Here is a 57,671-nt window from a genome sequence, read left to right as displayed (position 1 = left end):
GACGGACATACCTAAGCCCCCTGCTGGGCCGTCAAAGTAAGTTGGGGTAGCAGCAGCCTCTCCCGATGCGACCATGCCCAAGCAAAGTTCCTGGTTGTAGCCGCGCATGCGATAAATGCCAATGTTTCCTTTCAATCTGAGCGCGTGTTCGATTTGCGCGGACAGTTCGACCTCGCTCATCCCCACGCGGATCTGTTGCGGCAGCATGGCTACCATCTCCTGCACATGTGTAGCGGCGATCCGTAGCTGGTTGAGTTCGTATTCCGACTTCACTGCCCGGACCAGTCGAAGCATAAAGGCGACATCCACGGCTTCGGTATCCGGGAAAAAGCCGAGGTACCGTACCGCCAAACCATAAGGCAACACATCCATTTCGATCCCGATCCGCTTCACGTTCCCGAAAGTTGAACGCAACCGCTCGCCAAGCTGTTTCATCCGGCCCATTTCCTCCACGGGAACGGACGCCTCAAATTCGGCCCGAGCGACGCTTTTCTTCACATAAAAACGGGGCTCCCCCGACTGCGGCACATATAGCAGGCCGTTTTGCATCGACCCGGTCAAATAATACAAGTCCACATTCTGTGTAATCATGGCCCCATCGATCTGATTCTCCTGTAGTTTCGCCTGAAAACGAGCAATCCGCTCTCTTACTTCCGTTGTTTGCACTTTTGGCAATGGGTGCATTGAAATCCTTCCTTTCTATATGACAAGCCTCTATATACTTCCATTCTCTCTCTCACTTGCTTTACCCTTTCCATTTAGCATAAAAAAACCGGTTCCATGGCACATTAAGGGTTGAATCTGCGAAAACAGAGGTTGAAACATATGATATGGATAGGGTTAATTGGTTTGCTTATCATCTTGTTTTTCATTCTGATTGGATACACGGGCTCTCAGGCTTCCCGCAACAAAGAAACATTTGCTAACAAGGAGGCGTTGGCGGCGGCGCCGGTGAAACCCATCATCTTATTGATCATTGATTCCTTGATGGATGCACCGTTGCGTGAAGCCATACAACTGGGCAAAACGCCCGCGCTCCGGTTCCTCAAAGAGCGGGGCCAATACCATCCCCGGGTGGTGACTTCGTTTCCCAGCATGTCGGTCTCCATTGACTCGACTTTGCTGACGGGCACCCCTCCCAATCAGCATCAGATATACGGATTGGTCTACATGGACCCACAAGAACAGCGCATGGTCAATTTCGGCACCGGCTTAAAGGAAACGTTGAAGTTCGGTACACGCACTGTATTAAAAGACAGTCTGCAACGTTTGAATCAAGTCTGTCTTAACCCAGATGTAAAAACGATTCATGAAGCGTTCGACGGGCCGACCGCTTCCATCAATGCCTTGATCTATCGCGGTCCCCACCAACAAACGCTGACCGCGCCCTGGCTAGGCCGACTCTTTCGCCTCATGCCCAAAACGATTGCCACGATGGCTACCCGTTATTTTTCGTTTGGCGCTATGGCCAAGATCGATCACAACAGCAGACCGACGGGTCCTTTGAGCCGCTTCGGCTTCCATGACACCTTCACGCGCAATGAAATTTCCCACCTGCTGGAATCCGGCCAATTGCCCCCTTTCACCATCGCTTATTTTCCTCGCAACGATGACTATGTGCATCAAAAAGGAACATCGGAGATCAAGGGGATTGTGAAAGCCGATGAGGAATTGCAAGCGTTGTTAAATCTGTTTCCCAGCTGGGATGAAGCGGTGGATGACGTGATCTGGATTGTCATGGGAGACAGCGGGCAAGTACCCATCATCCCCAACCGCAAAGAAGCATATATCGATCTGCGCAAAAGCTTGCATCCGTACCGCATCATGCCCATCAAACAGAAAAAGCCACGTCCCGATGATCAGCTCGTCATCTGTTGCAATGAGCGGATGGCTTATATCTATGTATTGGACGAACAGCTCGATCTCGCGGAAGTGATCACCACGCTCAAGCAAGAGCCCAAACTGGATATCATCGCTTGGAATGATCAAGGCCGCGTTTCCTGCGTAAGTGGCCAAATGGAGGGCCACCTAAGCTTTAAAGAAGGCGGTTCCCTCGCCGATGAGTATGATCAAACGTGGGATTTGATCGGCGATTTGGTTATTCTCGATTTGAGCGTAGATGATCAGAATCGGATTACGTATGGCATCTTCCCCGACGTATTAGCCCGGTTGGCCGGGGTGATGGGCACATCAGAGCGAGTGATTGTGGTGACGGTATCACCTGGATATGAAATGGTCAGTGAAGCATCGCCCACTCATAGCGGAGCCTCCCACGGTTCTCTGCATCATCTGGACTCCCTAGTGCCGATGATCATCTGCGGCACTGACTCCTGCCCCTCCTATATGCGGGTGATTGATTTGAAGCCTTGGTTGCTCAAATTGTTAACCACTCCCCGCAAGCAAAAAAAGGAAAACGCACAGAATCCATGACGCTAGCTCATGGATTCTGTGTCCAGTTTGGGAATGAGTCAAGCCCTTGTCGACATAGAAGTGAGGTAAACATGTCGAAATGGGGAAAAAGCATGAAAACAAATGCAGTCAAACCGTTTCGCAAGCCATTGGCAGAGATTCATCTCGACCGACATTGGCCTTCTGTTGACCCACAAACGCTCTTCCAACTTGAATTGAAGCAAGATGAGTGTTATGAGCACATCCCCCCCGACGCACTCCCCTACTATGTGGAGCAAGCCATGAAGAAAGGGCAATCCGTAGCTTCCCTCCACGGCCGCCCACTGTCGTTGCGGACATTGCTGAACCAGTTGCTGAAAGAAGGCGTTTGCATTCGTTTTCGGGATGCGCACCCCCATGACCCCTTTATTCGCGCGCAATACAGAAAAAAGCCAAAAACGATCGAAATCTACCGACGCTCACTCCAACAGATCGACCAATTTTTTGATGCCATGGGCGAATCCGTGGCTGAAGAGGAAATCATGTTGCTTCATTTGTACCACGAGTGGTTCCATCATTTAGAGGAAACGCGGTGTGGACGGACCGACGCTGACCTAGACAAAGTCGTGGTCAAACAGATTGGACCTTTTAAACGGCGGAAAGGGATTTTGCGGACAAGAGAGATCGCCGCGCATACATTTACCCAATCGGTCATGAAACTTCCTTGGTCCCCTCTGCTCTTGGATTATTTATTGGATTTCCAGCAGCGCGGATGGTCCAAAACGGAAATCCGCGAACACTTTCAAAGCCTGAAACAATCACCCCCACCAAATCCCCCTCCCCCATCGCCGTCAGAACATGTTACAATCAACAATAATTAGAGTGTGCGGCACCATCACGAGCATGGACCCTACCGACAGATCCATGCTCCCCTCTCTTACAACCACCTGCGAGCCGTCAGGAAAAAATCGAAAATGATGTCATAGACAGATGCCAAGCATCCACAAGATTTGTTAAGATATGAAGAGAGGTGAAACAAAATGGATCGTTGCATCTGCCCCAAATTCGAATCGGCTATTGAAATATTGGCCAAAAAATGGACAGGTTTGATCATTCGTGTGTTGCTTGAAAAAACAAGTCGTTTTCGCGATATAAGAGAACAAATCCCATTGATGAGCGAACGGATGTTGGCAGAACGCCTGAAAGAGTTAGAAGCCCACGGGATTGTTGAACGAACCGTTTATCCCGAAACGCCTGTGCGAATTGAATACGCCCTCACCGAAAAAGGGGAAGCCCTCGCTCCGGTGATCGACTCAATCCAAAACTGGGCGGAAGAATGGATCTAAACCGTTTGGGGCAAGGTAAGGATGGAGGTGTCTAAGGTGTCGTATCCTTATCTTTGTCCCGTGTGCGGTACCAACCGCAGTCGGTTTAACATCATCGAACAAATCCCATTTGCCGTGAAAAAAGATGCCCGCTCAGGCATCATCACTGAGCGAGTGCCGGAAGGCGACCCCTTGCACCATCACTACCGCGGTGATGAATATCGCGTGCAATGCGGCATTTGCGGAGTAATCGAAAATGAACAAGTGTTTATTAAAAGCGCCCAACGCAACCCGTTGTGACCATCGGGTGTTTTATTCATGTATCAGCCGTTATTCAAACCGTTTATACCCGTTCTGACGTGACAGGACGGGTATTTATTCTTTTTTAGTTGACGCAATTTTCAGACATTGCGAGCGGATGAGAAAAATGGCAACACCCGTTATAATATAAAAGAGAAGCGATCCAAATAACCATGTGGAATAAAAGAGGGGTTACCATGCAATCTTTTAAAGACTCGATTTTAAAGCTAATCACCGAAACATCAACCAACTTGCCACCCGATGTGCGCTACGCCATCCAGCAGGCTCGGTTGCGTGAAGATGCCGGCACACGCTCGGCACTGGCGCTTGGCACCATCACCGACAATATCAAAAGGGCAGAAGAGAACGTATCCCCCATCTGTCAAGATACCGGGATGCTTACATTTAAAATTAAAGCACCGGTTGACGCCAACCAAATCGAAATGGCTAAACAGATTCGCCAAGCCGTAAAAGAGGCCACCCAATTGGGGAAACTACGCCCCAACTCCGTCGATTCGCTCACAGGTGAAAACAGCGGTGACAACCTAGGTGAGGGTGTGCCGGTGATCCACTTTGAGCAATGGGAAAACGATTACATTGATGTGCGCCTGATTTTAAAAGGCGGCGGATGTGAAAACAAAAACATTCAATACAGCCTCCCTTGTGAATTGGAAGGCTTGGGTCGGGCTGGTCGTGACTTGGACGGCATCCGCAAGTGTATCCTGCATGCTGTGTATCAAGCGCAGGGTCAAGGATGCAGTGCCGGGTTTATCGGCGTTGGCATCGGAGGGGACCGCACGACTGGTTATGAGCTGGCGAAAAAACAGCTGTTCCGTTCTGTAACCGATACCAATCCGAATCCTGATCTGGCTCGCCTGGAAGAGTACATTATGGAAAAAGCCAATACCCTGAGCATCGGAACCATGGGATTTGGCGGCAACACAACGCTTTTGGGTTGCAAGATTGGCTCCATGCACCGGATTCCGGCTAGTTTCTATGTTTCCGTCGCATACAATTGTTGGGCTTTCCGTCGCCAAGGCGTCACCATCGATCCGGAGACAGGAGCCATCCGGGATTGGATTTACACTGATGACGCGGTACCGGCTGATGCAAAAGACGCATCTGTTGTCGAAACCGCCGAGGAAAAGCTGGGCGGACGTCAAGTTGTCCTTACCACGCCGATCACCGAAGAGCAGATCCGCGATTTAAAAGTCGGGGATATCGTAGTGATCAATGGGTTGATCCATACCGGACGGGATGCGTTGCATAAGCACCTGATGGATCATGATTCCCCGGTCGATTTGAATGGCGGCGTCATTTACCACTGCGGCCCTGTAATGCTTAAAGATGCGGATGGCAAATGGAACGTGAAAGCAGCCGGACCTACCACCAGCATCCGTGAAGAGCCTTATCAAGGCGACATCATTAAAAAATTCGGCATCCGGGCTGTGATCGGGAAAGGTGGCATGGGTGCGAAAACCCTGGCAGCATTAAAAGAGCATGGCGCTGTCTATCTCAATGCGATCGGTGGGGCAGCCCAGTACTACGCGGAATGCATTGAGAACGTGGATGGCGTTGACTTCATGGAGTTTGGTATACCGGAAGCGATGTGGCACCTGCAAGTCAAAGATTTTGCAGCGATTGTTACCATGGATGCCCATGGCAACAGTTTGCACGCCGATGTGGAGAAAACCTCCCTCGACAAATTGGCGGAATTAAAAGAGCCTGTCTTCAAATAAACTGTAGCCCTGTCACGCCATCTTTCACGACAACGTGACAGGGCTTTTTATCTTCTCTTAAACAAAGCCAAACGATCCCCAGCAATACCCGCTCCAATTTCATCATCACTGACCTGTACTGAAGCAATTTGATCCAGTTTGGTAATTTACCTACTTTTTTACTGTTCACAGATGCGACAATACACGATACAATAAAATCTGATATGGACTTTCGACCTTTGGCAACTTCATCCATTGCCGGAGGCGATTCTTTTCTCTTCTATAAGGGGGTTTCATTTCTAATGAAACATTTGAAGAAATTTAGCTTGCTGGCCTTGGCTATGCTTACGGCCGTTGCGCTCGCCTTGCCGCTTAGCGCATCCGCCGACGCCATCGCCGGTCAAACTGTGGTGACGTTGGGTAAAGACCTGACAGGAACCCAACGCGATGCCATCTTGAAAGAGATGGGCGTTGACGAAACGCAGGCGAAAATCATCGAAGTCACAAACCAAGAAGAATATCAGTACTTGGGGAAATACTTGAAAGCGGATGTTATCGGTCGTCATGCTCTGTCTTCCGCTAAAATCGTCTTGACTGAATCCGGTAAAGGCATCTCGGTGAAAACCAACAACATCTCCACCATCACCGACAGCATGTACGCGAACGCAGCCATTACCGCGGGTATCAAAGATGCGGACATCTATGTAACCGCACCGATCCGTGTATCCGGCACCGCCGGCTTGACCGGGATCATCAAGGCCTTTGAAACGGCCACAGGCAAAAAGATCGATGAAAACACCAAGCAAGTGGCCAACGAAGAGATCGTTCGCACGCAAGAGCTTGCCCAAGAATTGGGAGACTCAAATAAAGCCGTGCAATTCATCAATGCCGTGAAACAGGAAGTGGCGCAAGAAAAACCACAGACTCCCGAGGAATACAGAGATATCATCATCAACGTTTCCAACGATTTCAATATTAATTTGAACGAACAAACCATCAACCAATTGATCCAATTCTCTCAGCACTTCAGCTCTTTGAACATTGATTGGGACCAACTCGCCCAACAATTTGAAAGCTTGCGCGGGGACATCAAAAACATTTTGAATGCCGAAGTAACTCGAGGGTTCTTTGACACCATTTTTGAATGGTTAGGCGACTTGTTTAGCGCGATCGGTGACTTCTTCACCTCCGCGTCTTCACAAAAATAAGCTTTGGCATTGCAAACACAGAACCGACTTAAAAAGTCGGTTCTGTGTTTTTATCCCATGTTGTTATCCAAAAAAAACTGCCGGCTTTTAAAGCCGGCAGTCCGTGCATTAATTGGATAGCCACTTTTTGAACATATGAACCGTTGCATCACGGTTGCTCTTGGCAATCGCTGTCGTGAGCGGAATCCCTTTGGGGCAAGCTTGCACACAGTTTTGCGAGTTCCCGCACTCTTGCAACCCGCCGTCATCCAGCAGTGCTTCCAGTCGCTCTTCTTTGTTCATCGCTCCAGTCGGATGGGAGTTGAACAGTTGCACTTGTCCCACGACAAACGGGCCGACGAAGTTGGATTTGGAGTTCACATTAGGGCATGCTTCCAAGCATACGCCACAGGTCATGCACTTGGACAATTCATAACGCCATTGCCGCTCATTTTCAGCGATACGCGGACCAGGTCCCAGATCATGGGTGCCATCGATCGGAATCCAAGCTTTCACCCGCTTCAGGGCGTTGAACATCCGGGTGCGATCCACAACCAGGTCGCGAATCACAGGGAACGTGCGCATCGGTTCAATGCGTATCGGTTGTTCCAACCGGTCGACAAGCGCCGTGCACGCTTGGCGTGGCTTCCCATTGATGACCATGGAGCAGGCACCACACACTTCTTCCAAGCAGTTTGATTCCCACTGAATCGGCGCGACTTTTTCACCTTTCGCATTAACGGGGTTCCGTTGGATCTCCATCATCGCAGAGATCACGTTCATGTTTTTGCGATAAGGGATTTTAAACTCTTCTTTATACGGTTGGCTGTCTGGACCATCTTGACGTGTCACAATCAGCTGTACATATTGTTGCTCGCTCATTTTTTGTCCCCTCCCTTATCCACATCGTAACGGCGCGGACGGGGTTTAATCAGAGAAGTGTCAACCGGCTCATACTCGAACACCGGACCGTCAGGGGTGAATTTCGCTTTGGTCGTTTTCAACCATTCTTCGTCATTGCGGTCCGGGAACTCCGGTTTGTAATGCGCCCCACGGCTTTCGTTACGATGGTATGCGCCAAGCGTGATAACACGCGCCAATTGCAGCATGTTCCACAGGTGGCGAGTGAACGGCGCCGCTTGGTTGCTCCATTTGCTGGTGTCGATCATGTTGATATTTTGGTACCGTTCCATCAATTCTTGGATTTTTTCATCCGTTTTCTTCAGACGGTCATTGTAGCGAACCACCGTTACGTTGTCCGTCATCCATTCACCCAGCTCTTTGTGCAACGCATAGGCGTTTTCGTTTCCGTCCATCTTCAGGATATTTTCGTACTTCTCTTCTTCTAGCTTTTGCTGTTTGTCAAAGATGTCCGAGCTGAGCGAATCGACATGTTTGTCCAGTCCGCGCACATATTCAATCGCTTTCGGTCCAGCAACCATGCCGCCGTAAATGCAGGACAAGAGGGAGTTCGCACCCAGGCGGTTCGCACCGTGGTATTGATAGTCACATTCACCCGCAGCGAACAATCCGGGGATGTTGGTCATTTGGTCATAGTTGACCCACATGCCGCCCATGGAATAGTGTACGGCCGGGAAGATTTTCATCGGAACTTTGCGTGGATCTTCACCCATGAATTTCTCATAGATCTCAATGATCCCACCCAGCTTGATATCCAATTCCTTCGGATCTTTGTGGGATAAATCAAGATAAACCATGTTCTCCCCGTTGATCCCAAGCTTATCGTCTACACACACTTTGAAGATGGCGCGAGTAGCGATATCGCGTGGTACCAAGTTCCCATAAGCTGGGTACATCTCTTCGAGGAAATACCATGGTTTGCCGTCTTTGTATGTCCAGACGCGGCCACCTTCACCACGAGCCGATTCGGACATCAGGCGGAGTTTGTCATCTCCAGGAATCGCGGTTGGATGCACTTGAATAAACTCACCGTTGGCGTAATAAACCCCTTGCTGGTACACAGCAGCAGCCGCCGTTCCGGTGTTGATCATGGAGTTGGTGGACTTACCGAAGATGATACCGGGTCCTCCTGTCGCCAAGATCACCGCATCGGCAGGGAAAGAGACGATTTCGCCACTGCGCAGGTTTTGCGCGACGATCCCGCGGCAACGTCCTTCATCATCTTTAACAATGCTCAAGAACTCCCAGTTTTCATACTTGGACACTTTACCTTCAGATTCATAGCGACGTACTTGTTCATCTAACGCATAAAGCAATTGCTGCCCTGTGGTGGCACCTGCAAAAGCGGTGCGGTGGTGTTTCGTTCCCCCGAAACGGCGGAAGTCGATCAACCCTTCCGGCGTGCGGTTGAACGGAACCCCCATGCGGTCCATCAGATAAATGATCCCGGGCGCGGCTTCACACATCGCTTTGACCGGTGGTTGGTTGGCGAGGAAGTCGCCTCCATAAATGGTGTCGTCAAAGTGTTCCCATGGGGAATCCCCTTCCCCTTTGGTGTTTACCGCACCGTTGATGCCGCCCTGTGCGCACACAGAGTGAGAGCGTTTCACCGGTACGATGGAAAATAGTTGGACGTGGGCTCCAGCCTCAGCTGCCTTGAGCGTTGCCATCAAGCCAGCCAGGCCCCCACCGACAACGATTAGTTTTTCATTCATGAGAAAAGCTCCCTTCTAATGCTGTGCCATTTGACCCATAAAGTCAGCTTGCGCGAAGGCCAACAGCGCAGAAATGCCGAGATAAGAAACAAGGACAAACACAACCGCCCACACATAGGAAGAGACGCGTTGCGCGCGCGGCCCCACTGTCACACCCCAAGTAATGAGGAACGTCCACATACCATTGGAGAAGTGGAAAACAGCCGCAACCAGACCGATCAAATACAACGCCAAATTGACTGGATTTTGCAGGATTTCATGCGTCAAATTGGCAAGCTGGGGAGCGGTCATGTCATAAAGCGCCACTTGCACGCGAGTCTCCCATACATGCCATACGACATAAATGAGGGTGGCGACACCTGTGATCCGTTGCAAGGTGAACATCCAGTTGCGAAACGTATTAAAGTTGCCGACATTGTTTTTGGCTTGCAAAGCAATATACAGACCATAGACGCCATGGTAAAGGAGCGGCAAGAAAATAAAAAAGATTTCCAGAACAGTGATGAACGGGATCCCCCAAAGCCATTCTACCTGTTCAACAAATGCTTGTGCCCCTTTGGTAGCAGCATAGTTGGAAAATAAATGTTCCACCAAAAAAAAGCCCACCGGTATCACGCCTAGCAAAGAGTGTAACCGACGGTTGAAGAAACTGCGTTCTCTGCTCATCATTTGCCTCCAATCTTGGACATAGTCGCAGTAGAGTTAGTGGGTTTCAGCACTTTCTCAAACTGCTGACAGAAAAGTTGAGAAAGGGGTTTCAACTCGCTATTTATTTTACTCCCATCCGGATGGGGGCGTCAAGGAATGTCAACCGTCCTCTCTTTGCTTAAGCCGCCCGGAATGCGCTTTACCTCCCGCTTTTTACGACCACATCCGCCAATTCGGGACCAGGAACAATCGCATGGGGAAAACAAGAAACTCCCTCCAGCAAAAGCGGGGGAGTTTCTTGCGTGGCGGTCGCCTACCAAGCAAATGGCTGGTTCATCTCCGCTGGCGGCGCTTCGGGGTCTTCCAGCCAGCACTTGACTTGATGGGTATCCGACAGACGGGTCAATGGAGGCGCTTCTTCATAACAGACATGCATCGCGTAGGGGCAGCGGTCAGCAAATGGACATCCTTGCGGCGGTTCATACAAGTCGGGCGGCGATCCTGGGATGGGTTGCAACTCTCGATCCCGCGGCTGATCCAACCTCGGCATCGACTGCAACAACCCCCACGTGTACGGGTGACGGGCCTGACGGAAACATTCATTGACTGTTCCCGTTTCCACAACTTGTCCGCCGTACATCACACAGACGCGATCAGCCGTTTCAGCCACCACGCCTAGATCGTGCGTAATCAGGATGATAGAGGTTCCCGTCTCCTCTTGCAACGTTTTCATCAATTCCAGGATTTGCGCCTGAACCGTCACATCCAAGGCCGTGGTCGGCTCATCCGCAATCAGCACCTTCGGGTTGAGGGACAAGGCCATCGCGATCATCACCCGTTGCCTCATCCCTCCGCTGAATTCATGTGGGTATTGCTCCAATCTGCGTTCGGCTTGCGCAATGCCTACCCGTTTTAACATCTCGGCCGCACGCGCTTTGGCCTCAGCCGTTCCCATCTTCCGGTGCCAGCGAAGCCCCTCGATGATTTGCTCACCGACCTTCATCGTCGGATTAAGGGAAGTCATGGGGTCCTGAAATATCATCGCGATTTCCGCACCGCGGATGCGAAACATCCCTTTCTCTTCCATCCGCGTCAACTCAATGCCATCATAGCAGATCTCCCCGCCCTTGATCCGGCCCGGGTGTTGGAGCAACCGCATCACAGCCAAGGCCGTCACGCTCTTTCCGCTTCCCGACTCCCCCACAATCGCCAACGTTTCCCCGCGGGCCAGCGAAAAAGAAACGCCTCGCACCGCTTGCACTTCCCCTTTGTCCAGCTGAAAAGACACTTCTAATCCGTTCACTTCAAGCAGCTTCTCCACCTTATTCCCTCCTTATTTGCGCAATTTCGGATCAAGTGCGTCGCGCAACCCATCACCAAACGCGTTGAAAGCCAACATGGTCAGGCACAGGAACAGTGCTGGGAAAAAGAGGCGCCACCATTCCCCTGACAACACCGTTACCAGCGCATCATTGATCATCGTACCCCAACTGGCTACTGGCGCTTGCACTCCCAGCCCCAAAAAACTTAAAAACGCTTCTGCGAAAATGGCGCTCGGTACCGTCAGCGTCAACATGATCAGGATGGGCCCCATCGCGTTCGGTATCAGATGTTTGACCAGCAGACGGGAAGTTGTGGCCCCCAGCGCTTGCGCGGCCAGCACATACTCCTGTTGTTTCAGTTGAAGCACTTGTCCCCGCACGAGCCGCGCCATATTCAACCAACCGGTCACGGTGAGCGCGAGGATGATTGTCCCCAATCCCGGCGGCAAGATAACCATGAGCAAAATCACCGTCAATAGATAAGGAAGACCCCACAGCACATCCACTACCCTCATCATCACTTCATCCAGCCGACCGCCGCGAAGCCCCGCAATGCCGCCATAAACCACGCCGATGCCCATGTCAATCATAGCGGCCGCCAACCCGATAGCGAGTGAAATACGCCCACCTTCGCACACCCGCACAAACACATCTCGCCCCAAATCATCCGTGCCAAACCAATGCTCAGCCGACGGCGGCAAATTGCGGCCCGTTTGCAGGTTTTGCTCATTGTATTCATATTCGGACAGCATCGGGCCGACAATTGAAAGGATCGCGATCAAGACAATGGTAATGAGACCCGCCATAGCTAACGCGTTTTGTCGCAACCGTCGCCAACTCTCCCGCCAATACGACACCCGGGGGCGGCGGATCGCCTCCATCGCCGGCCTTGAACGGCTCACACGCTGAAAACGGGGATGATACACCGGTTCCATGTCACTTGCCTCCTTTGGCCAACTGAATCCGTGGGTCAATCCAGCCATAAGCCAGATCAACCAGGAAATTGACGATAATCAACAGCGAAGAGTAAAACAGGGTGATTCCCATGATCAAAGGATAGTCACGGTTGGTGATGCTCTCCACAAAATACTTGCCAATGCCCGGTATGGAAAAAATGCTCTCAACCACAAAACTGCCCGTCAACACCCCGACCGTGAGCGGTCCCAACACGGTGACCACAGGTAAAATCGCGTTGCGGATCGTATGGCGGACGATCACGAACAAGGGTGGCAACCCTTTGGCTCTGGCCGTACGCACATAATCTTGCGTCAAGACCTCGACCATGCTCGACCGCATCAACCGAGTCACGCTAGCTAGAGGGAACGCGGCCAGCGCGATTGTTGGCATCACAGTAGACGCGAACCCTTCCCACGTGGCCACTGGCAAAAGCTCCCACTCGACCCCCAAATATTTTTGCAAGATCGGAGCCAGCACAAAGCTAGGCACAGAGATCCCCAACACCGCCACCAGCATGGAGAAATAGTCCAGCGACCTGTTTTGCTTGAGCGCGGCCACGACGCCCAAAGCAAGGCCAGCCACAACCGCTACCAACAACGCTTGCGCCCCCAACTGGGCCGAGACGGGAAAACCTTCCGCCACAATCTCATTGATCGAGCGAGTTTCATATTTGAAGGAAGGGCCCAAATCCAGCGACACCAGATTTTTCATATAATGGACATACTGAACGGGCAGCGGATCGTCCAATTGGTAATAAGCATACAAATTACGCAACACTTCTTCGGGTAGTTTTTTTTCATTGCTGAACGGATCGCCCGGAATCGCTTTCATCATAATGAATGTGACCGTCGCGATCACCCAGAGTGTCAACACCATCTGTAACAATCGGGACATCACATATTTGACCAACGCCAACACCTCCTGAAACAATGATAGATGGATCGATTCAATTATTTTAATCATCACCTAAACAATGATTTTCAGTCAATAAATAATTTTATCATTAATCTGTTTATTATAACTCCACTTGGCTTTACTCAGCAGAATAGGGATTCCCATCTACTCCGGTTCATTATATGAGATGAGATCACAGAATAGAAAAGGCAGTCCGCCCTCCCCAGACAGACTGCCTCTCTTGTCTACACTTTGACTTCGATCCGATCCAGGCCAAACGCCGAATGTAGGCGGCGCGCCCCTTCCAGAGCCTGCTCCCGCTCCACCACGCAGGAAATTTTAATCTCGGAAGTGGAAACCATTTTCACCCGAATGCCCGCTTCGCTTAACGTGGCAAACATCTTGGCCGCTACACCCGGGCGGGCCATCATCCCCACGCCCACCGCGGAAACCTTGGCCAATCCCCCTTCATACAAAATCTTGGCAAAGCCCAACTCACTTTGCGCCGCCTCCAATACCTGCCGCGCTTCCAAGCCTACTTCTTCATTCACACTGAAAGCCACATCAACCCGTTCATGATCATGTTCGCTCTGGACGATGATATCCACATTGATGTGCGCCTCGGCCAACAATCCAAACAGCCGCGTCAACGTTTCTTCATGATTCGGCAATCCCAACACCTTGATTCGTGCCACTTGCAGGTCGTGTGCGATGCCGCTGACATGATGCGAGGTTTCCATCTCATTTTCCCCCTTAATCCAAGTGCCCGATTCATTGACAAAGCTAGAGCGCACCACTAATTTCACCTTATTCCGCAACGCGGCTTCCACCGAACGTGGATGAAGCACGCCCGCCCCCAAGTGGGCCAGTTCCAACATCTCTTGGTATGAAATCTCATCCATCTTCTGCGCCGCCGGAATTACGCGGGGATCTGCCGTATACACGCCTTCGACATCCGTGTAGATCTCGCAATAATCAGCTCCCAACGCAGCCGCCAATACAACGGCCGTCGTATCTGAGCCGCCCCTTCCCAATGTCGTGATCTCCCGTTGAGAAGAAATCCCTTGAAACCCGGCGACGACCACAATTTCCCCTTGATCCAACGCCGTAGTGATCGTCTCCGTGTTCACATCATGAACCATCGCCCGACCATGGACACAATCGGTGGTAATCCCTGCTTGCCAGCCAGTGAGCGAGCGGGCTTTCAATCCTTTCCGATGCAAGGCCATGGTTAATAACGCGATGCTCACTTGTTCACCTGTCGCAAGCAACATATCCATCTCGCGGGGAGAAGGGTGTGGATGAATCTCTTTGGCCATCCCAACCAATTGATCTGTGGACTTCCCCATCGCCGACACCACTGCCACACAACGCTTCCCTTGTTCATAGGTACGAGCTATGATCTCTGCTACGGCTTGAATCCGTTCAATGCTTCCTACCGAGGTACCGCCAAACTTTTGCACCACGATGCTCATGCTTACTCTCCTCTCGATTCTGCATAGCTGGCTGGGGCCTGACTGGCAAAGCAAACTGACCCCTAAAAGCGGCGGACAAACCGGTTTTCCTTAAACCGATGGGTGTTAAAAAACCGCAGATATGAATCAGACATGACCCAGAAAGGCCTGTAAAAAAACAGAAAAGGCCACAGCAGAGAATCGCTCGCTGTCGCCTTTGTTTTTTTTCGCTCCAGCTCGCTCATCTACTGCGGATTAGCGCTTCACAAAAGCAACCCATGCGCTTTTGTGACAGTCCTGTTCCTGTTCGGATACAGTCCCAGCCTGCTTTCTGTCGGGTCTTCCAGCAAACTTCGGCGGCGTTTCCCTTTCCTTGTCCATCAACGGCCCGTCCTCCGAACAAGTACTCATGAAACCCGCGCCTCTACTCCACAATGAGTGGCGAGAATTCAAATAAAATATTAATTTTTATGATATTAACATAGCTCGATCCGAGTTGGCAAGGGCAAAAAAACATTTGCTCAAGACATTTTCACACTGATTCTTTATGATTAACATATAAATCAAAATATATTTAAAGGATGAAGCGGATGATCAAATATCCTCGCACACGCCATTTGTCGGGGTCAGGACTGCAACCCGGCGATGAAGACTTAAACATAGCAACTTATAAGGAACTGATCGGACGGCATATTGTCATCGAAGAGAAGATGGACGGGTCCAACACGGGCATCCGTTTTACCCCGGACGGCTCCTTGCTATTGCAAAGCCGCGGGCATTACTTGACGGGTGGCCCCCGAGAGCGGCAATTCGCCTTGTTCAAAAGCTGGGCTCACCACCATGCCCCTGCGCTTTGGGATTTGCTCACCGACCGATATATCATGTATGGCGAATGGATGTATGCCAAACACACCATCTTTTACACCGACTTGCCCCATTATTTTTTGGAATTTGATATTTACGACACACAAGCCGGTGCCTTCCTTTCCACAGCCAAACGGCGGGAATTCTTGGCCAAAGCGCCTTTTATCGTTTCGGTGAGGGTCTTGTATGAAGGCGTCGCTGCCAGAAAAAACACCTTACCGGATTGGATCGCCCCTTCCCCGTTCATTGCCGCAGACCATTTGGAACAACTAAGGCAACTAGCCGACCTTTTGGGACTGCAGCCCGAACTGGCTTGGCGGGAAACGGACCCTTCCGGATTGATGGAGGGTTTGTATATAAAAGTGGAAGAGGGCGATTTTGTGCAAAACCGTTACAAATGGGTGCGTTCCGACTTTTTGCAAACCATCATCGATTCCGAATCCCACTGGATGAACCGGCCACTCATTCCCAATCAATTGCGGAAAGGAGTGAATCTTTTTGATTGATTCTGTACCATTTAACCGCCAGCAAGCTCTTGACCAATTCCCTTGGTTGCAAACACTTAGCCACGTGAACCAAGATCCACATTATCATGGGGAAGGGGATGTGCTATCCCACACATGGATGGTGGTGGATGAACTTCGCCGGCTCCCCGCGTGGCAAGCCTTGGCACCGGCTGAGCAATCCTTGTTGCTAAAGGCCGCCCTGTTTCATGATATCGGCAAAGACATGCACAAAGATCGGCGACGACGGCCGCATCCATGCTCCTAATCATGCCAAAGTCGGTGCCCAGATCGTGAGAGAGAAAATGCAGGCCCTACCGCTTCAAGAGCGGGAGATGTTGGTACAACTCGTCCGGCATCACGGTTTGCCATTGTGGTTTTTTGAAAAGCCCGACCCCGAGAAAGCGGTGGTTGGCGCCAGCTGGCATATCCGCCTCGATTGGGTAGCCATGTTGGCCGAAGCTGATGTGCGCGGGCGAATTTGCCCAGACCAAGCGGAATTGTTGGAGCGGATCGCCTATTTCCGCCAATATGCCACCGAACTGGGCTGCTACACACAACCCAAACCCTTCGCCAACAACCATACCCGCTTTCGTTATTTTCGTAGCGACCACCTGCGGATCGACGACGTGCTATATGATGATACCGACTTCGAAGTGATCATGATGTCTGGATTACCCGGTGCGGGCAAAGACACCTGGATTAGCTTGAACCATCCGGATCTCCCAGTCGTTTCCTTGGATCGCATCCGGCATGAACGCCGCATCTCTCCTACCGCCAATCAGGGAGAAGTGGTCAGCATCGCCAAAGAAGAGGCCAAATGTCTGTTGCGAAGAAAACAACCATTCATCTGGAACGCCACCAATCTCACTCGGCATTTACGCGATCCACTCGTTGATCTATTCGCTTCCTATGGCGCGCATGTCAGCATCGTGTATATCGACGCGCCGCTTACGCTGTTGTTGTCCCGCAATCGAAGCCGGAAACAGGCCGTTCCCGCAGCAACGATCCGCAAGCTGTTGCAAAAATTAGAAGTTCCTACAGCCGAGGAAGCGCACCAGGTACGGTGGATCGAAAGCGAACAAGCCTGACTCCCTATGGAAGCCAGGCTTCTCTTTCGCCCGTTAGCTAGCGTAATGCTTTAATACCTTTTGCAAACGGAGCGCAGCTTCAATCGAGCCTTTTACTTTCAGCTTGCCCATCATTACCGCCGTCGTCGCTCCCAGTTTCCCCGTGACGAGCTTCAGCAAATCCTCATCTTTGATCTGCAATGAACAAGTGGGCTCCCATTTGTTTCCTTCGGCCCACTCCGCTTGTCCATCTGCAAACCGCACCTGATATATCCCACTGGTCACTTCCAACTGATACACATCGTTCAAATGACTGATTCCCGTTGGATCTTGATTGATTTTCTCCGCCATTGAAGTGAAAATCCGGATTAATTCCACACATGCCACTCCTTTTTGTCATGATAAATTGATTATAATGCAAAAAAAGCTTTACTTGGCATCTTTCTGGCGAAGCGATATAATGGCTAAAGAACAGATCAGGCTGTCTTAGCCTGTTGGAGCGTGAAAATATGTTCAGTAGTATCGGTATACCCGGACTTATTGTCATCCTCGTTGTCGCCCTGCTTTTGTTCGGGCCAAAAAAATTGCCTGAATTGGGACGCGCAACTGGACAAACTTTAAAAATGTTCCGCGATGCAGTATCCGGTAAAGACGATTCCAAAGAGAAAAAAGAGGATAAATCATGACGCAAGCTCACCCCAACCGGGTGAGCTTGCTCTCTTTTCTCTCTTCTTCCAGCTTGATGAGATGAGCGGTATGCAGCCCGCTGATCGCCGCCATCGCTTGATCCCCTCCCGGATACGCTCCGGCGCCTGCATAATACAGCCCTTGTCGCTTGCGATCCTTGAGCGGTTGGCGGATCGCCGCGCGAAACCCATGAAAAACCCGTCCATTCAACGCCCCGCCATAGGCCCCCGTCATCTCCTGCAAATCAAGGGGGCCCAACCACTGCTCTACTTCGATCTGCTCACTCAGCCCTTGCAGACCCCAAACCCGTTCCAGCAAGTACAAAAGTCGCTCCCGGTACAATTCAAACTGACCCGGTTTCAGCCCGAAGCTGGCTGGCACCTGAACAGTGACACACAAACTGCAACCAGAGCCGGTGCGATCCGCTTCATACAAACAGGGATTCCCCACATAAATCAAGGGGGCGTCAGGCCATTCCCGCTGTTCAAACAAATCAATATAGTACCGCTCCATCTCGCGCGGATAAAAATAATTATGATAATGCAACACAGGATACGTTTCTTTGCAACCAAGCAAACCTACGACCTGCGAACAGCTGAGTTGCCTCATATCTGGCGCGTACCGCTCATCCTTCAACAACGACACCCTCGTTTGGATGGGATCGATGCAAGACACCACTACATCTGCCTCCCATTTTTCCCCGCCTGCGTCTACGCCGGTCACTTTGCGGTCAGACAACAGGATTTCATCCACAGCGCATCCCGTGTGCAACTCCACACCCCGCGACTGCGCCAGGCGCACCAACGCCTCAATCAACCGCTCATTCCCGCCTTCGACGTAAGACACTCCCTGCACCAATTCCAAGTAGGCGAACATCGCCACCACCGCTGGCGCCTTATAGGGGGAAGAGCCAACATAGGTTGCATAACGGTTCATCATCGCCAGCATGCGGGCGTCGTCGAAAAAGCGCCGATGAAAAGCATCCAGCGGCTGCAACAGCTTCATCTTCCATGACGATTTCACCGCTCCCGGACGGAGCAGATCCGTCCAACCCACTGTCGGACTGGCTAAGAGCGTTTCTTCTACCCACTCGTATATGGTTTGTGCCGCATACAGATAGTCCAAAAAGCCGGTGCGGTTTTCCGGAGAAAATCCCGTCAGTTGATCAGCCATCGCCTCGCCATCTGCAGTTAAATCAACAATCGACTTATTGTAGAAAAAGTGCCGGCTGTTTACTGGCAAGGGAATGAACCGCAGCGAAGGATCAACTACTGAGCCAGCTTCCCGAAAGATGCGTTCAAACACCCATGGCATCATCATCGGCGCCGGTTCCAAATCAAACTGATACCCTCCTCCCAATTGGATTGCGCGGCACGATCCGCCCACCTTGCTTTCTTTTTCAAACAGGGACACCTTGAAATCCATTGTGGCCAATTTGATCGCCGTCACCAAGCCGGCCAAGCCGCCACCAATGATGATCGCTTTTTTCATTGCTGTGATCGCCCTTTCTTCCATCTTCGCCACCATTGGCTGGCCTGCTTCAGTCCGTCCCGCGCGCGATTCCACTGCTCCGGAAATGATGAGAAGCCCTGCCAAGCCAACTCAAAACCGGTGAGCCGGTTGGCAATCACCCCTTCACGCATAGCATCTAGCTCTAGCGCCAACTCCTTTTCACAGGCGGCGACCCATTGCCGACGATGGCCTTTAGTAAATGTCTCCGGCAACAATGGATCTGCAAGGCGAATATAGACATCCGGCCGACTTTGGGTAAATGAAGTGTAAATTGCCACCGGAACAACTTGTACCTGCCCACCCGTTTCAAGCAACGACCCCAGCCCCGGTACGAAGCGGATAGGGCGTGCGTCTTGATGAACGGCTTCTCCTTGGCCCAAAATCCACAACGAACGGAACCGCGAGGACAACAGCTCTTTTCCAGATTCCAGCGCTGACCGCCACTCCTGATAATCATCCGGGTCGACTTCGATGAATCCTTGATCTTTCAATAATGAAAAAAAAGGCCACGCCCGCTCTTGCAGCAGGACATAGGCGTCTTGGCGCAGATATGCGTGATTCAGCCACAACACGAACAACGGATCCCACCAATGGCTATGATTCACCAAATATAAGGTGGGGGTAGACACATTGATGCGTTCCGAACAGTTGACATACATCCGCGCAAAATGACGCCGCAACACACATGTCACCATGGCATGCACAAGCGGCGTAAATCGTTTATTTTTCTCTTCCGCAATCATCCGAGTCACTCCTCTGTCCGCATATGACGCCCTTCTTTGGCAATGCCGTCCATGAACACAGTGACTGCCATCTCCGCTAGCCGGCCGATCTCCTCCGCATCTGTTTCCTTGCGGCAATGTTTCGCCAAAGTATCCAACATCCCCAGCCACAATTCCACCAGCATCGGAATCTGCTCGGCCTGCGCACGCACTTCCCCTTGCTCCACCCCCTCTTGAATCAGATCCTGCAACGGCTTCACGATTGCACGATGCAACGTGAGATGCACGCGTTCGGTCAGGTCAGGACGCAGTTGTTCATCCACGTCGCGCATTAGTGGTTGCATCGACATGGAGGCATAGTGGAAAAAGCCCGTCGCCAAACAAATGAGGCGTTGCCGGACACTTCCCCCTTTTGCGATTCCCCGTTGGATATGCGTCCCAGCCAACTCCAGTTTTTTGCACACCACCGCCGCGAACAATGTCTCTTTGTCAGGAAAATAATGATACAGTGTCGGTTTGGTGATGCCCACGGCGTCCGTTATCATACTGATCGAAACGGCGGCATAACCACTTTTTAAAAACAATCCCGCCGCTTCGCATAAAATCTTCTGTTCAGTGTCCATTGTCCCTTCCAAATCTGAGCGCCTTGGCCTACCCGGCGCCCGCTTTACCCGGTCCTTCAATCTCATACCCCTTTTGATTTGAATTTCAATCCATGTACCATCATACCAATCGCGATCAAAAATACAATCAACTTCTTTTAAGCCGATTCTACACGGTTTCTCCCCTTGTTTCCACCCTGTTTTTTCCAACAAAACAATGAAAAAACGCCTCTTCAAGGAGGCGAAACGCGACCGGCTGACGAGCAATCGTTTAAATATTCCAAATTAACATCCCAAAAAAACCCATTTCATTTCAACCAGTCTGCAACTTGAGACAGACGCCGCTCGATTTGATCTAGCTGTTGGTTCATCAAGTTAAACTTCAAATTCATTTCTTTGCGAAGTTCATGCAATTGTTTGGCGATGAGGGCAATATTGGTTTCCACATATTCCATGTTGTAATCAGCATCGTCCGACACATGCGGGCTGGACTCAGGTTGCCGCTTTTGATACGGTCTCTCCCGCAAATAACGGAATACCTCATGCGCGTTTCGCACACCCACTTCATCCAGCTCCTCAGCCAATTGCAATACATATGTACGAACGATTTTATAATTATTTTCGATGAGGCAATACTCGAACAACGCGTTGATGACGCCATTAGAAAAAGCGTGTGTCTTCTTCAATTCATATACCAGCTGGACCAACTGTTTGGACAAAGGTTGGCCTCCCGTATATTGGCGCAAAAATTCTACCGGTTCGGTATTCTCCATTTTAAGGATTTGTTTGTCAAGTGCTGTCATAAATACCCTCCCGCATCAGATATGTACCCTCATTATATCAAAAATTGCAAAAGAACGATTATAAATTTCGAAAGATGCGAACATAAATAAAGCCCTGCCCGACACACTGACCGGGCGGGCTCATGTCTTCACAGGCGCTTTTCGCTTCAGGGCTTCCATAATTGATTGGGCTAATTTGTCACTGATGCCGGCTTTGCGGAATTCTTCTAGGCCGGCTTCGCGCATCTTGTCAATCGATCCGAAATGGCGGAACAATTGTTGTTTGCGCTTCGGCCCCACGCCTGGAATATCGTCCAGCTCGGACTTGATCAATTGTTTGCCACGCGTTTGCCGGTGAAAAGTAATTGCAAAACGGTGCACTTCTTCCTGTATGCGTTGAATCAGATAAAATGCTTGGCTTCCTTGTTTGATATCTGTTTCTTGCGGCGGGTCTCCAAAAAGCAACCTTGCAGTGCGGTGCTTTTCATCCTTGACCATCCCCCCGACCGGAACATAGAGGCCCAGTTCGTTTTCCAACACATCCAAGGCCGCGTTCATCTGTGTTTTACCTCCGTCGACCAAAATCAAGTCGGGCAACGGCAAATCTTCCTTCAACACACGCGTGTATCGGCGGCGAATCACTTCCCGCATCGTCTCCACATCATTGGGCGATTGCACGGAGCGGATTTTGTACTTCCGGTATTCTTTCTTCTCTGGTTTCCCATCGATAAAGCAAACCATCGCCGATACGGGATCAACCCCTTGAATGTTGGAGTTGTCAAATGCCTCAATCCGACGTGGCAAACCGATGCCAAGCGCATCCCCCAACTGGTTGAGCGCTTGAAACGTCTTCTCTTCATCTCTTTCCATCATCTGAAACCGTTCATTCAAAGCGATTTTGGCATTTTCCATCGCCATTTGCACCAAGTTCTTTTTCATGCCTCGTTGCGGAATGGCTACCCGCACCCCGGAAAGCAATTTTCCGACCGTTTCCCAGTCCGTTTGTTGCGGCAAGTCTACTTCTTTCGGGAGGGTGGGTGCTTCATGGTAAAATTGCGCGACATAGGACAAAAAATCTTCCTCCGGTTCATGATAGTGGGGGAACACAGAGACATCACGCTCAATCAGCTTTCCTTGCCGCACATAAAAGACCTGTACGCACATCCAGCCTTTCTCCGCGGCGTATCCAAACACATCGCGATCCACATGGTCATTGAGAATGATATTCTGCTTTTGCATCACCGCATCAATGTCCGCCAGCAGGTCGCGAATCTCTTTGGCCCGTTCAAACTCCAGATTCTCAGCCGCCTCTTCCATTTTTCTGCGCAGATCCTGCTTTAATTCAGGGTACCCCCCGTTAAGAAAACGGGTCACTTTGCGTATAATATCTTCGTAAGCTTCCGCTTTTACCTCATATTCACACGGCGCTAAGCATTGGCCCATATGGTAGTACAGACATACCCGTTTAGGGATCGTCTGGCACTTGCGCAACGGGAATAAACGATCCAACAACTTCTTAGCTTGCTGGGCGGCTCCGGCATGGGGATACGGACCGAAATACTTCGAGCCGTCCTTTTTCACCTTGCGCGTCACTTCCAAGCGGGGATGCCGCTCTTTGGTCAACCGGATGTATGGATAAGATTTGTCATCCTTTAACATCACGTTGTAACGCGGCCGATGCTTTTTGATCAAGTTGCACTCTAAAATCAAGGCTTCCACCGGCGAGCCGGTCACAATATACTCGAAATCGCAAATATCCATCACCAATCGTTGCGTCTTACCGTCATGGCTGCCTGTAAAATAAGAACGAACCCGGTTTTTTAAACTTTTGGCCTTGCCCACATAAATGATTTCCTGATCACGATTTTTCATCAGGTAACACCCAGGTTGATCCGGCAGCAGGGCCAATTTCTCTTTCAGCATTCCCCTCCCCTCCTTTCCTCGCGGCAGTGCTCTGTCCCATGCATACCAACAGCGGCAAAGGACCGCCCCTGTCGCCGTTTTAAGCCTTTCTCCGGCGATGGCTAGGCTATCTTAGCGCATCGATAAAAAAGGCCTAATATATTATATCAATTTGCGGAGCCAGCGGCATGGTGAATCTTGCCTTTGGCCGACCGCTCTGGAACGTTTGGTGAATCTTCCCTTCTCACGATAGACAAATATGTAATTTATGTTTAATATTATTTAGTCTAAAAATATACAAACTGTTCAGGAGGAACCAATGGAACACATAAAAAAACATGGTTTTAAACTGGCCTGGATCCAACTTCTCGGCATGATCGTCCTCTTCGTTATGTACGCAGGGGCCATGCTCGTGTATTATCTGATCTCACTAGCCGTCGGTATGTCCAGCATGATGTCCAATCCCAATCCGTTTGAATCGGCAGCGCAACTGGGGACCGGCCTCATCACCCTCAGCATTGTTCTTTATTTGGGCCTGCTGGCGGTCGAAATGATCATCGGCGCCATGTCAACAGGGGCCATTTATGGGATCAGCATTGAAGCAGTGTTTAACAACCGCGTTACTTTAAGCTTGTATTTCCACCACATGTTTCGCCACATCAAGCGCTTAACTCTGTTGTCGCTGACGACATTTCTCCTACTGGTTCCATTCATCATCGCCATCGTGGTGATCTCCGTTATCGCAATCGCAAATCCACACGACGTCGGTGCCATCAGTCTGTCGCTTGCCATCTTAGCGTTCGTGGTGTATAGTTTGTTCATCATCGCCATCACCATCTTCGCCCCCATCATGATCATTCATGAAAAAAAACCAGTATGGGAGTCGATCAAGCTATCGGCAAAGTTGTGGGGACGCGCCTTCGGCAGATCCCTTAGTGCCGTGCTATCCGCTTTTTTCATCACCTTACTCATCGTCCTAGGGTACTTATTGCTCATGCTGTGCTTCGCTCTTCTCACGGGCGTCTCTTTCGATAATGACTTGAACGGCTTGGGCTCCATGTCAATCATCTTTTTGGTGATTTTCTGCATTTTCTTCTTTATCTTCATCCTTCCCTTTGCATCGATCAGCTTCTATTTGATCTTGATCGGCCGTTATCAAAAGCGTCTGCGTCCCGTCCTGTTCCCCGAGCAAAATCAAGAGGCGCCAGCAGAAGTGCAATCTGGTGCGGAAGAACCGGCAGACGCCGACGAACAGTCCAACCAACCTTCAGACATGTAAAAAGGCCTTGGCATTACGCCAGGCCTTTTTTCTTGCTTTTACAGGTGTTCCTTCACCCAAGCAACCAATTGCTCTTTTGGTTGAACACCCAACGCTTTGTCAACCGCTTTCCCGTTTTTGAAAATCATCAGGGTTGGAATCGACATCACGCCGAATTGGCCAGCAGATTCCGGGCTGTTGTCCACGTTTACTTTCACGATTTTCACTTGCTCGCCGATCTCCGCATCGACTTCTTCCAAAATGGGGGCCAGTTGACGGCATGGGCCGCACCACGGAGCCCAAAAATCCACCAAGACGACACCAGCGTCCGGGTTTTGGACTTCTTTATCGAATGTTTGATCCGTAATTTCCAAAATCGCCACGGTCAAACCCTCCTTCTAATGTGCCTATGTAACAGGTTCTTTGCTAGTATACCACTTCATCAAAAAAAGTTCCAAGCGTTTCGGCTCACGAAATGAAAAGAAGAGCACAACTGTGTGCCCTTCTCGTCTTCACCCAGAATCACTTTTTCATTTACGCTTGATCCGCAAGCAACTTCTTCAGTTCTTCGGTCAACAGCGGCACAACTTCAAACAGATCACCGACAATGCCGTAATCGGCTACTTGGAAGATCGGCGCTTCGGGGTCTTTGTTGATGGCGACGATCACTTTGGAGTTGGACATCCCCGCCAAGTGCTGAATCGCTCCGGAGATACCGCAGGCGATATAAAGGTCAGGGGTGACCACCTTACCTGTTTGCCCGATTTGCAAAGCGTAGTCGCAGTATCCCGAGTCACAGGCCCCGCGTGAAGCACCCACTGCGCCGCCCAAGAGGTTGGCCAGCTCTTGCAACGGCTTGAATCCATCTGCGCTTTTCACGCCGCGTCCGCCAGAGACGATGACGCGCGCTTCGGACAGGTCCACCCCGTCAGTCGATTTTTTCACCATGTCTTTGATCAGTGTGCGCAGGGAATCTGCTGCAAACGTCACGGTCACCTCTTCGATGTCCGCTTGACGAGAAGCGTCGGGTTCTCCTGCAGGAATGTTGTTGGGACGCAAGGTAGCAAAAACGGTACCCTCAGTGAACACCTTTTTGACAAACGCTTTGCCGGCATAAATCGGACGGGTGAAAACGATTTTGTCCCCATCCAACTCCACCTGCGTGCAGTCGGAGACGAGCCCCAAGCCAAGACGCGCGGCCAGGCGAGGGCTAACATCTTTGCCCACGGCCGTATGACCAGTGAAGATCACATCCGGCTTCACTTCTTCGATCACTTTTTTGTACGCTTGGAAGTAAGCGTCCGTCGTATATTGATCCAACTCTTTGTTCAACACGACAACCACTTTGTCCGCACCGTGTTCAGCAAGGGTGCCGGCCAAGTCCTTAGCTCCTGATCCCAACACCGCCGCCGTCACTGTTCCTCCCGCCGAGACTGTGCGTGCCGCTGCCAGCGCTTCCAAGCTAACATTGCGGAGTTTGCCCTCACGAACATCAGCCAGTACCAATACGTGTTTGCCCATGTTTCGCTCCTCCTCGCCGTTAGATCACTTTAGCTTCCGAATGTAATAATTGCACCAGTTCTTTCACTTGATCAGGAATGTCCCCTTGCAACACTTTGCCCGCTTCTTTCTTAGGCGGCAAGAAGATTTCAGTGATCTCCGTTTTGGCTTTGATGTCTTCTTCATCCAAGTCGAGATCATCCAACTCCAAGCGCGTAAGCGGTTTCTTTTTGGCTTTCATGATGCCTGGCAGGGATGGATAACGAGGGTCGTTCAATCCTTGCTGTGCCGTCACAAGCAATGGCAACTTGGTCTCAATGATTTCCAAGTCCCCTTCCACGTCTTTCTCCACTGTCACCTTATCGCCATCCACTTCCAGTTTCACAATCGTTGAAACATGGGGGATCTCCAATAGTTCTGCCAATCGGGGCCCCACTTGGGAAGAACCATCATCCACCGCCATCGACCCACACAAGATCAGATCGTATTCCAAGTCTTCCTCTTCGATCGTCGCATGCAGGATTTTCGCGATGGTGTGTTCATCAACGGCGTCGTCCAATTCTTCGATGTCGACAATCACGCCTTTGTCAGCTCCCATCGCCATCGCCGTGCGCAACGCCTGCTCGGCGCGATCTGGCCCGATGGTCAACACCGTCACTTCGCCACCGTGTTTTTCTTTTAGGCGAATCGCTTCTTCTACTGCATACTCATCGTAAGGGTTGATGACGAATTCCACACCCTCTTCGCTGATGCGGCCATTTTCAATGGTGATCCGCTCTTCGGTGTCAAACGTTTGTTTCAAACATACGAGGATATTCATGCGGCTTCCCTCCTAAGCGTTTGCATCATTTCGTTGGCTTCCCATCCCATTGACAAATAAGCGATGCAATTCATCCACTTGGTCCATCAACCGATACTTGTGATCCTTCATGATCCAAGATGTGACGGTCTCATCCAACGTGCCGAAAATCATCCTGCGCGTGATCCGCACATCGAGATCCTGGCGAAACACACCTTCTCGCATCCCTTTTTCGACAATGCCGTCGATTACATCCAAATACCGTTTGAGAATTTCCCCAATCCCTTTGCGTACTTCAGGATTGGATTGCCTCAGCTCAATCTGCGTGACAATCGCCAGTTGATGATCCTTTTCCAGATGCTCAAAATGCAAGCAGATCAGTTTGTACAACTGGTCGACAGCTGAATCGACTTGAGCCAGTTCCTCTTCTGCCCGGCTGATAAATGCTCCCATCTTCTCACTGAACAAGGAGATGAGCACGTCATCTTTATTTTCGAAGTAGAGATAAATGGTACCATCCGCCACCTTGGCTTCACGGGCAATTTTGGACACCTGGGCGTTATGATAGCCGTATTCGGCGATCACGCGAGTTGCCGCATCAATAATCGCTTCATACTTTTCTCCTGTCCGTTTAGCCATGGTCATGTTCCCCTCTGCCTTATCACTGAATGACTATTCATTCAATTTCAAGTGTAGTATGACATTATTCAATTGTCAATGTATTTTTATACTTTTGATGTCGACTTTACCGATCAACTCTTCATTACGCTCCTTCGTTCTTGTTTTTTTGCATTTCTTCATCCAATAATACCCTTCTTAATACTTTTCCGATTGTCGATTTTGGTAATTCTTTTCGAAATTCGACTAGTCGCGGAATTTTATAGCTGGCCAAGCGCTCCCGGCAAAACTTTTCCAACTCTTTTTCAGACAATTGCATGCCTTCTTTTAACACGATATACGCTTTGACCGTCTCTCCCCGGTAAGGATCGGGCACACCGACCACTGCTGCTTCCTGAATGGCGGGATGCTCAAACAGCACTTCTTCCACCTCGCGCGGATAGATGTTGAATCCACCGGCGATGATCATATCTTTCTTGCGGTCAATGATATAAAAATATCCGTCTTCATCCATCTTGGCAATATCTCCTGTACACAACCACCCGTCAACCAACACTTTGGCCGTCTCTTCCGGACGCTTCCAATACCCTTTCATCACTTGGGGCCCTTTCACTTGCAACTCCCCTGCTTGGCCCGGTGGCAGCACTTCCCCCGTTTCCAAATCCACAATGCGCGCCTCCGTGTCCGGCCACGGCAACCCGATCGTCCCGCTTTTGGTTCGCTCCCAGATCAAGTTGGCATGGGTGACAGGGGAAGATTCGGTCATGCCGTACCCCTCGATCAACAAGCCACCCGTCAACGCTTCAAACTGCTCTTGCACTTCGATTGGCAATGGAGCCGAACCGCTCAGACAGGCGTTGATGGAAGATAGGTCATACTTTTTGATATCGGGGTGGTTGATCAATCCCACATACATCGTGGGCGCCCCTGGAAAATACGATGGGCGGTGTTCCGTAATCAGCTTAAGAATCAAGTCGCGGTCAAACTTGGGCACAAGGATCATCGTTGCCGCCAAGCGCACCGCAAAGTTCATCACCACTGTCATCCCATACACATGGAAAAAGGGAAGCGCTCCCAAAATCGTGTCTGCACCCCGTTGCGCTTGGTACATCCACGCCTCCGCTTGACAGCAGTTCACCACCAAGTTGCGATGGGTCAACATCGCGCCTTTGGCAAGTCCGGTCGTCCCTCCGGTGTACTGCAACAACGCCACGTCGTCTCCGGAGTCATATGGAGTCTCCACCGGACTAGACGGGGCTTGAGACATGATCTTTTTCAATTTGAACACGCCAGGCGCTTCTGGAATCTCCACATGCGTGTTGTCAAAACGGCTCTTAAGCTGGAACAACCAGTTCTTCGGAAACGGCAAATAGTCAGAAATACTCGTAACTATCGTATGTTTCAGTTTTGTTTGCGCTTTCACTTCACTGACTCGAGGATACACCATATCCAAACAAATGAGGGTCTCCACTTCTGCATCATTCAATTGGTGCTCGAGCTCCCGCTTCATGTAAAGCGGATTAAATTGCACCACGATACCGCCTGCAAACAGTGCGGCGTAATAAGCGATGACGGCTTGTGGTGAGTTGGGCAACATGATGCCGATCCGCTCTCCCCTTGAGATCCCCAGCGACTTCAACGCATGTGCGAGGCGGTAGGAATCTTCCAACACCTGGCGATATGTCATCCGTTTTCCCAGGAAGAAAATCGCGTCACGCTCCGGATAGTCGCGAGCGGCGTCCACCAAAAACTGCGTCAATGGAACATCCGGGTAATTCAGATGATGGGGCACTTGTGGCGGGTAATGTTTAAGCCACACTTTTTCCGTATCGGCCATCAGAACTCCTCCTCTTTTCGACTGAACAGTCATTCAATTTAGCGGTGCGATTATTAAGAATTAACACTATGATCACTATAGATTATTTTATCTAATTTTTGACCATTTTTAAATACATATAAAAAAATCCCTGTGATTTTTCACAAGGATCATTTCATTTGCGGTCAGGATCTTGGGGTGACAGCACGCGCGGCCGCTTCGTCTTGTTGGGCATCGGCGTCCGAACGAGCACATCCCACATCGCTTTACCATTAAAAGGAATCAACGGCCACAGGTAAGGCGTTTGCAATACTTCGACGCGCATCAGCCAAACAAACCAGAACAAAATGCTGCCAACAAAGCCGATCCATCCGAATAATGCCGTCATCGTCAAAAAATAGAGCCGCGACAGCTTATTGGCCAACCCCAATTCATAACTGGGGGAAGCAAACGTACCAATCGCTGAAATGGCCACATACAAGATGACTTCCGAAGTGAATAGCCCCACTTGCACCGCGGTCTCCCCCAACAAAATCCCGGCGACCAAGCCCATGGCCGTAGCCAGCGGTGACGGGGTGTGAATCGAAGCCATCCTCAACACTTCTACACCGATATCGGCAATCAATATTTGTAAAAACAAAGGAATCGCAGCCTTCTTGTCCGGCCCGATCACCGCGAGCTCGGCGGGAAAAAGTTCGGGTTGGGTGGCGATCAGATACCACAAAGGCAACAGAAACAGGGATGCCAGCAAGGCCAACAACCTTGTCCATCGCAAAAACGCCCCGACCACAGGCTGTTGGCGGTATTCTTCCGCATGTTGTACATGATGAAATAGGGTAATAGGGGTGATCATGACACTGGGGGAAGTATCCACATAGATCAGCACATGCCCTTCCAACAAGTGCACCGCCGCCACGTCTGGCCGTTCTGTGTAACGAACCATCGGATATGGATTCCAATACCGCTTAAACAGGTATTCTTCCAAGCTTTTCTCCGCCATCGGCAGGCTGTCCGTTTTCACTTTGCCGATGGCCCGCCGTACCTCTTCCACAACCTTCGGATCGACAATGTCTTTCACATAAGCGATGCACACATCAGTACGCGACCGCGTCCCCACTTGCATATATTCCATCCGCAAGCTGGGATCGCGCAGATGGCGGCGTGTCAACGCCGTATTGAAGATGATCGTCTCTACAAACCCGTCGCGCGCCCCCCTGACCACCCGTTCGATGTCCGGCTCTTCTGGACCGCGGGCCGGATAGGTGCGCGCGTCGATGATGATCGCGGTCGCTTCCCCTTCCACCAACAACACCGTAGGGCCTGACAAAACCGCGTTCACTACTTTTTCTAGCTCATCCGTCGTCTCTACTTCGATGTAGGCGATTTCCGTATTTACCAACTTCTCAATCGCATCAACGCGCATATCCCTGGGGCTCAATCGGGCCAATTGCTCCATGATGCGATTGAGGATATCGTCCTTGGCAAACCCGTCCACAAAATAAAATGCGCACGCTTTGCCCCCGTATTCCGTTCGGCGGCAAATCATATCAAAACTCTCATTAACCCCCAATATTTCATTTAACCATCGCACATTGGTTTCCAAATCAACGGTCAATTTGGCTGTTTGCCACCAAGGCTTTTGCTGTTGTTCGGCCATCGGCACCACCTGCCTTCATCACTGATGCTTCCATTATGGTCATAATTGAAAGCCAGCAAACAAAAAAAGGTGCGGGCGTCCATTCCCTCAATGGAGAATTTCCACCCGCACCCTGCGGATAGCAAGCATCCTTACCAATTCCCGCGTCAATTCTTGGCCCATTTGCTCCTGTTCGGCGGCCACAGCTGTTCAAACAAAATGCAGATAACGGTTCCCACCAACAATCCATTGCTGAAAAAGGACTGCAACACGGAAGGCATAGATAGGAATAGTGAAGCCGGCAAAAACATCATCCCGGCTCCCAGCGACAGCGTCAAACCCAATATGCGTGTTCGCCTTGGATCAAGTGGCTCTTTTAACACACCGTGCAATCCCAATCCGAACATCTGGCCAAACGATGCCAATAAAGCGGCGTAAGCGATCGGCCCTGGCAACTTGGACAAAAATCCGATTACCACCGGAATCAACGCCACCCCGGCCAATGCCAAACAAGCGGTCAAGAAAGGCCCCCTGCGCTTTTGGCCGGTCATTTCCACAAAGCCAGCCGCCACCGTCAAGGGAACCATCCCCACAGTGGAGAATAGCGCCGACAGGATGGTGGCCACCCCCGACCAGACCCCTGCCCGAGTCAGCACACTTGGCGCAACCTTCGCTTCCCCTGTCAACACCTGTTGCATCGCGTTCGTGCTAGCAATCAGATTGGACAGCAAGATCAAGGCGACCACGATGGCGGATACCACCATACCCGGCTCAAAAATAGGCCCGCCCCAAGCCAAGAATTCAGGCAGGGTGAAAAAACCGCTATGTGTAAACGAATTGCTTTGATAGCCCAAGGCAGTAAATCCGGCCCAGCCGACCACAATCCCGATCAACACGGCATAGCTACGCATCCAGCCTTTGCCCCACGTAGTGAAACATAAAACCAACGCAAACACCACTAAGGACACCCCGACGAGATCCCAGCGAACGGTTCCGCTCACCGTTCGGATATCCATCATTCCGCGCAAAAAAACACCACTCAATTGAATGGCCAGTAACATTAAGAAAGAACCCGTCACCAATGGCGTGAATATCCCTAACATCTTTGGAATTAAGCGCAACCCGGCCAAGAGCAAGATCAATAGCCCGGCAACGATCATGCCGCCAACCATGACACGCAACACCTCTTCGGGCTGCTGACCCGTGTTGGCCGCCAACTCTCCCATGATGACAAAAATGCCGAGCCAAATTCCGGCCGGCCCGTCTGATAGCGGAAAACGATGACCCAACCAGCCTTGTAAAAATGACGTCAGACCTATCACAAAAAAAGTACGTTGCATCAACCCGGCGACTTCCTCCGGCGGCAAATGATAAATTTGCCCGATGACAATCGGCAAGGACAGCGCATTGGCGAGCAAAAAAATAAACCATTGCGCCGTAGTGAAACCGAAGGAAAACCAATTTGTCTGTCTCATGGCATTACCATACCCTTCTTACCTATATCACTGTTACCTCACAACTCTTTCGATTATAGAAACAATATCGCGGGAAATCCACCCTTTTTTCTTTTCCCCCACGCTGTTCCTGTCGCATCGAGGTGAGCTAAGTGATGACGCCCGCTTCCCTTTTCAATGACCACGCTTTCGCCTAAAATGAATAAGGTTGGGCAAAGATACCCCTAGAGGCGATGCAAAGGAGTTGGCATATGAATTACGATGTCATCGTGATCGGCGGTGGACCGGCAGGCTTGATGGCCAGCGCCGCGGCCGGAATGCACGGCGCCCGCGTCCTGCTCTTGGACAAAGGCGAAAAACTCGGTAAAAAACTGGCCATCTCGGGAGGCGGCCGGTGCAATGTCACCAATATCAAAGAGATTGACGAATTAATCCAGAACATTCCCGGCAACGGACGGTTTTTATACAGCGTTTTCTCCGTCTTCAACAATCGCGATCTCATGCATTTTTTTGAAGACCTTGGCGTGGCCTTGAAAGAAGAAGACAATGGGCGGATGTTTCCCGTGACTGACAGCGCCAAAACCGTGGTACAAGCCCTGGTGAAAAAAGTGAAAATGGTCGGAACAACGATCCGCGTAAATACGCCCGTCAAACGGGTGCTTTATGAAAACGGCCGGGTCGTTGGCGTCGAAACGCAAGACAAGGAAAGAATCTATGCGCCATCGGTCATTGTGGCAACAGGGGGAAAGGCGGCTTCCCACACCGGTTCCAGCGGGGATGGTTACGCCTGGGCGGAAGCTGCAGGTCATACGATCACCGAACTGTTTCCCACCGAAGTCCCCCTCACGTCATCCGAAGCACTGATCAAGCAACGGACCCTGCAAGGCTTGTCCCTGCGGGATGTGGCACTTAGTGTGCTCAATCCCAAAGGTAAGAAAATCATCGAACACCGTGGAGACATGCTGTTCACCCATTTCGGCCTTTCCGGCCCTATCGCTCTAAGATGCAGTCAGTTTGTCGTCAAGCAGTTGAAGAAAACGGGCGCACGCACGATTCCTGTGGCCATTGACTTATTCCCCGACCAAAAAGCGGAACCGTGGGAAGAAAAGCTGTGGGCGAAAATGAAAGCCAATCCAAAGAAAGCAGTGCGAAACATCTTGAAGCCCCTTATCCCCGAACGCATGGTTCCTGTCTTGATGAATCGGGCGCAGATCGACGAAGATCTGAATGCCGCCAATCTTTCCCGGGAACAATTGCACCGATTATGCCAAGAGGCCAAACAATTCATTATTGAAGTGAATGGCACACTGCCTTTGGAAAAAGCATTTGTTACTGGCGGTGGCGTGCATGTGAAAGAAATCGATCCCAAAACGATGCAGTCGAAACGGATGACCGGTTTGTATTTTTGCGGCGAGATTCTGGACATTCACGGATACACCGGCGGCTACAATATCACTGCGGCGTCTTGCACCGGCTATGTGGCAGGCAAAAGCGCGGCCGAGCAGGCGGTCAGGAATTGACCTTGTTTCCCCACTTTACGGACGAAATCGGCACCCTTTTTAGTCGACAAACCCGGCGTCAATAAAAACGCCGGGTCAAGCGATGCATAGATTCTCCCTCAGAGAAAATACTATGGTCAATCATTGTCGTCCTGATCGGAAAGGGGTAGCCGTGTTAGCATGAGCATATTAAATTGGACTTTGTTGATCATCTTTATTTCCATTCCTTTTGTGGCTATCGCATGGTGGCAAATCAAAGCCAGCAAAGCGAATAAACAAAAATGACGGTAACGCGAACACATATTTTTTTACATTCAAAATGAATATCTTTCATTTTTTAATGAATGATTAATTAATTTAAATTAATCATTAACTTTAAACATTTATTAACCCAACATGCTAGAATAAAACGGGGGCGCGGTTAAGCCCCCGTTTTATTCTACAGGAGGGATGGCAATGTTTAATATCTTACGTCAACTTATACTCGCCTTTTTGTTGGTCTTCTCCGTCATGCTACCCGTCCAAGCGGAAGCTGGGGTGCCTGAACAGCAAACTGTCAGCATCGAAGCATGGCCAGTTGTGACCATCACCGGTACAATTCAATCTCTACCCGGGTATGACTCCGACGGGGAACACCAATACGCACTGATCAGCAACGTCCGCCGCGTCAGTGGATCCGTATCGGTACCTAGCACAATCTTCGCGTCCATCCGGATCGATGAGCGGGGAACGGAAGGTGCCCTTCCCTTGCGCGTCGGTTCTTCCATCCAAATCAAAGGGGAATTCATCCCTGAAGATGAGGCTTACAAAACACCGGAAAACTGCTGTTACGCCGTGATCCATTTCACACATGATCCTGTCGGATATGTATATTACAATGGCGTCTATTACAGATGATTGCCCTTCCAATGTGATAGCGCTCCTGATCCGTGGCAAGCGTACATTTGCCGCGGATCAGGTCTTTTTTATGCCCTAAATCCATGTTTTCCCGTCACATTTGGGAATATAATGTGAAGCAAGCCCCATTCCGCAAACATCACTTCACAACGTAACAATGTTATGTTACACTAATGACAAAGGAGGGTGCCGCGATGGAGCAGGAACTCATTTCCAAAAAAGACCTACTGGAGCTGACCGGAATCTCTTATGGCCAGCTTTACCGATGGAAGCGCAAAAACCTCATTCCCGAAGAATGGTTCATTCGCAAATCGACTTACACGGGGCAAGAAACTTTCTTTCCAAAAGAGCAAATCCTCGATCGGGTAGAAAAGATTAAAAACCTGAAAGATGATCTCTCTCTGGATGAGATTGCCGGCATGTTCTCCACCGTTCCGATAACCACCGCGCTGGAGAGACACGAATTAATCGAACGTAACATTGTTTCGGATATTGCTCTGAAATTGTACACGCAACAGTTTGCTGAGCAACAACGCTTCACATTTAAAGAAGTTCTCCACATCTACATTCTCGACAAATTGCTCTCCAAAGGAGACATCAACCTAGAGGAAGGAAAGACGCTCCTCCAACTGTTGCACGACCACTTTGAGAAAGTGGAGCAAGCCGGCGGGCAATTGATCTTTATTCGCAAAATGGGTGTCACTTCATTTATCCTGGCCCAATCTGGGGACATCTATTTTGAAGAAGGCGTCCGCGTGGTTTTCACCATGAATCTGTTGACCTGCATGGAAGAATGCAAATTGAAATGGCATGGAGGCGAGTCGCATGGATAAAGAGAACCGCCGTGATTTGACTATCTCTGGTACCGGAAGCGCCAATGGCGGCGTATACGACCGTTTAAGCATTAATGGCGAGGGACGCATCCACGGCGATGTGGACTGCAACAGCATCAAAGCTTACGGCGTGACCACGTTTAAAGGCAACATCAAAGCCGAACGGTTTGACATCGTGGGGGAGACCACAGTCAAGGGCGAGGTGCACACCGATGAGATGAAAGTGAAAGGGCAGGCGCACATTCACGGGCAAGCGCATTGTCAAGAGTTGACAGTGATCGGATCTGCCACTGTCAACGGCAATCTAATCGGTGAAGAAATTGAAATCAAAGGCGGAGCCACCGTCAATGGGGATTGCTCTGCAGAATCGTTCCAAGCGCGCGGAGGGTTCACCATCGATGGCCTACTTAACGCGGGGCTAATCCACGTGCGGCTATATGGCAAATGCCAAGCGAGGGAAATCGGCGGGGAAACGATCCGCGTCGAGAAAGACGGATTGGATTTCTCCCTTGTCAAATGGCTTAAGTCCATCCTCCACTACACCAATGAACTGATCGCCGACACCATCGAAGGCGATGATATTTACCTGGAGAAAACCAAAGCCAAAGTCGTACGCGGCAACAACGTCCTAATCGGCCCTGGTTGTGAGATCGAGCTTGTGGAATACAAAAATCACTTTGAACAAAAAGGAGATTCGATTGTAAAAGAACACAATCAGGTCTGATGATCCCCGCCAGGCACCCGCCCCAAACGGCGGATGTTTTTTTGTAAATCCGCCAAGTGAATAACGAATCATTTTTTTAAACAATTTTTAAAAAACCGCAAAATAGGATCAAAAAAGACTCAGATACACATTTTTTTAATTATTTATTTCAAATTATATAAACTTTGCGATTTAATGCGAAAAAACGCTAGACAAATCATTATCAAAAAAATAAGATTAAAGCAAAGAGGTGATCACAGTGAACGTGAATGACTTAAAAACATTGGGTGAAGCCTTGCGAAAGATACGCAAAGAAAAAGGCTTGCGCTTAAAAGACTTGGAGGATGAGCATATCTCTTTTGCCACCATCAGCAGTATCGAGCGAGGCATTCCGACGGTTAAACCTCAAAACCGCGAATATTATTGTAAAAAACTTGGATTTAACATCGAAGACATTCCCCAATTGATCCATCGCGAACAAAGGGAACACAAGCAATTGGAAAACTTGCTCTTCCTTATAGAAACATGTATCAACCTTGATTGCGATGGCGCATTGGAGCGGCTTCGCTTTCTGCAAAAGCATACCCAAGGCGGGTATATGGATATCATTCTGTATCTGAAAGGCTTGTGTTATGTTAAGAAAAACAACTTAAAAACGGCTGAGAAGTTCTTCAAGCAATCCATCCAACATATCAACTCTAAGCAGTTCTTGTCCAACAGCAATATTAAAGCCGCCTGTTACAAGGAATTGGGTCGCATTTATTATCAACGGGACAACTCACTCCAACAAGCGCTTGAATATACCAACAAAGGCTTGGCCGCATACAATGAAAATGCCGACCGCCAAGAAATCAAATATTTCTTGATGATCGACAAAGTGTCTTTCCTAGAAAAGCAATATCGTATTGATGAAGCTTTGCAGACTCTGGATGAGCTGTGGGACTCGATCCAAGATATCAACAGCTTAGAAGTAAAGCTCAATATGTATGAGTTGAAGGCGACGCTGCTCAATCAGAAGAAAAAATATGAAAAAGCATTGCAATATGCCAAAGAAGGATTATTTATCGCCCGTGAAAACGGAACCCATGAAAAAGGAGTCGAGCTACTCACTGTTTGGGGGAATATCCTGCAAAACGCGGATGACTATATGACCGCCGAAAATTGCTACAATCTGGCCCTCCGCCTTGAAGGGAAACTCAAGGACAAAAAATATGTGTTAGTCTCCACCCATACGCAACTCGGGAAACTGTACAGCAAAATGAAAAAATACGATCAATCATATGAACAGCTAACCACAGCGGTAGCCAAAGGCCGCAAATACAACGACGCCCATCGCTTCTGCGAATCACTGGTCGCTCTAGGTGATTACTATCTTGAGACAGGGAAACACCAGAAAGCCATTCAACCCTATGACGAAGCATTAACTATCACCAACCAATATTCCTTCCAACGCCTGAAAGAACGAATCTTACTCAACTTATCTGAGTGTTGGAAAAACATCGGCAACAATGAGAAGTACATTTCACTCCTCGTAGAGTTGCAATCCGAACTTCGGTTGCGCGAACAGGAAGTAGCACAAGCCTGACTCACAAACCCGTAATCTCTTTCTCAAGCGGCGTCAGATGACCGCGTTTTCCATACGCCACCATGCGCAAATACTCACCGTACACCACCGCTCGGTGCGCCAACACTCGCGACCATCCCCAAGATGTTACAGGAATCTTGCCGATGGTCGTGAGTGCTGGGTAAGCTGCGAGGGTGATCCGCTCCGGCAGATGCCTCGTCAAGGTACGATGCTGCCTGCCCACAGCATACGCTTTACTGACAAATAAAATCGTCGAAAGGCGACTCACGTCGACTCGTTGCAGTCCAAACCAGACATTTTCCAATGAATTGGCCGATTGATCTTCCCAGACCATCTTCTCTTTAGGAACCCCCAACTCCACCAACTTGTCACGAATCACCTGCGCTTCCGGCGTTCTTCCATAGGTCCAAGTGTGGTGTCGCGTGGCATTTTCCTTATACCCCCCAGTGATCAAAACCTGCTTTACGATCCCTTGCTGATAGGCGTGTGCCGCCGTAATCCAGATTTCGGGATGAGAACCCCCAAAAACAAACAACAGATCATAACACGGTACTGTTCGCTCGGTCAGATCAGGCCTGAAGACAAGCTCTGTCAACGCCCGGATTTGTGCCCCACTGAGCGGGGGAACGCTGGGGAATTTCGGAATGCTCATCTCATCGCCTCCTCATCGCCGTCTGCCCAATTCATCTCCCCCTTTTCCCCTCTCCCCAATCGCTCAAACCCTCTTGTCACGCATGAAGGGAATCACGCCATTTTATGTTATAATTTCGTGTATCTAGGTTTTGAGGAGGACAAGCATGGTTTCACTGCCAGAAGACTACTTGAAGCAGATGCGTGCATTGCTTCAGGAGGAATACGAAACGTTTATCCATACATATGAAGAAGCGCCCACCCGCAGCCTGCGCGTCAACACGCTTAAACTATCCCCCGCGCAATTGGCTGAACGTGTCGCTTTTCATCTGCAACCGATTCCCTGGTGCAGGGAAGCCTTTTATTATGATCATGAGCAGGACCGACCAGGCAAGCATGTCTACCATGCCGCTGGCCTTTACTACATTCAAGATGCCAGTGCGATGTCGCCGGCAGAGGCGCTTGCGCCACAGCCCGGTGAGACAATATTGGATCTGTGTGCCGCCCCTGGCGGAAAGACAACGCAAATCGCGGCGAAGATGCAAGGCCAGGGTCTCCTCGTCGCCAATGAGATCGATGGCAAACGGATCAAGGCGTTGGTGGAGAACCTCGAACGATGCGGTGTGACCAACGCGGTTGTACTAAATGAAAACCCGTTGCGTTTGACCCATCGTTTCGCTGGCTTTTTTGACCGCATCTTAATCGACGCGCCCTGTTCGGGGGAAGGGATGTTCCGCAAAGACAAAGATGCCCGTGAACGCTGGAGTGTGCGGGCCACAAAGAAATGCGCCGATCTCCAGTTGGAAATCGTGTCCGCCGCCGCCCCTATGCTGAAACCCGGCGGAAGGTTGGTCTACTCTACCTGCACCTTCAATCCGCAAGAAAACGAGCAGTTGCTGGTTCGCTTCCTGACGAAGCATCCCGAGTTCCGCTTGGTGCCAGTTCCGCAGGCGGAGCATTATCAGCCGGGACGACCCGATTGGACTACTTCCGCCGACCCCGAATTGAGCAAAGCAGCTCGGCTCTGGCCGCATCACTTGCGGGGGGAAGGACATTTTGTGGCCGTCTTGGAAAAAGACCCCGACGCGGAGGAAAGCAAGCAACGGCCCGGCAAATTTCCGCCCGTCCATGCGCAAGCTAAAAAGCTTTGGCAACAATTTGCCGCAGAGACATTTCGCGAACCCGATCACATACAAGGTCAGTTAACCCTGTACGGCGAACATCTGTATTTAGTTCCTGACGAACTGCCTTCCTTGAAAGGATTAAAAGTGGAGCGACCGGGACGTTACTTGGGTCAAGTCAAGAAGAGTCATTTTGCTCCTTCCCACGCCTTGGCCTTATCCGTTTGGCCGGATCAAGTAACGCAAACAGTCAATTTCAACGCAGACGATCCTAACCTGTTGCTGTATCTACAGGGAGAGGCATTGCCAGTTTCGCGGAAAAAAGGCTGGACCTTGGTCAGTGTTGACGGTTTTGGACTCGGCTGGGGAAAAGTGTCGGGCGGTCTCTTAAAAAACCATTACCCAAAATGGTTACGCTGGGATAAATATTAATATCATGAGCAAGAGAAATGACAAGGCATTTGCGTTCGGTTGCAACCAAAACGCAAATGCCTTGTCGCATAAAATACTTCTGCGGTTAGGACTTGTCCCCGTCGGTATTCATTAAGCGTACCCCAGGCCAGAACTCCCCTGTATCTCCTTTTGCACAGCCATCAATTTATCCGGATTGACAACCATGTAGATCGCCTTGATGCGCTCCCCTTGCATGTGAAACGAAATGGCACAAAAAACCTGATTGCCGTCCAGCGCAATGATGCCTGGTTGCCCGTTGACGTTGCGCATTTGGAGTGACGCCCCCGCCGGCACCTTGGGCAAAGTTCCAGCAAAGAAACGAATAATGCGGTCCATGCCCAAGATCGGATGGAGCGCCGCTCTGACCTTGCCACCGCCATCGGTGATCAGGGTCACATCTGTCGACAGCAGATCCAACAATTGATTCACATTTCCGATTGATAGCGCTTGGATAAACTGTTCAACCACTGCCCCCGCCTTCTCATGCATTTCCCCACCATTTGCAGGGACGCCATGGATGCTTCGTTTGGCCCGGCTGAAGATTTGCCGGCAATTTGCATTGCTTTTGTTTACAATCTCCGCTATTTCATCGTAATCAAACTGCAAAACCTCCCGCAACAAAAACACAACGCGTTCCGTCCAAGATAGCTGCTGCAACAGCAATAGATAGGCTGTGGAAATCGTCTCTTTCTGCACATACTGTTCCGAAAGCTCATCTGGATTTCTATCTGTAATGATCGGCTCCGGCAACCACGGACCGACATATACCTCACGCTGTTTGCGGGCTGATTTGAGCAAGTCGATGCAACGATGGGTCACTATTTTTCACAAATAAGATTTTGGATTGCGCACATGGGCTGACGGGATTTCATTCAAGGAAATAAACGCTTCCTGTACAATGTCTTCCGCATCCATCATGCTACCCAACATGCGGTATGCCAGTGATATAAGCAAAGGCTTCGTTTCTGCGTACAGTTTCTCTGTTTCCATCAGTATGGGCTGACCCCGCTTTCGTCATGGTTTATAGCAAATTCCTGAATGATGCGAAGAGCTGCCCTTTTCCCGCTAGCCAGCGCCGCATCCGCCAACATCTCTCCATGCCCGCACCCATCGCCCGCGATGTACAAGCCACGCATTTCAGGAACTTCCGGTCCGGGGAATGATGTTTTATCCAGCGTGACCGAGTCATGTACAACGGTCATGTTTGGTAGGAATTGCCGAGCGACAACTTCCTTTCGCCACTGGGGATGAAGAAGGTCCATGACCTGCTCTAAATGTCTTTCATCCTCGCTGGGGTTGCCAGGCTCCGCACCGAGATACTTGACGAGATGCACCACCGTGATGCCGTCTTCGCTCAACCTAGAAGCCGCGGAATGATTCGTGAAAAAGACAGGCTGGTCGATGCCGATAACAAAATGATGCTTGGGATTGGGCAATCTCTTAAGTCCCAGATCTAGGCAGGCGGCGATAATCGGGCGGGCTTGCTCTCTCCATTTTCGGAGCGAAGTGCGCTCTGCATCCTTAACGAGCCGGCAAGTCTGTGCGGGGCCGACGGTGACGATCACGAAAGGAACTTCCAGCATAGCGCCATCCGCAAAATGGAGGCGATAAATCTTGCCGCTTTGCTCGATTTGTGTTGCTGTCTGCCGGTTCAGCAAGGTAACCCCAGTAGCGATGGCTTGATCCCGCAGGCTGTTGACAATGGACTCCCAGCCTCCGTCCACATAGAGAACATTCTCCTTCAATCCTCTCTGTAACTGTTTTATGGTCGCACCAGCAAGCTGATGATCGGGATCGTTCGCAAAGGTTGTGGTTCGGCATAATGCATAAAAGATATGGCGCGCCATCGGATCCTGTATAGTTTTTTCCGCCCATTCTCGCAAACTGATTCGGCCGACGGCATGGGGCTCGATCCGGCTTAGTCGAACCATGAGGCTAACAAACTCTTTTTTCCCGTAAAGGGTTAACAGCTTGGAAGTTAGAAGCGAACCCACGCTGGCCGGCAAGGGATAAATGTCATTGTTCCACATGGCGTAACCCTTTGCGTTAGGAATACCGCCTTGCACCTCGACACCCAATTCCCGCAAAATAGAAAAAGCTTCACCCCCGCGATACAACGCATGCCCACCAAGATTAAACAGCGCTCCGTTCTTGTGTGCCGTGCCTGCGCGCCCACCCGACCGATCAGATTTTTCCAACACAGCAACCGCTTTCCCAGCTTTGGCCAGATAAATGGACGCCACCAATCCGGAGAGCCCGCCACCTATGATTGCCACATCATATTTTTTCATGTTATCACCTTATTCCCTGTTTTACTAATATGACGAGAAAGCAGGTGACTTTGTGACAGAACCAAACGGGGTATTTTAATCGAGCTACCCATGCATGTGCCGTTTCGCTCAGATATTTCCGGGGAAATCGCACAGGGCGACTATTAAAAAAAGGATGATTCTTGGACGCATATCGCACCAAAAACCATCCCTTAAGCATATTCCTTCACTTTTCGATTACGCGCTTAAACGCGTCACATCCGGGTGACCAGAGCCTGTTTCCGCTCGCCGCGCCTTCCAATACAACAGCGCAGAAACGGCGACAAAGAACAGTACGAACAAAAACATCCCCCGGTAACCCAACCAGGCGGCGATCATCCCCAACAAGAAAGAGCCTACGCCAATTCCGACGTCTGCAGCGATGAAAAACGTCGCCGTGGCCGCGCCGCGCCTTGCCGCTGACACCTTTGAGATAACCATGGCCTGCAAGCAGGGCTGAATACTACCATACCCAGCGCCGATGAACGCCCCCGCTGTGTAAAAAAGCGCCTGGTCTTCCGCCATCGCCATGCAGATCAATCCGATAATATAACAGGCGATGCTCGGGTACACGACAGAATCCGGCCCTTTGCGGTCAAATAGGCGCCCTGACAACAATCGAGCGACGACTAAGGCCAACGCATAGAAAAAATAAAAGCCGCCAGCCATATCTGCGTCACCCAGTTCAGCTGCATACAGCGAAATAAACGACACAATGCCCCCAAACACCATGGCAAAGCCGATAATCGGCATAGAGTAGGCAAACGCTTTGCGCTCAATCATTTTTCCCCAATCCGTAAGGCGGATGCGCATAGCTGGAGCGGGGTTAGCTTTTTTAGGAAACTTCACCCGCATGATCAACAACAGGCTGATCAATACAAATAAGCCGCAAAACAGAAACAGCCAGGTATATGACAGGGATTGGACCACCCAGAATCCAAACGCCGGCCCGACAACCATCGCCAGCATGTTGGACGTACCAAAGTAGCCCAGCCCTTCTCCGCGTTTGGCCGGCGGAATGATATCATTCACCGCCGCACCCAAAGCAGTGGTAGCCATGCCAAACGCCCCGCCGTGCAACAAGCGGATCGCCAACAGCAAGATGAAGCTCATGGCCGCAAAATACCCGATCGTCGAGGCCAAATACAATCCGATCGTCCACACCAGAATCGTTTTTCTATCCAACTGATCTACCAGCAAGCCACCGTATGGCCGCATCAGAACAGAAGCCATCGTGAATATACCGATCACCAAACCCACTTGTTGTTCCTGTGCGTGCAATTCATCTACGGCATATACCGGCAAGGTTGACAACAACACAAAAAATCCGCCAAACAAGAAAAAGTTTGCCAGACAAATCAAGATAAAATCTTTTGTCCACAATCTCATCCGTATCGTTCCTCCCATATCCCCCATCTGTCCGTATCCACTTGCGTGTGTTTGGCGCATGCCAACTGGCTGCAAACGTTTTTCCCATGCTTCTCACAGGAATTGGACGTATGAGAAAAACGTTTGCAGCCAAATCCATTGGGACGTATCTAGCAAATAACGTAAGCAAGGTACAAAAAGACCTTTTCCCGATGCGAACCTCATCACGTGTTATGCGAACGAGAAAATGGTGTTAAAGCTACTGGACACATTTATCAGTCACGACCCGGCCATGCACACATTAGTTATTATATTTCGTAATCCGAAACAAACTCAATAAGAAAAATGCGGCAAAAAAACGCTTTCTTTCACATGGGGCAAGCTCGCACAAGCATATACTTGATCAGAGGCACACGGAGGTGTTTTCTTTGACAAAAGAAGAAAAAATCCCAACCCATCCAAGATTTCTTCCCTATACGCAAGTGGCAATGGGCATGATTCAGCCGGAATGGATTTTCATGAACCATTTTTTTGAACGAGATATGGAAGAAGAACAGCTGGATTCCACAACCCTCTCCATCTCCACAACTTCCCCTAGTGAAACCAAAAAAAAGGCCATCCAGATCCATTTCCACGCTCGCCGCGAACCTAGGGGAAAAGAGTGAGCAATCCCTTGGCTTTCTCAGCATTTCACTGCATACTCCACACAAAAACCGCTTCCCCCGAAGGGAAAACGGTTTGTAAGGGGAAGATGGCTTTTCATTTCGCCCCATCACTTTTGAACATCATCAAGTTTCGCAAACAGCAATTCACACGATGTGTCTTGCTCTATTTCCGAAAAAACAGCTTGTCCTTGATAAACAAATTCTTTATAACTGATCCCGCTAGCCACCGTGGCCGGAAATAACTTTCGAAAAATATGCTTGGAGGCTTCATTGGTGCATATCATCGCCACTTTGTTATACCCTTGTGATTGTCCTTGTTCAACGACGCGTTTCTCCAATTGTTGAACCAATCCTTGCCCAGTAAAATCGCTATGACTGGCTCCCATGTCCAACACAAGTGTATCAGGGCCGAGACAAGAGGTAGCTTTTTTCTCTATTTCTTCAAATAAGGTGATGATCGGATCTAGTTCCGGACACACTTTCTTGATTTCCTCTTTATTAAGAAAAGGCACCGTCGCTTTTCGACCAAGAACGACGGCAGCCAAATGCTCCCCTTCTATCGCCACAAAAGACATTTGTTGTTCCACAGCTTTAACCAATGTCAAATAACAATAACGGTAAAATGCATCCTCGGGAATCCGCAAGAAAGCAGCCATCGGTTCATTTTTAATAAAAGAATGGGTAAGTAAAATGCTTGCTTTACTAATATGTTGTGCTCCCAACTGTTTAATAATCATTTCATCATCCCGCTTCCTACAAAGTTTTCATACAATCGGTGTCCCAATCTAACGGCGGCAAAGGAAGTTGATTTGCATTCCTGCCTTAGTGGTCGGGCATCGTCCACTTACTACTAGAGCGTGTCTTATGAATAGGCCAGCGGCTCCAAAACCATTTTCTCATTCGCTTCACGCGTAGCGAGGCGCTCCTCGAGAAAAGGTTTTTCCGCCGTTTCTTCCCTATTAACTTGATCTGCCAGACACACCCTAGTGACACTGCACCGCAAAACGCGGCACAGGTGCCCGCCGAGCGCCTTTTACTGCGCTAAAGAAATCCCATCTCCCCCATCCCATTATATAGTAAATTTCATATCTTCCAAAAACATTTCATGCGGTATTATATGATTTAATCTTAAAAACATAAAACACCGGGAAGAAAAGGGGCTCTCTTAGGCGGTCGAATCCCCATTTCCCTCCCGGCGCGAATTACAAACATCCCGCTTTTTTCCAATTGAATTTGTTCTTTTTAGTCTCTTCCTTCTGCTTCTGCTTAATCCATAAGTCCCTTTTAATTTTCAAATAGCGCTTCATTTCACCGATAAAGTGATACACCGCTGCGCGCGTCTCAAATTCCTCAAGCGTTTGCGGCAAGGCAGACTCTTTAAAACGACGACTGATCTGCTCCAATTCCTCCAAATAATGCGATGCGGTATTGCCCGGATGAACCGCGCCGGCCAAGCGATCCAAGAATTCGCCGACGATAAGGCTCTCCTGACAACAATGATCCAATGAGGAAACACTGGGCGCGATCCGTTCCAGAATTTCAAACTGCCGCTCACGCATTTCAAAGTAGCGGTAATAATACGCGCAGTCGTAAGGAGCCACATTTTCTATGTCACGCAGAGCCAACGCCTTAGCCTCTTTCAACAACTGGGCCGTCTCCGTGATCTCTTTGCCGTCCCATTGTTGATCCTTATCGCGCAAATAAGCGGCCAGTTCGCGCAAAATGGCCTTGAAGTTGGCTTCGATCTGCTGTTGAATCTCTTTCAACTTCTTTTCGCTGCTCGGCATATGCATATTGGCCAGCACCGCCATCCCGATCCCGATAACAATCAGTAGCCCCTCGTTAATAACAATGGGGAGGGACACCTCTTTCAGGATATACAGATGCAAAATGACCACGGTCGCCGTCGTAATGCCGTCCGTTGCTTTCAGCTTGACGCAGAGGGGGATCAACAAAAGCATCAGGATGGTTAACCCCCAAGCGTGGTATCCGAGCAGTTCAAAGACCAGTATGGCCAAGACCAATCCCAACACACAAGCGAGCACTCTCTCCCATGCGGTTTGGTAAGATTTTTTCTTCGTCGTTTTGATGCATAAGATAGTAATCACAGCAGCTGAACTATAAAATTGCAAACCAAGCCATTGGGCGATGGCTAAAGATAAACCCGTCCCAACAGCTGTCTTCACCGTACGATACCCGATCTTCATATTGCCTCACTTTTTCTTTTAAGGAATGTCTGATAAACATACCCGGTGTCACTCACACCGATTTCCCATTCGTTGGCACTCAACAGAGAAAGCGTTTTTCGCCACCTTCCTATGTGCCAACTTGATTGATCAGACTATCCCAGTTATGTAACCATTATAATACAACAGAATAATTTCTGGTAATCCAAGTCCCTCCTTTTTTCACCTGTTTCATGAACAGCCTTCAGAAACGGACACCGTCATATTCCATCATTCCCGACGATTTGATATCATTGGAATTGTCGGGAACATTTCGCAAGGAGTGGTCATCATGAACACAACCACCACACCGGCTAAAATCTCTTATTATCGGCTGTTGCAAGCCAGCTACCGCAGAGCCGAGCAACTCTTGCGTGAAATCTCCGAACATCCCCACCGCTACCATCCAGCAAAAAAACAGGAAACGGCGGATTATTTAACCCAATTACGCAAAGAAATGGGGAAATTTCATATCGACCAATCGTAGTGGGGCCTGATCAGGCCTTTTTTCTTTGCGCTTAACGCGCCATTTATAACCGAGAATGACCAGTCGCGCACATGAGATTTTGTTACCCTTTTTTAAATTCTTATCATATGTATCCATTTTCCCGATTTACATTGCTTCAGTATATGCCAAAGCAAATATTTCCCATATCATTCCACATCTTCTAAGTTGAATATAAATAATTCCATTTATTATCGGTAATAAATTTATTTATTTTTTTATCGATTAAAGAAGGAAAACTTAATTTGTTCACGAAAAGATAATATAACAAACTGAAAGGAGGCTGGAAAAAAAGCACTCCCGCCTGTGCCATTCCTACGCGAGCAATCACCTCATCCAACCCTTGGATTATAATTATCTTGGCTTTATATGACAATTGTCCTTCCACAGTACGACATCAACCCAAAGGCAGGGAGGCATGTTTGAGAAATTTGTATTCCCACCACATCCCGTCGAAGTGTTATGTCCGCCCCGCGTTCTGACTCATACCACGTACTCATCTCCGAAAATGACTGATGAATCATATATTTTCGTATATTCTGCTAATTTCTACCTACTAGCGCGTCGAGTCTCCTCGCCGGGGGACGGATCACTGACAGGCATCGCTTGACTCATGACAACAGGTGCATTGTGCTGACGCAAATCATGTTCTTTTGCATCGGAACCACTTACCCAACCAATCAAATCCACAAATCAAAAGGAGGATATTTTTCGTGAAGAAACGCGTTTCCCTCATCGCTTCCTTCGTTTTGATGGCCAGCGCCGCCCTGCCTTCCGCCATTTTTGCTGAGGAAGTAGATAGCCAAGCGGGTAAACTCTATGCCCCCGGACAAGTCGTGGTGAAATACAAAGCCAACGCTTCGGCCAGCGCCGTCAAATCTGCTCGCGCCAAAGCCAACGGTACAGTCATGGAGAAAAACAACAAGCTCGGCTTCGAAGTGGTCAAAGTGAAAGGCTCTGTAGAAGCGACCATCGAAAAGCTGAAAAAAGACCCCAACGTGGAATATGCTGAGCCCAACTACTATCTCCACGCTTCCTACACGCCTAACGATCCTTACTTCAGCTCCCGCCAATACGGTCCGCAAAAAATCCAAGCGCCGCAAGCATGGGACATCGCTGAAGGCTCTGGCGCAAAGATCGCCATCGTCGACACCGGGGTGCAATCCAACCATCCCGACTTGGCCGGTAAAGTAGTTGGCGGCTGGGACTTCGTTGACAACGACTCCACTCCGCAAGATGGCAACGGCCACGGCACCCACTGCGCTGGTATCGCCGCAGCAGTGACCAACAACAGCACCGGTATCGCTGGTACTGCTCCAAAAGCATCGATCCTCGCTGTGCGTGTGCTGGACAACAGTGGTAGCGGCACCTGGACTGCTGTCGCCAACGGCATCACCTATGCTGCCGACCAAGGCGCTAAAGTCATCAGCTTGAGCTTGGGCGGCACCGTCGGTAACTCCGGCCTGCAACAAGCTGTCGACTACGCTTGGAGCAAAGGTTCCGTTGTCGTGGCCGCAGCTGGTAACGCCGGCAACACCGCTCCTAACTATCCCGCTTACTATTCCAACGCCATCGCAGTGGCTTCCACCGACCAAAACGACAACAAATCCTCCTTCTCCACTTACGGTTCCTGGGTGGATGTAGCTGCTCCCGGCTCCAGCATCTATTCCACTTACCCGACCAGCACTTATGCTTCCTTGAGCGGAACCTCCATGGCTACTCCTCATGTAGCTGGAGTGGCTGGACTCCTGGCTTCCCAAGGCCGTAGCGCTGCCAATATCCGCGCCGCCATTGAAAACACCGCCGACAAAATCAGCGGCACTGGCACCTACTGGGCCAAAGGGCGCGTCAACGCTTACAAAGCCGTTCAGTACTAAAAAAGCGGCCACACCAAGCGCATGGTGTGGCCAACAAAAAAAGAAAAGTCTCACTATTAAAGCTTAACACACAAGGAGGACGTTTACCATGAAGAAACGCGTTTCCCTCATCGCTTCCTTCGTTTTGATGGCCAGCGCCGCCCTGCCTTCCGCCATTTTTGCTAAGGAAGTAGATAGCCAAGCGGGTAAACTCTATGCCCCCGGACAAGTCGTGGTGAAATACAAAGCCAACGCTTCGGCCAACGCCGTCAAATCTGCTCGCGCCAAAGCCAACGGTACAGTCATGGAGAAAAACAACAAGCTCGGCTTCGAAGTGGTCAAAGTGAAAGGCTCTGTGGAAGCGACCATCGAAAAGCTGAAAAAAGACCCCAACGTGGAATATGCTGAGCCCAACTACTATCTCCACGCTTCCTACACGCCTAACGATCCTTACTTCAGCTCCCGCCAATACGGTCCGCAAAAAATCCAAGCGCCGCAAGCATGGGACATCGCTGAAGGCTCTGGCGCAAAGATCGCCATCGTCGACACCGGGGTGCAATCCAATCATCCCGACTTGGCCGGTAAAGTAGTTGGCGGCTGGGACTTCGTTGACAACGACTCCACTCCGCAAGATGGCAACGGCCACGGCACCCACTGCGCTGGTATCGCCGCAGCAGTGACCAACAACAGCACCGGTATCGCTGGTACTGCTCCAAAAGCATCGATCCTCGCTGTGCGTGTGCTGGACAATAGTGGTAGCGGCACCTGGACTGCTGTCGCCAACGGCATCACCTATGCTGCCGACCAAGGCGCTAAAGTCATCAGCTTGAGCTTGGGCGGCACCGTCGGTAACTCCGGCCTGCAACAAGCTGTCGACTACGCTTGGAGCAAAGGTTCCGTTGTCGTGGCCGCAGCTGGTAACGCCGGCAACACCGCTCCTAACTATCCCGCTTACTATTCCAACGCCATCGCGGTGGCTTCCACCGACCAAAACGACAACAAATCCTCCTTCTCCACTTACGGTTCCTGGGTGGATGTAGCTGCTCCCGGCTCCAGCATCTATTCCACTTACCCGACCAGCACTTATGCTTCCTTGAGCGGAACCTCCATGGCTACTCCTCATGTAGCTGGAGTGGCTGGCCTCTTGGCTTCCCAAGGCCGTAGCGCTGCCAATATCCGCGCCGCTATTGAAAACACCGCCGACAAAATCAGCGGCACTGGCACCTACTGGGCCAAAGGGCGCGTCAACGCTTACAAAGCTGTGCAATACTGAGCTACCAACCGCTGACCATACCCAACTGGTGTGGTCAGCTTTCCACATGCATCCAGCTGCCCTTCTGGGATTTCGGGGCGATGATTAATCCGAAACCATACTGCACCGGCCCTATGCAGTGAGGGTACAGGAGCCTCACGCTTTTCCCACCCTTTTTCAAGAGGTGACCCATCTTGAGAAAATGCGCAATGATTATCTTCGTCATCCTGTTGGCTATAGCATGGCCGGTTCCCTCCCCCGCACAAGCCGATGCTTCCCCGCCCTACGCGCCTGGCCAATTGATAGTCAAATTCAAACCCGACTTGACCATGAAAGCGAAGGCGAACTTCCATCAACAACAAGGGGCTGTCGTGCTGGAGAAAAACGCCCAGTTAGGGTTTGAAGTCATCCAATTTCAAGGCACATCGGTTCCCGACATGATGAAGCGGTACCAACAATCAACATATGTGGAATACGCGGAGCCCAATTACCTCGCCCAAGCCCTAGCCGTTCCCAATGATCCTCTCTATCCGCAACAGTGGGGCTTACAAAAGATCGGCGGCCCATTTGAGGGAACCGCAAACGCGGTGAAACTGGCAGTGATTGACACCGGCGTTCAATCCGACCATCCAGACCTCAGTGGAAAAGTCATACAGGGCTGGGACTTTGTCGATGATGACAGCATCTCACAAGACGGTAACGGTCACGGCACCGCTGTCGCCGGAATCGCTGCAGCCAAAATCAATAACGCCATCGGCATCGCAGGAACGACCAACACGGCGCAAATCTTGGCCATTCGTGTACTGAACAACAGCGGAAGTGGCACGTTCGCCGATATCGCCAGCGGAATCACGTATGCCGCGGATCAAGGAGCACGGGTTATCAACCTCAGCTTGGGCGGGTCCACCAGCAGCTCCGTCTTAGAGAATGCTGTGAATTATGCTTGGAACAAAGGCGCTGTTCTCGTGGCCGCGGCAGGTGGTTCCGCCAACACGGCTCCCTCCTATCCGGCTTACTATTCCAATGTGATCGCCGTTGCCTGCACGGACCCAAACGACAACAAATGCTCCTTCTCCTCATACGGAAATTGGATTGACATCGGCGCTCCTGGACTAAATATCATCACTACTTACCTTGGCAACACCTACCAAACGATGTCCGGCGTATCCCTCTCCACCGCGTTTGTCAGCGGAACTGCGGCCTACCTAGCAAGCCTTGGCAAGACCAACTCCCAGATCCGCCACACCATTGAAGACCAATGTCCGGCCCCCGTCGCAGGACATTCCTTTGGCCGGCTGCGGATCAATTGCCCCTGAAAAAAGCCCGGCGATCACTCCATGATCGCCGGGCTTTCCCCATTTTAAGCGTTGATGATGAACCAAATAACTCCCACCAGAAAGAAAAGCAGGGCTACTGTGCCCAATATTGGCGGTAAATACTTCATATCGTCCCTCCGTCGCAACCAACCTCGTTTCTAACGCAACTCAACAACAGTCACTCCCGATCCACCTTCACCGTGGGCTCCCAGACGGAAAGTCTTCACTGCCCGGTGCCGGCGCAAGAATTCTTGCACTCCTGTGCGCAAAGCGCCAGTACCTTTACCGTGGATCAAAGAGATTTGTTTGTAACCCGATAGAATCGCTTTGTCCAGATATTGATCAATCTCCATCAACGCCTCTTCCACCAATTTGCCCCGCAAATCCAATTCCGGTTTGACATCAGCCGTTGACCGCTTCACCGTCGCATGGCTTTTCGCTTTTGGTTTTTGTTTCGGCGCCGCTTGTTTCTCCAGTTGATCACGATGCACTTTCATTTTCAAAAAACCGATCTGCACTTGGTACTCGTTCTGACCCAGATCCTCCACGACGGTGCCCTTTTGGTTGACGGTCAAAACGAGCACTTCATCCCCCACTTGGATCTGTTGCGGCTTGGGCGGACGGGAGGCCTTTTTCTTAGGCAACGCCGCTTCGGGAATGGAAGCGTCCAATCGTTTTTTTAGCTCAATCAATTCGTGTTCCTTGATATCCTGCGGACGCAACTTCGCCCACTCCCGCAACTCTTTCAGCACGTCTTCAGCTTCCGTTTTCGCCTTGGCCACAGCCTCAATCGCTTCTTGGCGCGCTTTTTCCTTGAGCCGTGCCTTTTCTTCTTCCCATTGATCCATCTGTTGCCGTAAGTCTTCATACAATGCTTCCGCTTCATTGCGCAACGCTTCCGCTTGTTTGCGCTCTTCCTCAGCCCATTTGCGCTCATTGGTCAAGCTGGTGATCATTTCTTCCAACTTGTTCTCCTCGCTGGAAATGTGCCGTTTCGCCAAGTCAATAATCGGTGCCGGCAATCCGAGTCGGGTCGATATGGCAAAGGCGTTGCTCCGCCCCGGCACGCCGATCAAGAGGCGATAGGTGGGCCGTAAGGTTTCCACATCAAATTCCACGCTGGCATTAATCGCCTGCGGATGCGTGTGAGCAAACAGCTTCAATTCACTGTAGTGAGTGGTCGCCACTACCATGGAACCGCGCTCAATCACATGTTCCAAAATAGCCATGGCTAAGGCTGCCCCTTCGGTGGGGTCAGTCCCCGCCCCCAGTTCGTCGAACAGAACCAGACTCGACTCATCTAGTTTCTGCAAGATGCCAATGATATTGGTCAGATGACCGGAAAATGTACTCAAGCTTTGTTCGATGCTCTGCTCGTCCCCGATGTCGGCGAACACGCCGCTGAATATCGGCATCACGCTTTCTTCCTGAGCGGGGATCGGCAGGCCCGATTGCGTCATCAATGCCAGCAAGCCGACAGTTTTGAGAGTGACCGTTTTCCCGCCGGTGTTCGGTCCCGTAATAATGATGGCTTGATAATGTTTTCCCATCTCCACATGGATTGGCACCACTTCTTCGCTGGGAATGAGCGGATGCCGCGCTTGTTTCAACACCAGCACCCGATCTTCGGCAATCTTTGGGCACACCCCTTTAATAAGGTAACCATAACGGGAGCGGGCCACGATAAAGTCAAGTACTCCCAGCCGTTCGATATTCTGGCTAAGCTCTTCTGCCACTTCTGCGACTTTGGCTGTAAGCAGGCTCAGAATTCGCTCTACTTCCTTCTGCTCGGCCATCTCCAACTCGCGCAATCGGTTTCCCAAATGCACAACGGCTTCCGGTTCAATGAACAAAGTGGCTCCCGAAGAGGACTGATCATGCACAATGCCGCCAAACTGTCCCCGGTACTCCTGTTTGACGGGAATCACATAGCGGTCGAACCGTTGTGTGATCAACGGCTCTTGCATCATTTTGGTGTAATGGGAACTGCGCAACATCTGATTCAGTGTTTGCTGGATTTGTTGTCGAACACCGTCCATTTGCTGTCGAATGCGACGCAACTCTGGGCTGGCTTGATCTTTGACTACCGCATGTTCATCAATACAAGCCAAGATCTCCGCTTCCAGCTGGTCTAGACTTTCTATTTGTTCAGTCAGTTCACGCAACCGCGGCAAAGGCGCCGTCTCCACTTCAAGTTGGCGCAAGTGGGACTTCACCTTGCGACCGCCTGATATGGTCGTGGCGATATCCAAGCACTCCGCTTCATTCAACATGCCGCCCACCTTGGCTCGGCGAATGGAGGCGCGAATGTCGCGAATGCCGCCAAAGGGGACATCTCCTTTGAGGCGCAACAGATCCATCCCTTCCCGCGTTTCAGCGAGCCACTGCTCCACCATGTCGCGGTCAGCGGACGGCGCCAATTGATCTATTTTTTCTTTTCCTAAAAACGTCGCCGCTTGTTCTTTGACGATTTCTTTCACTCGATGAAATTCCAATGATCTCAGCGTCCACTGTTCCACGCCGACAACTCCTCTATCGATAAAATCCTCTACCATTATAACATGTTCAAACAAAAGGAAACATCGAGCCCCAGAAAGGCTCGATGCCTGACTTTATCGACAGAAAATGTGTTTGCCGATGGTCTTGATTTGAGGGCGGCTCCAAATCCATTTGGAAGTCGCGCGAGCCGGATTGAAATAATACAACGCACCTCCTGATGGATCCCATCCATTCACCGCATCCATCACCGCTTTTTTGGCCGTCTCATCGGGCTCCATCCAAATCTGGCCATCAGCAACCGCTTCAAATGCCAATGGTTGGAAGATGATTCCTGATACGGTATCAGGAAACTTGTCGCTCTCAATCCGATTAAGAATCACCGACGCGATGGCCACTTGACCCACATACGGTTCGCCACGCCCTTCGGCATAAACGGCCTGCGCCAACAATTTTAAATCGTTTTGGCTAAAGCCGTTAGAAGAACGCGGAAGCTTGGTTCCAGTAGCTGGTGCCGCTTTTTTGGCGATTTGTTTTTTGGGTTCCGTCATGGACGGGGTCCAATGCTTCGTCGCTTTCCATAACATCAGTTTCGTTTTGGGTCCAACCGACCCGTCCACTTTTAAACCAAAGCGGTACTGAAACAACCGCACAGCCAAATAGGTGCGATGGGTGAACACGCCGTTAATCGGACCAGTGTAAAATCCCAACAACTTCAAACGGCCTTGCAATTCATTGACATCTTTACCCTTAGCTCCCGGCTTTAACACACCCGGTCCGAAAGCGGGCACCGCAGTTTCGTCTGGCGGTGCAGCCATCGCGGACAATGAAGTCGCCCCGCTAGACAACATGAGCGCCATCGCTAGCACGCTGAGAAGAATTCGATATATGGTTCGGCGTTTCATAAGCAAACAACAACCCTTTCCCAGGTTGGTATTTTTCGTTATTATGCCGAACCAGGCGCCGATTCATTCCTGTGGTGGAAAATTCACTTGGCCAGCTTTTTTTCAACTCTGCCAACTATAAGACCTACACCTAAGCCATCAGCAATAATATACCTACCTTGATCTTTTCTTTATTACAAAAAACCTTTTTCTTCCATATCCTCTTTCATATTCATAAACATACGATACATATTCTCTCCCTGCCTACGATCTACACTAGCCAAAAGAAGTGACCACGGAGACTCAGCATAGATATTGTCGTGATCGTCTCTCTGCTTTACCAAAGGCATACTGTAAAAAACATCATTCTTATCGTTCAGTTCTACATCCCATATCCATTTTAACTGCTTCACATAAACTTACCCAACATATCGAAGCATACCATCAAGTACTGCTTCCTTTTCATTTTTCACTAAAGTTTGGGGAGATGAATGCCGATCTAAAATCCATTTTTCCAGTCTAAGTAGTGATTCTGGAGAATAGTCCAATTTTAAGTGACTAAACTCATCAATAAAGTTTTCAACTGCATCCGATTGAAAAAAAGCCATTCCTCAAATTCATCTCTTGAAGAAAAAAACCCCTGTCTTAACATAATCAACACCTACTTATCAGATCTTGAATTAAGCTCCTGTTTTAGAAGCTCACTAGTAGCGGCATCTTCAAGTACCCAGGTTATATCCCAGCCTCTTCTTACGAGACCGGAGGAAGATGTTACAATTGAGAAATCATTTACAGATAAAAAGGGGACGTCCTCTTATAATATTCGCCTAATATTTGAGCATAAGTCGTCTTTCCGATACCAAACATTCCGCCAAAACAAATCATATGAGTCTACCTCTCTTTTTAGAAAAGGAACCCCCAACAGGCTTTCGCTGAGAGTTCCCTTTTCTGATCCCCTACCAACCGTAACTATCAAACCATCTTCCTTCTTTATAGTTGTCGATCGCCCGAAGAATATAAGGAATGATATTTGTAGGAAGTTCATTCAACGGGAAAAACCGTAGATCATCGCATTTGTGGGGCTCCAGATTTTGAATCTCTCCTTCCCAGTTTTTAACGACCGCGAAGAAGTCTACCCGCTCATCACCTGCTTTTCTGTGCATGACCCCAACGATTTCCACGTCATCTTCTTTCAACTGAACTCCGGCTTCCTCTTTTGCTTCCCTAACTGCCGCTTGTTTGACGGTCTCCCCACCATCCAAATGCCCCGCAACTACAGAATAATTCCCATCCTCGTATCCGGTATTGTAGCGGCGGAGCAAGAGGATTTTATTATCTTGTACAAAAAAGAGATGAATCGTTACTGGAGCAGTAAAACGTTTTTTTGGCATATTGCACAACTCCTTTATTAGGAACTTTCAATAGATACCCCTTCAAGAGGATAGGTAATAAGCATAGCTAAGGTGTTTAAAGAATTAGCGATTAACCATTTCAGGCGGAACCGCTTTAAATCCGCGAAGAATCGAGTCTTGCGTTTCGTCGGTAATGAGATAATTCTGAACATCTTTTTCGGAAATCCACTGGTAAGCAGAATGGTCTTCACTCAATTGGATCTTCGCCGAATCATCGGTCAATCGAACCAGATACACGATTTCGACTGTGTGACTGTTTCCGTTCTCTGAGACATAGGAAAAGACTTTGTATGGTTTGACGATTTCCACGTTTACATTGATTTCTTCACGAAATTAGCGTTTCAGTGCTTCTTCCGGGTTTTCACCAAAGTCCACTTTTCCTCCGGGCAGTTCATAAAACCCGGGCAAAAACGCTTCTCGTAAAGACCGCTTTATAATGAGCGTCTTTCCTTGATGATAAAAGAAATCCTGTACAAACGATTTTCTGATACATTTTAGTCCTCTAATTATTACATTTGAATAGATCACCAAGTCATTTCCGAAATCTACTTGACTGATCCTGTCAATAAAAGATCAGCTATTTCTCTTGGTCGAACATCATGATCAGCTAAATCCTCGATCTCCATCCATACAGGTTCAAACGTACCACGTTTTCTATCCGGCTGAGTAAATTCTTTTCCTTGGCCTGTACCAAAAGTACCTCCAGTAATCTCACCGAGGAAATAATATTGCAACCCGCCATTAAATTCTATTATGGCTACCCTTTCTTTTATAGCGATGGTAATACCTAATTCTTCATATGCCTCGCGTATTGTTGCATCTTCTGGCGACTCCCCTTCTTTAATTCCTTCACCAGGGATAACATAAAATGTCATCCCATCACGAACTCTTTTTATTAAAGCGACACGGTTGCCACTAATCAAAATCACTGATCCTCGATCTTTCATTTGAAACTCTCCTCACAAGCAATTAAGCCATTGCTTTTCAAATGCTCGAGAGCTTAGTGCAAAAGATTTTCCGAAGACTCAAGCCCATCCAATACCACAAAATTTTCTTCTTTCGCAATCAGGGAGTAATGCTGGGTGATTTGTTGATGATAAAGAAGAAA

General features: G+C 49.9%; 56 protein-coding genes, 1 pseudogene and 1 riboswitch (2 of these 58 running past the window's edge). Of the genes and pseudogenes, 22 read left to right on the top strand and 35 right to left on the bottom strand.

What is annotated here, in order from left to right; translation table 11 throughout:
• Window positions 1-684: the 5' portion of a M24 family metallopeptidase gene (locus QQZ12_RS03105; protein ID WP_284723953.1), read on the bottom strand. It extends 513 nt beyond the left edge of the window; the window shows 684 of its 1,197 coding nt (coding positions 1-684); its start codon is at window positions 682-684; the stop codon falls past the left edge of the window.
• 141 nt (window positions 685-825) lie between these two features.
• On the opposite strand from QQZ12_RS03105, the gene QQZ12_RS03100 reads away from it, so the two are divergent.
• The 6 genes from QQZ12_RS03100 (at window position 826) to QQZ12_RS03075 (ending at window position 6,939) form a co-directional block, all read left to right on the top strand.
• Window positions 826-2,430 carry an alkaline phosphatase family protein gene (locus QQZ12_RS03100; protein WP_284723952.1) on the top strand — a complete coding sequence of 535 codons (1,605 nt, stop codon included), beginning with the start codon at window positions 826-828 and terminating at the stop codon, window positions 2,428-2,430.
• 92 nt (window positions 2,431-2,522) lie between these two features.
• On the top strand, window positions 2,523-3,269 hold the full coding sequence (locus QQZ12_RS03095; RefSeq protein WP_284723951.1) for a hypothetical protein: 747 nt from the start codon (window positions 2,523-2,525) through the stop codon (window positions 3,267-3,269).
• A gap of 159 nt (window positions 3,270-3,428) precedes the next feature.
• The gene (locus tag QQZ12_RS03090; protein ID WP_102991951.1) at window positions 3,429-3,734 is read left to right on the top strand and encodes a winged helix-turn-helix transcriptional regulator; all 306 of its coding nucleotides are present in this window, start codon (window positions 3,429-3,431) and stop codon (window positions 3,732-3,734) included.
• A gap of 36 nt (window positions 3,735-3,770) precedes the next feature.
• On the top strand, window positions 3,771-4,013 hold the full coding sequence (locus tag QQZ12_RS03085) for a DNA alkylation repair protein (RefSeq protein ID WP_102991950.1): 243 nt from the start codon (window positions 3,771-3,773) through the stop codon (window positions 4,011-4,013).
• Window positions 4,014-4,210: 197 nt separating this feature from the next.
• Window positions 4,211-5,752: a fumarate hydratase gene (locus QQZ12_RS03080; protein WP_284723950.1), complete on the top strand. Its 1,542-nt coding sequence runs from the start codon at window positions 4,211-4,213 to the stop codon at window positions 5,750-5,752.
• A gap of 281 nt (window positions 5,753-6,033) precedes the next feature.
• Window positions 6,034-6,939, top strand: a complete 906-nt coding sequence (locus QQZ12_RS03075) for a DUF1002 domain-containing protein (protein WP_154986408.1) — start codon at window positions 6,034-6,036, stop codon at window positions 6,937-6,939.
• Window positions 6,940-7,047: 108 nt separating this feature from the next.
• On the opposite strand, the gene sdhB is transcribed toward QQZ12_RS03075, so the two are convergent.
• The 7 genes from sdhB to QQZ12_RS03040 form a co-directional block, all read right to left on the bottom strand.
• Window positions 7,048-7,800 carry a succinate dehydrogenase iron-sulfur subunit gene (sdhB, locus tag QQZ12_RS03070; protein ID WP_284723949.1) on the bottom strand — a complete coding sequence of 251 codons (753 nt, stop codon included), beginning with the start codon at window positions 7,798-7,800 and terminating at the stop codon, window positions 7,048-7,050.
• Window positions 7,797-9,554, bottom strand: a complete 1,758-nt coding sequence (gene sdhA / locus QQZ12_RS03065; RefSeq protein ID WP_102991945.1) for a succinate dehydrogenase flavoprotein subunit — start codon at window positions 9,552-9,554, stop codon at window positions 7,797-7,799. Before sdhA ends, sdhB begins: the two co-directional genes overlap by 4 nt.
• Window positions 9,555-9,569: 15 nt before the next feature.
• On the bottom strand, window positions 9,570-10,220 hold the full coding sequence (locus QQZ12_RS03060; protein WP_029071740.1) for a succinate dehydrogenase cytochrome b558 subunit: 651 nt from the start codon (window positions 10,218-10,220) through the stop codon (window positions 9,570-9,572).
• Between the two features lie 295 nt (window positions 10,221-10,515).
• Window positions 10,516-11,523, bottom strand: a complete 1,008-nt coding sequence (locus tag QQZ12_RS03055; RefSeq protein WP_102991944.1) for an ABC transporter ATP-binding protein — start codon at window positions 11,521-11,523, stop codon at window positions 10,516-10,518.
• 12 nt (window positions 11,524-11,535) lie between these two features.
• Window positions 11,536-12,459 (bottom strand): ABC transporter permease, encoded by a 924-nt coding sequence (locus QQZ12_RS03050; RefSeq protein ID WP_284723948.1) that lies wholly within the window; start codon window positions 12,457-12,459, stop codon window positions 11,536-11,538.
• Between the two features lies 1 nt (window position 12,460).
• Window positions 12,461-13,375: an ABC transporter permease gene (locus tag QQZ12_RS03045; RefSeq protein WP_102993791.1), complete on the bottom strand. Its 915-nt coding sequence runs from the start codon at window positions 13,373-13,375 to the stop codon at window positions 12,461-12,463.
• A gap of 245 nt (window positions 13,376-13,620) precedes the next feature.
• Complete coding sequence (locus QQZ12_RS03040) at window positions 13,621-14,850, bottom strand: aspartate kinase (RefSeq protein ID WP_284723947.1); 1,230 nt, start codon at window positions 14,848-14,850, stop codon at window positions 13,621-13,623.
• Between the two features lie 227 nt (window positions 14,851-15,077).
• Window positions 15,078-15,264, bottom strand: a riboswitch (Lysine riboswitch).
• 155 nt (window positions 15,265-15,419) lie between these two features.
• Between QQZ12_RS03040 and QQZ12_RS03035 the strand changes: the two genes are divergently transcribed.
• Genes QQZ12_RS03035 through QQZ12_RS03025 form a run of 3 tightly spaced genes read left to right on the top strand, consistent with a single transcriptional unit; the run spans window position 15,420 to window position 17,287 of the window.
• Entirely contained in the window at window positions 15,420-16,199 is a 780-nt protein-coding gene (locus QQZ12_RS03035) for an RNA ligase family protein (protein ID WP_284723946.1), read from the top strand.
• Complete coding sequence (locus QQZ12_RS03030; protein WP_284723945.1) at window positions 16,192-16,464, top strand: HD domain-containing protein; 273 nt, start codon at window positions 16,192-16,194, stop codon at window positions 16,462-16,464. Before QQZ12_RS03035 ends, QQZ12_RS03030 begins: the two co-directional genes overlap by 8 nt.
• Window positions 16,465-16,489: 25 nt before the next feature.
• A complete protein-coding gene (locus QQZ12_RS03025; RefSeq protein ID WP_284723944.1) occupies window positions 16,490-17,287 on the top strand; it encodes an AAA family ATPase in 798 nt (265 codons plus the stop codon).
• A gap of 33 nt (window positions 17,288-17,320) precedes the next feature.
• Here QQZ12_RS03025 and QQZ12_RS03020 read toward each other — a convergent pair whose 3' ends face one another.
• Entirely contained in the window at window positions 17,321-17,644 is a 324-nt protein-coding gene (locus QQZ12_RS03020; RefSeq protein ID WP_284723943.1) for an SCP2 sterol-binding domain-containing protein, read from the bottom strand.
• 131 nt (window positions 17,645-17,775) lie between these two features.
• Here QQZ12_RS03020 and QQZ12_RS03015 point away from each other — a divergent pair, with 131 nt between their 5' ends.
• The gene (locus QQZ12_RS03015; RefSeq protein ID WP_102991938.1) at window positions 17,776-17,952 is read left to right on the top strand and encodes a twin-arginine translocase TatA/TatE family subunit; all 177 of its coding nucleotides are present in this window, start codon (window positions 17,776-17,778) and stop codon (window positions 17,950-17,952) included.
• A 7-nt stretch (window positions 17,953-17,959) separates the two neighbouring features.
• Here QQZ12_RS03015 and QQZ12_RS03010 read toward each other — a convergent pair whose 3' ends face one another.
• From QQZ12_RS03010 to uvrC, 5 genes are all read right to left on the bottom strand, one after another.
• Entirely contained in the window at window positions 17,960-19,480 is a 1,521-nt protein-coding gene (locus QQZ12_RS03010) for a phytoene desaturase family protein (protein ID WP_284723942.1), read from the bottom strand.
• On the bottom strand, window positions 19,441-20,208 hold the full coding sequence (locus tag QQZ12_RS03005) for a lysophospholipid acyltransferase family protein (RefSeq protein ID WP_284723941.1): 768 nt from the start codon (window positions 20,206-20,208) through the stop codon (window positions 19,441-19,443). Before QQZ12_RS03005 ends, QQZ12_RS03010 begins: the two co-directional genes overlap by 40 nt.
• Window positions 20,209-20,213: 5 nt before the next feature.
• Entirely contained in the window at window positions 20,214-20,870 is a 657-nt protein-coding gene (locus tag QQZ12_RS03000; RefSeq protein ID WP_181352839.1) for a TetR/AcrR family transcriptional regulator, read from the bottom strand.
• 227 nt (window positions 20,871-21,097) lie between these two features.
• Complete coding sequence (locus QQZ12_RS02995; RefSeq protein WP_054095476.1) at window positions 21,098-21,592, bottom strand: DnaD domain protein; 495 nt, start codon at window positions 21,590-21,592, stop codon at window positions 21,098-21,100.
• 120 nt (window positions 21,593-21,712) lie between these two features.
• Window positions 21,713-23,494 carry an excinuclease ABC subunit UvrC gene (gene uvrC, locus QQZ12_RS02990; protein ID WP_284723940.1) on the bottom strand — a complete coding sequence of 594 codons (1,782 nt, stop codon included), beginning with the start codon at window positions 23,492-23,494 and terminating at the stop codon, window positions 21,713-21,715.
• A 298-nt stretch (window positions 23,495-23,792) separates the two neighbouring features.
• Between uvrC and QQZ12_RS02985 the strand changes: the two genes are divergently transcribed.
• Complete coding sequence (locus tag QQZ12_RS02985; protein ID WP_102991932.1) at window positions 23,793-24,752, top strand: hypothetical protein; 960 nt, start codon at window positions 23,793-23,795, stop codon at window positions 24,750-24,752.
• A gap of 38 nt (window positions 24,753-24,790) precedes the next feature.
• Here QQZ12_RS02985 and trxA read toward each other — a convergent pair whose 3' ends face one another.
• The 7 genes from trxA to QQZ12_RS02950 form a co-directional block, all read right to left on the bottom strand.
• Complete coding sequence (gene trxA / locus QQZ12_RS02980) at window positions 24,791-25,114, bottom strand: thioredoxin (RefSeq protein WP_102991931.1); 324 nt, start codon at window positions 25,112-25,114, stop codon at window positions 24,791-24,793.
• A gap of 151 nt (window positions 25,115-25,265) precedes the next feature.
• The gene (locus QQZ12_RS02975) at window positions 25,266-26,252 is read right to left on the bottom strand and encodes an electron transfer flavoprotein subunit alpha/FixB family protein (protein ID WP_102991930.1); all 987 of its coding nucleotides are present in this window, start codon (window positions 26,250-26,252) and stop codon (window positions 25,266-25,268) included.
• Window positions 26,253-26,271: 19 nt separating this feature from the next.
• Window positions 26,272-27,051 carry an electron transfer flavoprotein subunit beta/FixA family protein gene (locus tag QQZ12_RS02970; RefSeq protein ID WP_245888300.1) on the bottom strand — a complete coding sequence of 260 codons (780 nt, stop codon included), beginning with the start codon at window positions 27,049-27,051 and terminating at the stop codon, window positions 26,272-26,274.
• Between the two features lie 12 nt (window positions 27,052-27,063).
• Entirely contained in the window at window positions 27,064-27,669 is a 606-nt protein-coding gene (gene fadR / locus QQZ12_RS02965; RefSeq protein WP_022735908.1) for a fatty acid metabolism transcriptional regulator FadR, read from the bottom strand.
• Between the two features lie 124 nt (window positions 27,670-27,793).
• Window positions 27,794-29,485 carry an AMP-binding protein gene (locus tag QQZ12_RS02960; protein ID WP_284723939.1) on the bottom strand — a complete coding sequence of 564 codons (1,692 nt, stop codon included), beginning with the start codon at window positions 29,483-29,485 and terminating at the stop codon, window positions 27,794-27,796.
• A gap of 154 nt (window positions 29,486-29,639) precedes the next feature.
• The gene (locus QQZ12_RS02955; protein WP_284723938.1) at window positions 29,640-31,121 is read right to left on the bottom strand and encodes a spore germination protein; all 1,482 of its coding nucleotides are present in this window, start codon (window positions 31,119-31,121) and stop codon (window positions 29,640-29,642) included.
• Between the two features lie 146 nt (window positions 31,122-31,267).
• Window positions 31,268-32,575, bottom strand: a complete 1,308-nt coding sequence (locus QQZ12_RS02950) for a purine/pyrimidine permease (protein WP_102991927.1) — start codon at window positions 32,573-32,575, stop codon at window positions 31,268-31,270.
• A 230-nt stretch (window positions 32,576-32,805) separates the two neighbouring features.
• Between QQZ12_RS02950 and QQZ12_RS02945 the strand changes: the two genes are divergently transcribed.
• The 5 genes from QQZ12_RS02945 (at window position 32,806) to QQZ12_RS02925 (ending at window position 38,071) form a co-directional block, all read left to right on the top strand.
• The gene (locus tag QQZ12_RS02945; RefSeq protein ID WP_284723937.1) at window positions 32,806-34,074 is read left to right on the top strand and encodes a BaiN/RdsA family NAD(P)/FAD-dependent oxidoreductase; all 1,269 of its coding nucleotides are present in this window, start codon (window positions 32,806-32,808) and stop codon (window positions 34,072-34,074) included.
• Between the two features lie 435 nt (window positions 34,075-34,509).
• Window positions 34,510-34,950, top strand: coding sequence for a hypothetical protein (locus tag QQZ12_RS02940; RefSeq protein ID WP_102991925.1), 441 nt, complete (start codon window positions 34,510-34,512; stop codon window positions 34,948-34,950).
• A gap of 194 nt (window positions 34,951-35,144) precedes the next feature.
• Window positions 35,145-35,783: a YhbD family protein gene (locus QQZ12_RS02935; protein WP_102991924.1), complete on the top strand. Its 639-nt coding sequence runs from the start codon at window positions 35,145-35,147 to the stop codon at window positions 35,781-35,783.
• Complete coding sequence (locus QQZ12_RS02930; RefSeq protein WP_102991923.1) at window positions 35,776-36,507, top strand: bactofilin family protein; 732 nt, start codon at window positions 35,776-35,778, stop codon at window positions 36,505-36,507. Before QQZ12_RS02935 ends, QQZ12_RS02930 begins: the two co-directional genes overlap by 8 nt.
• Before the next feature lie 238 nt (window positions 36,508-36,745).
• Window positions 36,746-38,071, top strand: coding sequence for a helix-turn-helix domain-containing protein (locus tag QQZ12_RS02925; protein WP_102991922.1), 1,326 nt, complete (start codon window positions 36,746-36,748; stop codon window positions 38,069-38,071).
• A 1-nt stretch (window position 38,072) separates the two neighbouring features.
• Here the strand turns inward: QQZ12_RS02925 and QQZ12_RS02920 are convergent, their stop codons facing one another.
• Window positions 38,073-38,723: a YdcF family protein gene (locus QQZ12_RS02920; protein ID WP_284723936.1), complete on the bottom strand. Its 651-nt coding sequence runs from the start codon at window positions 38,721-38,723 to the stop codon at window positions 38,073-38,075.
• Window positions 38,724-38,868: 145 nt separating this feature from the next.
• Here QQZ12_RS02920 and QQZ12_RS02915 point away from each other — a divergent pair, with 145 nt between their 5' ends.
• Entirely contained in the window at window positions 38,869-40,254 is a 1,386-nt protein-coding gene (locus tag QQZ12_RS02915) for an RsmF rRNA methyltransferase first C-terminal domain-containing protein (protein ID WP_102991920.1), read from the top strand.
• A 111-nt stretch (window positions 40,255-40,365) separates the two neighbouring features.
• Here the strand turns inward: QQZ12_RS02915 and QQZ12_RS02910 are convergent.
• The 3 genes and pseudogenes from QQZ12_RS02910 to QQZ12_RS02900 form a co-directional block, all read right to left on the bottom strand.
• Window positions 40,366-41,265 (bottom strand): annotated as a pseudogene (locus QQZ12_RS02910) (RNA polymerase sigma-70 factor).
• Entirely contained in the window at window positions 41,265-42,566 is a 1,302-nt protein-coding gene (locus tag QQZ12_RS02905) for a phytoene desaturase family protein (protein WP_284723935.1), read from the bottom strand. The pseudogene QQZ12_RS02910 and the gene QQZ12_RS02905 overlap by 1 nt, the downstream one beginning before the upstream one ends.
• 216 nt (window positions 42,567-42,782) lie before the next feature.
• Complete coding sequence (locus QQZ12_RS02900) at window positions 42,783-43,973, bottom strand: MFS transporter (RefSeq protein ID WP_284723934.1); 1,191 nt, start codon at window positions 43,971-43,973, stop codon at window positions 42,783-42,785.
• Between the two features lie 407 nt (window positions 43,974-44,380).
• Between QQZ12_RS02900 and QQZ12_RS02895 the strand changes: the two genes are divergently transcribed.
• Window positions 44,381-44,617, top strand: a complete 237-nt coding sequence (locus QQZ12_RS02895) for a hypothetical protein (RefSeq protein WP_102991916.1) — start codon at window positions 44,381-44,383, stop codon at window positions 44,615-44,617.
• Between the two features lie 107 nt (window positions 44,618-44,724).
• Here QQZ12_RS02895 and QQZ12_RS02890 read toward each other — a convergent pair whose 3' ends face one another.
• Both QQZ12_RS02890 and QQZ12_RS02885 read right to left on the bottom strand, forming a co-directional pair.
• Window positions 44,725-45,354, bottom strand: a complete 630-nt coding sequence (locus QQZ12_RS02890; RefSeq protein ID WP_284723933.1) for a hypothetical protein — start codon at window positions 45,352-45,354, stop codon at window positions 44,725-44,727.
• A gap of 465 nt (window positions 45,355-45,819) precedes the next feature.
• Entirely contained in the window at window positions 45,820-46,824 is a 1,005-nt protein-coding gene (locus tag QQZ12_RS02885) for an aromatic acid exporter family protein (protein ID WP_102991914.1), read from the bottom strand.
• A gap of 310 nt (window positions 46,825-47,134) precedes the next feature.
• Between QQZ12_RS02885 and QQZ12_RS02880 the strand changes: the two genes are divergently transcribed.
• The 4 genes from QQZ12_RS02880 (at window position 47,135) to QQZ12_RS02865 (ending at window position 51,771) form a co-directional block, all read left to right on the top strand.
• Entirely contained in the window at window positions 47,135-47,329 is a 195-nt protein-coding gene (locus QQZ12_RS02880) for a hypothetical protein (RefSeq protein WP_022735890.1), read from the top strand.
• Between the two features lie 731 nt (window positions 47,330-48,060).
• Entirely contained in the window at window positions 48,061-49,224 is a 1,164-nt protein-coding gene (locus QQZ12_RS02875) for a S8 family peptidase (RefSeq protein ID WP_321195638.1), read from the top strand.
• A gap of 88 nt (window positions 49,225-49,312) precedes the next feature.
• Window positions 49,313-50,476 carry a S8 family peptidase gene (locus QQZ12_RS02870; RefSeq protein WP_102991912.1) on the top strand — a complete coding sequence of 388 codons (1,164 nt, stop codon included), beginning with the start codon at window positions 49,313-49,315 and terminating at the stop codon, window positions 50,474-50,476.
• A gap of 173 nt (window positions 50,477-50,649) precedes the next feature.
• The gene (locus tag QQZ12_RS02865) at window positions 50,650-51,771 is read left to right on the top strand and encodes a S8 family peptidase (RefSeq protein WP_106342019.1); all 1,122 of its coding nucleotides are present in this window, start codon (window positions 50,650-50,652) and stop codon (window positions 51,769-51,771) included.
• A 158-nt stretch (window positions 51,772-51,929) separates the two neighbouring features.
• On the opposite strand, the gene QQZ12_RS02860 is transcribed toward QQZ12_RS02865, so the two are convergent.
• The 8 genes from QQZ12_RS02860 to tmk form a co-directional block, all read right to left on the bottom strand.
• On the bottom strand, window positions 51,930-54,290 hold the full coding sequence (locus QQZ12_RS02860; protein WP_102991910.1) for an endonuclease MutS2: 2,361 nt from the start codon (window positions 54,288-54,290) through the stop codon (window positions 51,930-51,932).
• A gap of 93 nt (window positions 54,291-54,383) precedes the next feature.
• Window positions 54,384-55,172, bottom strand: coding sequence for a spore cortex-lytic enzyme (sleB, locus tag QQZ12_RS02855; protein ID WP_102991909.1), 789 nt, complete (start codon window positions 55,170-55,172; stop codon window positions 54,384-54,386).
• A 173-nt stretch (window positions 55,173-55,345) separates the two neighbouring features.
• A complete protein-coding gene (locus QQZ12_RS02850; protein ID WP_102991908.1) occupies window positions 55,346-55,564 on the bottom strand; it encodes a hypothetical protein in 219 nt (72 codons plus the stop codon).
• 6 nt (window positions 55,565-55,570) lie between these two features.
• Window positions 55,571-55,759, bottom strand: a complete 189-nt coding sequence (locus tag QQZ12_RS02845; protein WP_106342021.1) for a hypothetical protein — start codon at window positions 55,757-55,759, stop codon at window positions 55,571-55,573.
• A 348-nt stretch (window positions 55,760-56,107) separates the two neighbouring features.
• Window positions 56,108-56,542, bottom strand: coding sequence for an NUDIX hydrolase (locus QQZ12_RS02840; RefSeq protein ID WP_106342022.1), 435 nt, complete (start codon window positions 56,540-56,542; stop codon window positions 56,108-56,110).
• An 84-nt stretch (window positions 56,543-56,626) separates the two neighbouring features.
• Window positions 56,627-56,872, bottom strand: coding sequence for an NUDIX hydrolase (locus QQZ12_RS17050; protein WP_102991906.1), 246 nt, complete (start codon window positions 56,870-56,872; stop codon window positions 56,627-56,629).
• Window positions 56,873-57,108: 236 nt separating this feature from the next.
• Window positions 57,109-57,510, bottom strand: a complete 402-nt coding sequence (locus QQZ12_RS02830) for an NUDIX domain-containing protein (protein WP_102991905.1) — start codon at window positions 57,508-57,510, stop codon at window positions 57,109-57,111.
• Window positions 57,511-57,563: 53 nt separating this feature from the next.
• Window positions 57,564-57,671: the final stretch of a dTMP kinase gene (tmk, locus tag QQZ12_RS02825; RefSeq protein ID WP_102991904.1), read on the bottom strand. 498 nt of this gene lie beyond the right edge of the window; 108 of the gene's 606 nt are visible here — the last part of the coding sequence; its start codon lies off the right edge, out of view; it ends in the stop codon at window positions 57,564-57,566.

This window comes from Laceyella tengchongensis, from assembly GCF_900182735.1.
Lineage (GTDB): Bacteria > Bacillota > Bacilli > Thermoactinomycetales > Thermoactinomycetaceae > Laceyella > Laceyella tengchongensis.
The sequence above is the reverse complement of the archived record's forward strand: the minus strand, read 5'-3'. Positions and strand labels throughout refer to the sequence as shown.

Coding starts and splice junctions, on each gene's coding strand:
- sdhA (WP_102991945.1), bottom strand. CDS start 9,554: ATGAATGAAAAACTAATCGTTGTCGGTGGGGGCCTGGCTGGCTTGATG.
- QQZ12_RS03080 (WP_284723950.1), top strand. CDS start 4,211: ATGCAATCTTTTAAAGACTCGATTTTAAAGCTAATCACCGAAACATCA.
- sleB (WP_102991909.1), bottom strand. CDS start 55,172: ATGAAACGCCGAACCATATATCGAATTCTTCTCAGCGTGCTAGCGATG.
- QQZ12_RS03005 (WP_284723941.1), bottom strand. CDS start 20,208: ATGATTGCGGAAGAGAAAAATAAACGATTTACGCCGCTTGTGCATGCC.
- QQZ12_RS02930 (WP_102991923.1), top strand. CDS start 35,776: ATGGATAAAGAGAACCGCCGTGATTTGACTATCTCTGGTACCGGAAGC.
- QQZ12_RS03075 (WP_154986408.1), top strand. CDS start 6,034: ATGAAACATTTGAAGAAATTTAGCTTGCTGGCCTTGGCTATGCTTACG.
- QQZ12_RS02935 (WP_102991924.1), top strand. CDS start 35,145: ATGGAGCAGGAACTCATTTCCAAAAAAGACCTACTGGAGCTGACCGGA.
- sdhB (WP_284723949.1), bottom strand. CDS start 7,800: ATGAGCGAGCAACAATATGTACAGCTGATTGTGACACGTCAAGATGGT.
- QQZ12_RS03015 (WP_102991938.1), top strand. CDS start 17,776: ATGTTCAGTAGTATCGGTATACCCGGACTTATTGTCATCCTCGTTGTC.
- QQZ12_RS02955 (WP_284723938.1), bottom strand. CDS start 31,121: ATGGCCGAACAACAGCAAAAGCCTTGGTGGCAAACAGCCAAATTGACC.
- QQZ12_RS03045 (WP_102993791.1), bottom strand. CDS start 13,375: ATGTCCCGATTGTTACAGATGGTGTTGACACTCTGGGTGATCGCGACG.
- QQZ12_RS02915 (WP_102991920.1), top strand. CDS start 38,869: ATGGTTTCACTGCCAGAAGACTACTTGAAGCAGATGCGTGCATTGCTT.
- QQZ12_RS03040 (WP_284723947.1), bottom strand. CDS start 14,850: ATGAGCATCGTGGTGCAAAAGTTTGGCGGTACCTCGGTAGGAAGCATT.
- QQZ12_RS02890 (WP_284723933.1), bottom strand. CDS start 45,354: ATGATTATTAAACAGTTGGGAGCACAACATATTAGTAAAGCAAGCATT.
- fadR (WP_022735908.1), bottom strand. CDS start 27,669: ATGGCTAAACGGACAGGAGAAAAGTATGAAGCGATTATTGATGCGGCA.
- QQZ12_RS02920 (WP_284723936.1), bottom strand. CDS start 38,723: ATGAGCATTCCGAAATTCCCCAGCGTTCCCCCGCTCAGTGGGGCACAA.
- QQZ12_RS02960 (WP_284723939.1), bottom strand. CDS start 29,485: ATGGCCGATACGGAAAAAGTGTGGCTTAAACATTACCCGCCACAAGTG.
- QQZ12_RS02870 (WP_102991912.1), top strand. CDS start 49,313: ATGAAGAAACGCGTTTCCCTCATCGCTTCCTTCGTTTTGATGGCCAGC.
- QQZ12_RS02830 (WP_102991905.1), bottom strand. CDS start 57,510: ATGAAAGATCGAGGATCAGTGATTTTGATTAGTGGCAACCGTGTCGCT.
- QQZ12_RS02885 (WP_102991914.1), bottom strand. CDS start 46,824: ATGAAGATCGGGTATCGTACGGTGAAGACAGCTGTTGGGACGGGTTTA.
- QQZ12_RS02880 (WP_022735890.1), top strand. CDS start 47,135: ATGAACACAACCACCACACCGGCTAAAATCTCTTATTATCGGCTGTTG.
- QQZ12_RS02970 (WP_245888300.1), bottom strand. CDS start 27,051: ATGAATATCCTCGTATGTTTGAAACAAACGTTTGACACCGAAGAGCGG.
- QQZ12_RS02905 (WP_284723935.1), bottom strand. CDS start 42,566: ATGAAAAAATATGATGTGGCAATCATAGGTGGCGGGCTCTCCGGATTG.
- QQZ12_RS02975 (WP_102991930.1), bottom strand. CDS start 26,252: ATGGGCAAACACGTATTGGTACTGGCTGATGTTCGTGAGGGCAAACTC.
- QQZ12_RS02900 (WP_284723934.1), bottom strand. CDS start 43,973: ATGAGATTGTGGACAAAAGATTTTATCTTGATTTGTCTGGCAAACTTT.
- uvrC (WP_284723940.1), bottom strand. CDS start 23,494: ATGCTGAAAGAGAAATTGGCCCTGCTGCCGGATCAACCTGGGTGTTAC.
- QQZ12_RS02985 (WP_102991932.1), top strand. CDS start 23,793: ATGGAACACATAAAAAAACATGGTTTTAAACTGGCCTGGATCCAACTT.
- QQZ12_RS03090 (WP_102991951.1), top strand. CDS start 3,429: ATGGATCGTTGCATCTGCCCCAAATTCGAATCGGCTATTGAAATATTG.
- QQZ12_RS02840 (WP_106342022.1), bottom strand. CDS start 56,542: ATGCCAAAAAAACGTTTTACTGCTCCAGTAACGATTCATCTCTTTTTT.
- QQZ12_RS03035 (WP_284723946.1), top strand. CDS start 15,420: ATGATCAAATATCCTCGCACACGCCATTTGTCGGGGTCAGGACTGCAA.
- QQZ12_RS03100 (WP_284723952.1), top strand. CDS start 826: ATGATATGGATAGGGTTAATTGGTTTGCTTATCATCTTGTTTTTCATT.
- QQZ12_RS02845 (WP_106342021.1), bottom strand. CDS start 55,759: ATGGCTTTTTTTCAATCGGATGCAGTTGAAAACTTTATTGATGAGTTT.
- QQZ12_RS03050 (WP_284723948.1), bottom strand. CDS start 12,459: ATGGAACCGGTGTATCATCCCCGTTTTCAGCGTGTGAGCCGTTCAAGG.
- QQZ12_RS03095 (WP_284723951.1), top strand. CDS start 2,523: ATGAAAACAAATGCAGTCAAACCGTTTCGCAAGCCATTGGCAGAGATT.
- QQZ12_RS03060 (WP_029071740.1), bottom strand. CDS start 10,220: ATGAGCAGAGAACGCAGTTTCTTCAACCGTCGGTTACACTCTTTGCTA.
- QQZ12_RS03010 (WP_284723942.1), bottom strand. CDS start 19,480: ATGGTGGCGAAGATGGAAGAAAGGGCGATCACAGCAATGAAAAAAGCG.
- QQZ12_RS02995 (WP_054095476.1), bottom strand. CDS start 21,592: ATGACAGCACTTGACAAACAAATCCTTAAAATGGAGAATACCGAACCG.
- QQZ12_RS02940 (WP_102991925.1), top strand. CDS start 34,510: ATGTTTAATATCTTACGTCAACTTATACTCGCCTTTTTGTTGGTCTTC.
- QQZ12_RS02950 (WP_102991927.1), bottom strand. CDS start 32,575: ATGAGACAGACAAATTGGTTTTCCTTCGGTTTCACTACGGCGCAATGG.
- QQZ12_RS02945 (WP_284723937.1), top strand. CDS start 32,806: ATGAATTACGATGTCATCGTGATCGGCGGTGGACCGGCAGGCTTGATG.